Below are 57,312 nucleotides of genomic sequence, written 5' to 3' on the forward strand. Positions count from 1 at the left end.
CCCGCTCGATCGCATCTACCTCGCGCCACCGCAGGCGCTGGTGTTGGAGGACCCCGCTTTTGGGCGGGCAATCAGGATCCAATCCGCAGGCAATCACAGCGCGGTAGTGTGGAACCCCTGGATCGAGCAGGCCGCCGCGATGGGGGATTTCGGGGACTTGGAGTACCTGAAGATGCTCTGCGTGGAGACCACCAACGCCGGTCCGGATCGGGTGTCCATTGCGCCTGGGGAGACGTCTCGTCTTGCGGTCCAGATCCACGCAGAGCGCACTTGAGGTGTGAAGTGGACTCTCAAGCGCGGACCGAAGTGCCGACCATGAAGCGTCGGCGGCAACTCCCCGCTCAACCACTCCCCGTCCGGTGTCTGCCACACCTCCAGGCGATAACGGATCGTGCGGGCCCGGATGTCGAGATCTTGGACAATGAAATTGCGATCGCCCTTGAAGCGCGCCCTCGCTGGTGGTCCTGGGGTGGGGGGAATCCGACGGTCCTCGTCAATGGGCAAGTTCGGCGTCTTGCTGCGCTTGCTCGAGCCCGCCCGCTTGCCCGGCGACTCACCGCTGTCCTGAGCCGACTTGCCAGGAGCGCTATGATCGGCCATCCCGCTGGGTTTGAAGGTCGGCTTGGCTTTCTCCCCCTTGAGCACCGCGATCGCATCGCGCAACTGCTCGATGGTTTCCGTTTGCCGTCGGGTCGTTTCGGCAAGCGTTTCGATCAGCTCCAGCAACTGCTCGATGAGCGGGGTACGCGCCGCGTCGGGGATGTCTGGGAGGGTGATCGGAGCGGGCATGCCGGGAGCGATTCGAAGGTCAGGATTCGGGGCCGAGGCAATACTCTAACGGATCTCCTCAGCCAAGGCTGCCACGACTTATTGAGAAGTTACTAATCAATGTGTGTCATATAGTGTACAAACGAGGGGTGTCTAGCAGTGTTGTGGGCTCGAATTGGGCTCGAATTGGGCTCGAATTTGACTCAGGAAACGGCCTGACTTAGTGAAATTGGAATCCCTCGACTGATGAAAGAGCGCATCCGTCGAGCAGAGCCTACTCAGAGCTCGGACGGACGGGGCTCGATCTGGGACCCGTCAACCGACAGGTGTCGGTCGGTCCAGGTTTAGACGATGCTCAAGAAAAACCCGCCACGCGGGCGGGTCTGTGCGGGTCGCGACGGATAACAGATCAGTGATCCGCCAGCTCTAGGCGCTGCTCAATGCGCTCGACTCTTCGGCGCAGATCGTCCATGCCGGACCTGCTCGAGTAGACGGCGGTCGTCAAGGCGCCGATCTGCTGGCCCATCGCGGACAGCTGGATCTCGACGGAGCCGAGGCGCTGCTTCATCTCGCCAATGTCAGAGCGGATCGCCCGCAGGTGCTCGAGCACAAGATTGGTGGTGTCGTCAGTCATGCCTGCCTCGCTTGATGCCCGAAATCGCTTGTTCGAGCGGGTCTACCACTGAGCGTAGCAAAAACCCGCCACGCGGGCGGGTCCATTCTCGTCACTGACGCTTATCAATCCCCAACCGCTCTAGGACATTCCTCAAGGTCCCTTCGCTGATACCCAGCTCACGGGCAATCCCGCGCTTCGAGGCGCCGGCCTGGTGTCGCTCGAGGATGCGGCGGTCGCGATCGGACAGGCCGGGCGCGGCCTCACGCTGCGGAGATGTCTCGGGCTCGGGGCTCGGCTTTTCCGTTGCTGCAACGCTCTCGATATCCGTTGCGTCAACGCTCTCCTTTTTCGTTGATACAACGGGATCAAAGCTCGCCGCGATACCCATTCTGACCATCGCTGCCGGCCAGGGAAGCGCAAAGCGCGAGGCCGGTAGTCCCGGGTAGGCGTGTGCGCGTGCGTATTGCCGTAATGACGAAGGACGTGAGTCCTTCGTCGTGAAGGCAATATGCAAAGCGCAGTCACACACGCCGTAGAGTCATTCGTCGTAGGGTCGTGCGCAGCCCGAGTGCGCCAACGGCGCTACTCGAGGCGGAGCAGCGACCCGGAGCGGGACGGCCCGGGCTGAGAAGGTTGTCGCCCTGCGCGAGTCCCGTCGGCGAGGGATCGACCCGACGGGTATCACGAGCGCAGACGCGACACTCCGGCAGCTTGGCCGCAACAGCCTTGATCACGGCAAACGCAAGTGCTTGATTTTTTTGGTGCCCGGAGCCGGGCTCGAACCGGCATGACCGAAGTCGAGGGATTTTAAGTCCCTTGCGTCTACCAATTTCGCCATCCGGGCGGGAGGAGGCGTCAAGGATTCGGGTCTGAATGCTGCGGTCCATGATGCGACGGGGATGTCGTACTAGGCCGGATTCAAGAGGAGGGAATGTGGAGGCTGAGCCCGGAATCGAACCGAGGTACACGGCTTTGCAGGCCGCTGCATAACCACTCTGCCACTCAGCCAGAGCCCGCTATTGTAATGAGGCCGCGTGCTTCTGTCACGCCTTATTGCGAGCGAAGCATTACAGGAGCACCAAGTTGTCGCGATGGATGAGCTCTTCGTCGTCGAGGTAGCCGAGAATGGACTCGAAGGTAGACGAAGGCTTGCCCTTAATCCGCTGGGACTCGTCGGCATCATAGTTGACGAGTCCGCGCGCCACCTCGCGCCCCGCCTCGTCCATGCAGGCGACGACTTCACCGCGATGGAAACGCCCCCGTATCTCCTTGACGCCGACAGCGAGCAGACTCGTTCCCTGCTCCCGCAATGCCCTCACCGCGCCCGCATCCAGGACCAGACGCCCGCGAGCCTGCAGGTGCCCGGCCAGCCATTGCTTGCGGGCCGCTTGCGGCTCCTGAAAGGGAATGAGCAGGGTACCGACGAGCTCGCCGGATCCGATGCGCGTCAGCACCCGCTCACCCCGCCCAGGCGCGATGATGGTCGGCGTACCGGATCGCGCCGCCAGACGGGCCGCGCGCACCTTGGTGACCATGCCTCCGGTCCCGAGCCCGGTCACGCTCCCACCTGCGACCTGGTCGAGCTGGGGATCGTCCACCCAAGTCTCCGGGATGAGACGCGCATTGGGATTGCCGCGCGGATCTTGATCGAAGAGCCCATCCTGATCCGTCAGCAAGACTAAGAGATCCGCCTCGATGAGGTTGGCGACCAGCGCGGCCAGGGTGTCGTTGTCACCGAAGCGCAGCTCATCCGTCGCCACCGTGTCGTTCTCGTTGATGACGGGAATGACACCCAGCTTGAGAAGCGTGCGCAATGTGCTGCGCGCGTTCAGATAACGGGGGCGGTCCGCCAGGTCGTCCCGGGTCAGCAGAACTTGTGCGGTATGGTAGCCGCGACACTGGAAACAGTCCTCGTAGGCACGCACCAAGCCCATCTGACCGACGGCCGCCGCCGCCTGAAGCTCGTGCAGGGTCTTCGGCCGCCGCCGCCAGCCCATCCGGGCCATGCCCTCGGCCACGGCCCCGGAAGAGACCAGCACCACTTCACAGCCGGCCTTGCGCCGCTCGACCATCTGCTCGACCCATGGGGCCAGCATCTCGCGATCGAGGCCCTGCCCGTCGCGCGTCAGCAGCGCGCTGCCGATCTTGACGACCCAACGTCGCGTTGCGGGGATCCTGTCTCTGGAGATCATCGGGGGTTTCGCAGCGTATCGAAGGTTTGCAGAGCCTCAGCCGAGCGGATGCCAATCGCCGCTCGCCTCTGCGTCCGGCGCCTCCCAATCCTCACTAGATGATTCGGCCGACTCCCGCACGTCAGCCCCAGGCTCGCCGGCAGCGATCCGCAGCGACTCGAGCCGCGTCATCAGATCTCCGACCAAGGTCTTGGTCCCTTCTCCGCTCAGCGCCGAGATGCCATAGACGGGCGCGTCCCACGCGAGCCGCTCGACCAAACGGGCACGCTGGTTGGCGTAGTCTTCCGCGTCGAGCAGATCGACCTTGTTCAGCACCAGCCAGCGCTCCTTGCCCATGAGGTCGACATCGAAGGCCGCAAGCTCGGCCTCGATCTTACGCACTTGCTCGTAGGGATCTTCGCCCCCCAAGGGCGCGATATCGACCAGATGCAGCAGAAGCCGCGTGCGTGCGAGATGCTTCAGAAACTGGATACCGAGCCCAGCCCCGTCCGCCGCGCCTTCGATAACCCCGGGAATGTCGGCAATGACGAAGCTCCGCGCCTCTCCGACACGCACCACGCCGAGGTTGGGGTGCAGGGTCGTGAAGGGATAATCGGCGACCTTCGGGCGGGCGCTCGAGACCTTGCGGATCAACGACGACTTGCCGGCATTCGGGAAGCCGAGAAGCCCCACGTCCGCAAGCAAGATCAGCTCCAGGAAGAGGTCGCGACGCTCCCCAGGCGTGCCAGGTGTCGACTGACGCGGGGTGCGATTGGTGCTCGACTTGTAACGTGCGTTACCAATGCCATGAAAGCCGCCTTGCGCGACCAGCAGGCGCTCGCCCGGATGCAGCAGCTCACCGATCAGCTCCTCGGTCTCGCGATCGAGCACCCGGGTGCCAACCGGGACTCGGACGACCAGATCGGCCCCGCTGCGCCCCGTCATCTGACGCCCCATCCCATTCTGGCCCCGCTCGGCGCGGTGCATACGCTGGTAGCGGAAATCGACCAGGGTATTGATGTTGTTGTCCGCCAGGAGATAGACGCTTCCGCCATCGCCGCCGTCGCCGCCGTCAGGGCCGCCTTTCGGGATGAACTTCTCCCGACGGAAGCTGACGCAGCCGCCGCCACCGTCGCCCGCCTCGACGCGGACGAATGCCTCGTCAACGAATTTCATGGGTGAGCTCCCGCCACTTCACCGACCTTCGACCCAAACGAAAAAGCCCCGTCCCAGGGACGAGGCTTCGCGTCAAGCGCCGGCCGCTCGCGGCCCCGTCGGTACGGGGATCAAGCGTTCTCGACGGTGACGAACTTACGATTCTTCGGACCCTTGACCACGAACTTCACGACGCCGTCCGCCAGCGCGAAGAGGGTGTGGTCCTTGCCGCAGCCAACATTCACGCCATTGTGGAACCTGGTGCCGCGCTGACGCACGATGATGCTGCCCGCAGCGACTTTCTGTCCGCCGAAGACCTTGACGCCAAGGCGTTTGGATTCGGAATCGCGACCGTTGCGAGAGCTGCCGCCTGCTTTCTTATGTGCCATTGGTATCTACTCCTCAACCGGCGCTAATGCCGGTAATCTTGAGCGTCGTGAGCCACTGACGATGGCCCTGGTGCTTCAGATGGTGCTTACGGCGACGGAACTTGATGATCTTGACCTTCTTCGCGCGGCCATGGGACTCGACAGTCGCGGTCACCTTGCCGCCGGGGAGGTAGGGCTTGCCGACCTTGACGTCGTCACCATCGGCCACCATCAAGACTCGCTCGATGTCGACGCTTGCGCCCTCTTCTGCCGCTAGCTTCTCGACCTTGACTGTGTCACCTTCGGACACCCGGTATTGTTTTCCACCGGTTTGAATGACCGCGTACATGGCTGTAAAGATCCCCAGGAGTGTTCGGTAGTGGCCGACGCTCCGCGCCGGAACAAAGAAGCGGAATTGTAACCGCCGAGCGGAATTCACGTCAATACCGCAGCCCGGCCTTGCGCGATGCGAGCGACGCGCATTCGACCGAGCGCCAGGGCAAGGCCGCAGAGGACGCATTCTGGACACGTCCTCGAGCGGCGCAGTGACCGGCCAATGCGTCGAACCGCCGCGGCGGTCGACCAATCCGCCCTCGATGCCGTATTCTACGAGGCTTGCAAACTGCCGTGGCCCGCAGGTTGACAGCCCCCAGCGCCAAACCTAGCATCCGCCGCCATCATCGAAAGATCCCAGACACGCATGGACCTCTCCACGATTCGACGCCCGGTCGCCGAGGACAGCAAGGCGGTCGACGCCTTGATCCTTCGCCGGCTCCAATCCGACGTCGTGCTGATCAATCAGATCGGGCACTACATTGTCAACAGCGGCGGCAAACGGCTTCGCCCCCTCTCCGTCCTGCTTGCCGCGCGCGCCAGCGGCTACAACGGGGAGCGGCATATCGACCTCGCCGCCATCATCGAGTTCATCCACACCTCCACCCTGCTCCACGACGATGTCGTCGATGGCTCGGAGCTCAGGCGCAGCCGCGAAACGGCCAACACGGTCTGGGGGAACGAGGCCAGCGTCCTCGTCGGCGACTTCCTCTACTCGCGCGCCTTCGAGATGATGGTCGACGTCGGCAGCATGCGCGTCATGGAAATTCTCGCGCACGCGACCAACCGCATTGCCGAGGGCGAGGTGCTGCAGCTTCTCAACACGCGGGATCCGGACACGGATGAGGCGCGCTACATGGAAGTCATCACGCGCAAGACCGCGACGCTCTTCGAGGCCGGCACGCGCCTCGGGGCCGTGCTCGCAGACTCCCCGCCGGAGATCGAGGAGGCGATGAAAGAGTACGGCCTCAGCCTTGGTATTGCCTTCCAGCTCGTCGACGACGCCCTGGACTACAGCGCGGACAACGCCGAGCTCGGAAAGAACGTCGGAGACGATCTGGACGAGGGCAAGCCGACCCTTCCCATCATTCGCGCAATGGAAGTCGGCACTGAGGCCCAGCGGAGCCTACTCCGAGGCGCCATCGAGCAAGGCGGCCGCGACAAGATCCAGGCCGTCACCGAGGCAATTGCGTCGACCGACGCAATTGCCTATACTGCGCAGCTCGCACAGGAGCACGCGACTCGCGCGAAGGATGCCCTCCGCATCCTGCCCCAGTCGCCAGCGACAGAGGCATTGACGGTCCTCGCGGACTTCGCTGTCAGTCGCACCTATTAGTCTGACGCCTCTGTTAGTGTGGCCCGTTCTTGCGGGGTGTAGCTCAGCTTGGTAGAGCGCTGTCTTCGGGAGGCAGAAGTCGCTGGTTCGAATCCAGTCACCCCGACCATTAAATCAAGCAGTTAGAAAAAGCCGGCCTTGAGCCGGCTTTTTCGTAAGTGCCTTCTAAGTGCCATGCGTCAAACGAAGTGCACTCACAAGAAACCGCCGCGTGGGCGGTAAGCGACTGATCCCAAAGATAATCCAGAACTGGATTCGGATAACTCAGATCTGAGTTAGATTTCATCAAAAATTAGATTTCCGGCCAAATCAATCGGCCACTCTGGATGTAGCTCTGATCCGTGCGGTCGCATTGGCTCACCGCAGTTTGGACAATGCTCGACCGAAGGAGAGTAGCAATCTCGACTCGGCCACTTGGCCTCGAAGTGACATCGCTCGCAGTGAAATAGCCTATAACCTTGCCTCTCCATGCTTAATCCGTCGCTTTAGAACCAGAAAATAAAGCCTAAGCGGATTCTCGCGCGCACGAAAAAGCCCGCTCCATCGCTGAAGCGGGCCGGTGCCCTGCGTCCGGCGGCCGGGCCAGCCGCAGCCCGAGCGATCGCATTCAGCACACACTCACGCGATCGCCCCAGACGAGCCGATTTCCCGTTGGGCTCGGCCAGGCCCCGCCAACTATGAGCGGACCACGCGCCGGGCGGCGCCTGCCCATGCATCCTGGTGCTGCGGTGCTGGCAGGTCCGCCTGATCGGATGACGGAGCGTGCTCGGGCAGCGGCGGAAGGGATGCGGCGGCCGATGTTTTGTACTTCGCGACCACGCCATCCCACAGACCGCTCGATGCAGCGCCGGACGCTGCGCCCGGTGCTCCATGGGCATGCTCGGCCAGATCGCGCCGGGCGGCGGCCTGAATCTCGAGGGTGTCGTTCTCGCTCAGACCTAGGCGCGCGCAGACGGCCTGCACACGGGTGAACTGGCTTGCTCTGAGGTCGGTCATTTGGCCCTCGCCATTTTCTGAAGCTCATCATCCCACGCGAGCACGATCTCGGGCTGGGCGTCCGCGCGGCGCATGGCCTCGCGGCCATCGTCCTCGATCTTGCGGCATTGCTGCTCTTCCTCGACCCACAGCTTGCGGCGCTCGGCGCGCAGGGCTTGGCGCCGGGGGCCGCGCTCGGCGAGCGGCAGCCCATAGGGATAGTCGGTGGCCTCCACGACGCGCTCGATCCGGTCGTGGAGCACTTCGCGGAGCAGCCAGGCGGCGAAGCCGGAGAGGTCGACTTGGGCGAGATCGGCGCCGATGCCGGCCCGCACGGGTAGCCTGAAGGCCGGCACATCCATCTGATGGCCGTTATAGAGAACGCTGGCGGCGGACAGCCCGAACGCGGCGTGATCGCCGAACTCATCGGCCTGGCGGTCGATCCAGGCGTGTAGGCGCTCCTTCCATTCGCCGGGCGGCAGCGCGTCATCATCCAGGGCGACTAGCTCGGACTCGATCGCCTCGAGACGCGCGCGGATCTGGGATAGGTCGGTAGATCTAGCGGCCACGGGTGAGCACTCCTGCCAGGGCGGCGAGCGGCGAGCGGCCATGTCCCTGGCTGGTCGACGCGACGGCGCTCGACTGAGGCGCGCCCGCAGGGGCGCTGGTGGGTGCGGATGGCGCGGCGGCGTCTGCCGCGACGGCTGCACTGCCGTGCCCATGCCCATCCCCGACGTATCGATGGTTGCGCCGCGCCCAGGCCGTGCAGGCTTGGGCGAGCTGTCGGAGTGGCATGGTCGTCTCGGCATGACGGCGCTGCTCCGCGCGCAGCTCGGACAGCTCATAGCGGATTTGCTCGACCCGCTCGACGGTCTGCGGCAGGATCTCGCGGGGGTCTGTCCCAGCCCGATACCGTTGCATCACGCGGGCGAGGTGGCCGCCGTGCTTGGATTCGTCGGCGCGGAGCTCTTCAATGCGGCGATGGATGCCGTCGCCCACGGCCTCGGCGGCGTCGGCCGCCATGGTCAGACGGACGAGCCGCGCTCGATCGAAGGGGGCTCGGGTTTCGGGGGGGGTGGTGTCGTGTGTGTCCATGCTCACAGCCTAGTCGGAGCATAGGGACACATCGACCGGCCTAAATGTCCCTGATGATCCGGCGGAGCTGTTTCGTGCTCGTCGGAACCTTCCAGCCGGTGGCGAAGGCATCGCCCAGGTGGCGCTCCAGGGCGGCGCCCGTGGAGCGCATGCGCGGGTAGCGGATCACGGCCTCGGCCAGCCGGCGGGGGTCGTTGTCGAGCAGTTGTGCAGCCGCGCGAAGGGCGTGGTTGCGCCGCGCCTTGGCGCTCGCGCCGGGCCGGAGCTGCAACGCGAGATCCACCGGGACGCCATCGAGCGAGGCACGCACGGCACGGACGACGTAGGCGCGGACCTCGGGCGGCGGGACGGTGCCCTCGCGCATGTGCTCGCCCAGGGCGAGCCACGCCTGGGCGGGATCGATCTCAGCCATGGCGCGCCTCACTGAGGATCTGGCGGATACGGCGCTCGCTGAGGCGGTATTGGGCGGAGAGCCGCGCGATCGCAACGCCCGCGCGGAAGGCGGCGATGATGTGGCGGTTGCGCTCGCGTTTCGACGGCCCGGGGATGTAGGCGGTATCGCCCCCGGCGACCTCACGGAGGCGGCGCACGGACGTATCGGCGATGCCCTGGGCGACATCAGCCCGCACGCCAGCGGACAGGGCCGCCTGCATCACGGCGCCGTGTAGGATCGCCATCAGCGCGCCCCCGGCCTCAGACATCGGGGCCAAAGACCTCGAGCGCCGGGAGCGCGCGCGCCGGTTTGGCGCGCTCAGGCGCGCGCGGCGCGGGGGGCGGCTCGGCCTGGACGGGCGAGGCGCTGAAGAGATCGCCCTGGACTGGGCAGACATCCTGCTCGAGCTGCTCCCAGCTCGCGGCGGTCCAGCTCTGGAGCTTGATGAGCCGGCTCGCGCCGATGCCCGGTGAGCCAGCGAGGTGGGCGACGGCCCAGGCATAGACTGCCGTATCGACCGCCTCGTTCCGGGCGCTCTTGGCGATTTTCTCCCATCGGTTGGTTTCGGGGTCGCGGCGCTCGGAGGTGATGCCGACATACCAGGTGTCTGGCAGGTCGCGCGGCAGGTGCCACCAGCGGTGCTCTGGGGGCTGCGTCGGCGCGATCGCCAGGCGGTCGAGCGGGGTGTCCTTGGCGTGGTTTGTTCCGATGATGTGGTGAGCTCCACCGTACTTCATGGCGCGGCCGGACCAGGCGTATTCGTGGCGCTTGGGCGGCCCGATCAGCGGCGCGGTCGCGGTCGAGGCGCCCTTGATCGCGACCCATCCCTGGGTCGTGCGGGCATGGCACGCGGCATAGACCTCATTGGTCCAGTTGCCGGAGTCGACGGCGTGCAGGCGCGGCAGCAGTGCCACGCCATAGGCGTTGACGACGGGCTCCTCGAGATACTGGGCGAGATCCGCCCAGGTCTCGGGGTCGGTCGGCGCGCCGATGGTCAGGTGGTAGTCGACCACGTAGACGACGGGGGTCTTGGGCGTGGGGCCGCGCCCAAGGCCCAGGATGACGGTCTCCAGGCGATCGGCCTGCACGTCGGTCCCGGCGACGAGCAGCAGACAGCCGCGCGGCGGTTGGCGCATCGGCCAGTCCTCGGCCATCTCCTGGATGTCGGCCGATTCCAGGCGGCCGGGCGGCTCGTAGGGGATGGCCAGGCTGGTGCTCACGAAGGCCTTGACCAGCGCGGGGTCGTCACCGGCCGCAGCGCGCTCCTCATGGAGCTGCTGCCAGGTGCGGCCGAGGCCGATGGGGCTGTAGAGACTCGGCAGGCGGTAGGTATGGTGCCAGGTGCGCTCGGGGTACTTGGCGCGCCATTCCAAAGCGCCCAGCATGTCGGTTTTGGCGGCGTGCGGGATCGGCTGGCCGCAGTGCTCGCAGAGGTACTCACCAGACGGCAGGACCTGCTCCATCACTAGGACCTGGTAGGCGTCGCAGTGCGGACAGGGGAGATAGCACTCGCGTTGATCGCCGGCGAGGTACTCGCGCCAGATCAAGCTCGCGCCCATGATCTTTTTCGGACTCGAGCAATGGTAGATCTTCCGCATCCGCCCGAAGGAATCGGCCCGGCGGTGCAAGGTCTTAAGCGGATCGCCCTCTCCGCCCTTCAGCTCCTCATAGGAGTCGACCTCATCCGCGAGGACATAGCGGGCGGAGTACATGCCCAGGCTCGCGGCCGAGGCGGCGTGCGCGACGATCAGCCAGCCGCCCGGGAAGCGCACGCGGTCCATGGTGTTGGTGCTGTCTCGGCGTTTGCTGACGTGGACCTTCGCCTTGAGCTGAGGGGTCGAGTCAATGAGGGCATCGAAGCGGGTCAGCTTCCAGCCATTGCCAAGCTCCTTCGACGGTTGACAGACGATGATGCTCGCCGGGTCGTGGTCGATCGCGAAGCCGATCAGGTTGTTCATGCTCTCGGTTTTGACCGTCTGGGTCCCGGCGACCACGGTCACCAGTTCGGCGCCGGAGTGTGGGCTCAGGCTCTCCATGATCGCGCGGGCCGGCGGGTTGCGATCGGTACGCCAGCGCCCGGCCTCCTTGGACGTCTCGGCCGGCAGCACACGATGGCGGTCGGCCCATTGCCAGACGGAGAGCTGCTCGGGCAGGTGCCAGCCACGCGCCCAGGCACGGGCGGCGACCGAGCGGGCGCGCGTCGCGGGTGTCGTCATGCGGGGTCCCCGCTGGGCTGGAGCATGTCGAGGTCGGGCTCCTCCTCGAGGATGCGCAGGGCGCCCCGCTCGATCTCTGTGCAGAGGGTCCTGATCTCCTCGTCGAGGGCCTGGCCGATCGCGAGCTCATCGTCCAGGGCAGCCAGCCGTGGGGCGATCCGGGCGGGTAGCGCACGCAGCGCCAGGACGGCCTGACGCGCCAGGTCCTCGACCACGCCGGAGAGGGCGGCGGCCTCGACATAGCGGCGCTCGAGTGCGGCGGTCTCGATGCGGTCGCGCTTGGCGCGCTCGCGGGCGGAGACGGTGCGGGCCTGGTGCCAGTCCATGTCATCGATCGCGGTCTCCTCGAGCGCGCCACTGTCGACGATGTTCTGCTCGATCCAGGGGCGGCAGTCCTGCCAATCGAACTTGTGCGCCTGGCCGTTTTTCCCTCGGTAGGCGCAGGGCATCGGATTGTTCGGCCGCGCGATCCAATAGCTGATCGTCCGGCTATCCAGTTTCAGGCCCCACTCTTTCTCGATAGCCTCAAGTAGCTCTCGAGTCTTGATGTAACCATCTGATTCTGCATTAGAAACCACTATCGGTAGCCCTCATATCTACTCAAATCCCGCGCGTTCGAGATCCGCACTATGGCGCGACGGGGAAGGACCCAGCGGCAGCGCGGGCGGTCCGCTCTGCTCGAGCATGCGGTCGGTCATCGTCGAGCCACCTCGGCAGGTGCGGCGCATGCGCTGCGGATGATGGCCGTCACGACGTCACCCTCGAGCTTGGGCTTACGCATCAGGCGCCGGGCGATCGCGTCCAAGGCGCGCCGATGGTGCTCCAGGAGCGCGATGGTCTGCACAATGAGCAGATCCATCAGCTCGGCAGCGTCGACGCCGATCTTGATGGCGACGGTTGCGACGATGCCGCGCGCCAGGGCGATCTCGTCGACGCCGGCCGCGAGCGCCGGTGAGCCGCTGAAGAGCAGCTCCGCGAGCGGTCCGGCGAGGTAGCGTTGGGCCTGGGCCATGTCGGCGGTCGGAGGGCTGTCCGGAGTGAGCGCCCAGCGCTTGCCCGCGCGGGTATGGCCGAGCCAACGGCCGGCGCGCTCGAAGACCCGCACGGCGCGGAGACGGTCGCCATGGTGGTGGTGAGCGATGCAGTGCCCGGCCTCGTGGTAGGCGGCGTGCAGGCGGGTGCACTCCAGGGCGGCGAGGCCCTGCGCCTCGAGCGCGGCGGTCACGAGATCCTCGGCCTCGGCGGTGAGTCGCGCGCGGTCAGCAGGGGACATCATGTGTCGATCGATAGCGTTCATTCAGGCCACCTCGCGAGGCATGCAGCAACGGCTGCGTCGAAGCACTGACGCAGGCACTCAGGGTTGCGCCGCAGACCGTCGATGTACTCGGCGCGGGTCGTGGGGTCGGACTCGCCCCAGTGGTCGAGGAGCGCCTCGGCGACCGCCTGGGCGTTCGGGCTCAGTGGTGGACCGAGGGGCGGCTCGGGCTCGGGCTGGACCTCGGCGCCCGGGTAGTCGGCCTGCATCTCGGCCAGCGTTGCAGGAGGCGAGCGGGTGATGGACAGCTCCCGGCCGTCGGGGTAGCGGACGAGCCAACAGCGTTGAGGCGTGGACTCTCCATCATTGGCCGACTGGAGCAAGGCGAGCAGCTCGGGCTTGAGGGCGCGGATCTCGGCGCGGTGGGCATCGGTCAGCCGGCCGCTCGGGACAGCAACCAGGCGATCACCATCGGCTGTGAGCTGGATTCCATCGGCGGCGAGCGTATCGAGAAGGGCGGCAGCGTTTTGCATCAAAACACCTCCGCGTCAGATTTCTGATGCAGATTTTCGGAAAACCCTCTCGATCCTCTCGCATCCGCTTGTGGCGCTGGCTCGATGCTCTCGACGGTACTCTCACACCCTCTCGCACCGAGCCAGTCATGTGGATCTTCGGCCCAGCCGTCTTCGTTGCGCAGTCGGAGTCGTAGACCCTTGATTCCGATTGTCCTGAGGCGGCTATGCTGATGTCGCGCGAGGCGATGACCGAGCGTCTCTGCGATATCGATCACGATGTCGCCGAACCGCTTCACGGAGACGGGCTTGCGGGCCTGTTCGTCACACCAGGCCAGATAGCTGGCATAGAGCCACTGATCGACCTTGTCGTAGACGAGCCGCCCCGAGTCGCGGCGTTCGCGGCGCGTGCCGATCGGCGTCCAGTGCCTCGCCTCATCGAAATCAACATCGCTGTAGGGAACAGGCATGCAGCAGTCCATGAGCCAATCGGCCACGGTGTTGCCGGCCGCCATGCCTAGGACGTTCTCCTCGACGACACGGGCGGGCGGTTTCTCGATGCGGGCGCGGATCTCATCCTCCGAGAGCTCCAATATCCAGTTGATCAGACCGGGGATCTCGGCATGGAGGACGCCTTCTTCGCCTCCGCGCGCGCGCCACTCGGCACGCTCTTCGGGCGTTGCTGAGCGCGGGAAGCGGACGGTCAGACGGCGCCGCTCGAGCCCACTGGTTGGGTCGGAGCTGGCTAGCTGCTCGTTGGTCGCCATCAGGACCAGACCGCCAAACACGAAGGAGCCGGTCTGTTGTACGTTCTTCCGCTCGAGTGGCAAGTAGTCGCCTCCCGTGATCGCCTTGAGCATGTCGACTTTGCCGTTGTAGCGGCCGGCCTCGTTGATCATGCAGAGTCGCTTGCCGTAGAGCTTGGCGGTCTCGAAGCGGTTTTCTTCGAGGTCGCGAATGGTCGAGATCGCGGTATTGCGCAATCCGACCAGGGCGGCGGCCAGCCGCTGGAAGGTGCCCTTGCCGCTTCCGCCTCGGCCGATCAGGACGAGAAAGACCTGGATGGAGAGCCCTCGGACCAATGCCGCAAGCCAGGCGCGGAGAAGCTCCACGGTCTCCTCGGGATCATCGTCCTTCGCGTCATCAGCGACAGCGCGTCGAAGCCACGCCTTGATGGTTGGGCAGGTGGCGCGCGGGTCGAAGCGATGGGGTAAGGCCCAGTCGAGTGCACGCTTGGGTGTTGCCTGCGCGATCCGCGTGGAGTCGAGATCGACGAGCCCATTGGCGAAGGGCACAACCCTGGTCGGCCACTGCGGCGGTGGCAGGAGTCCCCGCTTGCTGATGATGGCGACCACGCCATTCAGATATCCGACCTTGAACCCGAGCGGGTCGCTCTCCCGGTCGACGACATCCGCGAGCAGCTTCTCGGCGGCGGCCGGGATGGTCTGCGGCTCCCAGTGGGTCTTGCACCACAGGAGCCAGGCGCCGGCCTCGGCGTCGAGCGCCAGGCGGCCTCGAACCAGGTTGGCCACGATGACGGCGGCCTTGGATTCGATCGTCAGGCGCTTGTCGCCCTTCTCGGTCTCATAGACGAGAGCCCCGAGCGCTGACTCCTCTTCCTGCTGTTCTTCTGGTTGCGAGAGCTTTGCGAGAGGATTGCGAGAGGGTTGAGACCCTGTATCGAGAGGATTGAGAGGATTGAGAGGGTTTGTATGAGTCTCAGAATTTTCCTGGTGAGCTTGCTCCAAGGCTTTCCGTAGCCCAACTAGACCATTGGCCTGGTGGTAGTCGTTCCAGTCCTGGCCGGGCTCTGGTGGTCGGAGGGGGAGAGCGGCGGCGGCTTTGAGCGCGCGTGCAGCAGCGCGGGTGCCAGCCTCGTCATGGTCGACGGCCGCGAGGAGCGGGCGGTCTGGCGCTTGAGCGCGCAGCATGGCCGCCACGGCCGGGATCTGGCCGGCGGAGTAGGCACAGACGACGCGCCATGTCGGCATCGCCATCGCGATCGAGCAGGCGTCTGCATAGCCCTCGGTGATCGCGGTTGGTGCGTCCTCCGCGCTCGGCTGAACCTCACAGTACCCACCTTGCATGCGCCCGCCGGCCAATGCCTTCTTGGTCATCCCATCGGCAGAGATCCGCTCAAGCGACTGCATGGCGCCCTCTGCACCATAGACCGGCAGCAGCAAGCGCCCGCTGGTGTCGACCCTGGCGACGAATGGGTTCACGCCCTTTCGTTGCAGATACGGATGATCCGCGCTCGCCGGCTTGGCGCGCGCCCAGTCGTCGGCTGCTCGCCTGGCGGCCCTGGCGTGCTTTTCGGCCTGGGGCGCGTCGCGGCGGGAACCTGCGGTAGCAGGCGGGGGCGGGGCCGGCCGGCTGTCCGTCGCGTCTAGATTGAGCAGCTCGGCGACACGCTGGAGCGCTTCTGCATGGCTCCAGCCGTGGACGTGACACAGCAGCTCGAATCCGTCTCCATGGGCGGGCTCTCCACCTCCGGTCGAGCAGTACCAGGTGCCATGCTCCTGGAGATTGTCGAATCTGAAGCGGTCGGTCCCTCCGCAGCCAGGGCAAGGACCATGATCGCGCTTGAGCATGTCAGGATCGACGCCAAGCTCCCGGAGGAGCCAGGGCCAGCGCCCTTGAGCGGCGGCCTTGACGGCGGAGAAGTCGCGCTTTAGGCGAATTCCGCGCCTAGGGTGTTTCGTTGGGGGCGATGTCGACGCCCCCGCATCGCGGGGGCTGCTCATCAGGCGGCGTCCTCCTGCTCGGCCTGGCGGCGCGGCGCGGGCGAGAGCGAGCCGTCGAGGGCCTCGAGGACGGCGACCACCTGCTCGACTAGGTAGTACGCGGACCAGATGAGCGCGGCATCGTCGGTGGGGGGCAGCCCGCCGGCGGCGACGCGGAGGGTATCGCGAGCTGCGCTCAGCCGAGCCCAGGCGTCGGTGAGTGCATAGTCGGCGCGGATGCCGGGGGCGACGCGGTATAGGTGGACGTCATCGCCCAGGGCCGGGATCGGGCAGTAGGTGGCAGTGGTGGTGGTCATGATGTCGGTCCTCTGATGTGAGAGACCGACCTACAGCGGGGCAGGATGGCGCGAGCGCGGGCAGTGCGGACGCACTGATCCCTCGGTATACTAGCTCTCGCCGGTCCCCGGTGAGGTCGGGGTTAAATGTCGCGGGAGCCAGACCGCCAAGTATGGCTCGCGCGAACGGCTTCAAGATTACGCTCGGCTGCGGAATCGATCAACGGCTCGGGGGCTCGGCCTCTCGGGCCGTTTTCTTTTTCGCACCACTTTCGAGCTTGCTTCTCGCGCCGTTCGGCGCGGATCTGTCGCGATCTTTTCGACATTTGGCGCCTCCTTATGCGGCGGATGCTTCGGCGGCCTGACGCCATCTCACCAGCTCGTCAGGCGCGACGAAGCGGCGCCGACCGACCTTGTAGGAGCGGAGGCGGCCTTCGGCGATTTCTTTGTAGACGCTGGTCCGACCAAGCCCGGTGGCCTTGATCGTCTCATCGATGGATAGCCCAACGGGCTGGATCTGGCGGGGTTGTTTCATGTCCGCGTATCTCCGGTTGAATGTACGCGGACAGTATTCGGCGGGGGTGCGCGACGATCTAACGCGATTTTTCGCCCCTAATCGTCGCCGGTTATCGTTTCGCGCTCCGTCGCTTGCGAATCACGTTGGTCTTCGCGGGTAGTATTCGACCAAGCTGTAGCGGCCAGCCCTGCCAGGTGATGCCGGGATGGTCTTTCAACTGCTTATTCAACCGATCTCTAACTTCTTTCGGTTTAGCGCTAGGATCAATGCTCGCGCGAATGAATGCGGTCGTCACATCGAAAGCGCCCTCGGCGTCTTCCGGCATTGCGCATCCAACATCGAGTCGCCGGCCTTTCTTGAACAGCCGAAACATGGCCTCGAGCTGAAAGGCGAGCCCCGTAAACCGAGGATCTGGAAGCCGCTTTGTCAGAGTGAGCGAAGAAGGTAATTGGAGCGGCCCAAGCCGATAATGATGGGGCGCCTCGGCTGGGCTAAACGATTCCGGGCTTCCACATTCGTCGAGAGCATCATTCAGTAGCAAGAGCAGCCCGGTTAGCTGAAATGGATCCGCTTCATCGTCCAAGTAGCTCTCCGGCAATCTGCGAAGCATCGCCATTTTTGCTTCGTTGCCATATAAGCCTAGGTAATCGAGAACGGTGAAGATCGCCAATCGAACGTCCTCACGACTGGCCGATCCTTGCTTATAGCTGGCCCGCAAACCTTCATTCCAGTCAGTCTCTGGCGAATACAGGACGGCCGACGTGCAAGCATGGATCGCGTTGTGCCAAATGGCGATTGAATCCCACAGTCCGGCAGATCGGTGTCTGGCCACGTATTCACTCAGGATCTTCCTGGCCTCCTTTCCATTGCGGCTCGCCTCTATGTCTCGCTGGGTGTCTTTCCAAGCATCTGCGGAAAACATCTATGATGCCTCCACCAGTCGCGCGACGGCCGCTGCCTTGTGCTCTGGCGCCAGGTGCGCATAGCGCAACGTCATCGCGAGATCGGAATGCCCCAGCAGCTCGCGGACGGTGTTCAGGTCGACGCCGGCCATGACGAGCCGGCTGGCGAAGTGATGTCGCAAGTCGTGCCAGCGGAACCCGGAGATCTCCGCCGACTCAAGCAGCGCGGTCCATGCCTTGCGGGTATTGTCGAATCGAGCGCCATCGCGGCCCTTAAAGACCAAGCCGGAGCCGTCCGTCTGCGCCTTCCATGTCTCGAGCACGGCGACAGCCTCCGCGTTGAGCGGGATATGCCGGGTCCTGCCGCTCTTGGCGCCTGATCCATGAACGGTGAGATTGCCTCGATCCAGGTCGACGTCTGCCCATTGCAAGCTGAACAGCTCTCCACGCCTCAACCCGGTGTTGATGCTGACAAGAACCATCGGCGTCAGGTGGTCTGAGTAGATGCCGAGATCTGCCATCAGCTCGCGCCCGCGCTCTTGCCGCCACGCATTGCCGCGCGCCCTGGCTTCCCTCGCTTCCTCGTCGCGCTGCTCGAGCGCTTTTCTCAGCCGCCTCTCTTCATCCTGGGTCAGGTAACGGACCACGCCTGCATTGTCGACCTTCGCCGGCTTGACCTTGCCCAGGGGGTTTCGGTCGATCAGTTCCCAATCGATCGCGCGTTGCAGCGCTGCCTTGAGCGCGGAGAGATCGCGGTTGACGGTTGCCGGCGTCCGGCCTTGCTGCAATCGCGCCTTGCGCCACTTTTCGATGTTCCAGGCTGTGAGCTGATCCAGGGGTGTATCGCCGAACTCCTCGAAGAAGCACGCCTTGATGCGAGCGACCAAGGCGGTGCCGGTCTTGCGGTTGGCGCTCACCCAGTCCGAGTAGGTGGTCTCGATGAAGTGGCGCAGCGTCGGGACGGTCTCGCCTGCGTCGACGGCGAGCGCGGCCTTGGGGTCGCGACCATCGGCGACGGCACCCAGTGCGACCTTGGCCTTAGCTCTGCCTTGCGCTGGCGTCAGGATCGCGGCATCGCCCAGGGTGACGCGGCGCGCGCGCCCCAGCTGGACGATGTACGACATCCGGCCGGAAGGCTGCACGCGCAGGATGAAGCCCTTCAGGTCGCGGTCGCGGATCTCGATCGGTTTAGGGATCTCGCCGGCCTTCGCGTCCTTGGCGTAGCGCTGGACAAGTCGCTGCGTGATGGTCTCTTGCATGGCGTCTGCTCCGTGTCGGCGACCGTCGAAATCCGGGGTTCGGGGGATGGCAGCGGTCGGCGAGGTTGCACTTATAAGTGCCAGAATAGCAGACAAAGGCGAATAGTCGCGCCCTTTAGCGGACTATAACCGATTGTTTTTCATGCAAGTCACTGATCGTGCAAGAGCATGAATCGGTTTCGGGAGGCAGAAGTCGCTGGTTCGAATCCAGTCACCCCGACCAAATTTCCCGATACGAAAAAGCCGGTTACGACCGGCTTTTTTGTGCCCTCCTGACCTCGCTCCAACAGTGCAAGAACTAGCGCCCATTCCCACATCGCTCGCTCCGGCCCGCGGTCGCGTGCGCAGGCCCTCGTTCCACTTCGCAGCGACCGCCGATATCCCACTCATCCGATCTTGAGCGCGCAGTAGAGTGGTTGATCCGATGGCACGCTGGACCCGATTCCAATTCCCCTGACGCGAGAATGAGCAGTCGGCCACCGACGATGGGCCTCCATACATGGAGGCCCCGCGATGCAAGAGGAAAATCGCCGATTGGCGGAAAGAACCGTTGCAGCCATACATCCAGCATCGTCGTGCGCGAGCAAGCTCGCCGCGCCTACCCTGATGGAATCCGCGAAATCGGCCCCGTTCGCCTGACCGACGGGGCGTGTCCGAGGAAAACCTATCGCGGCGCAGCGCTCGAAATGACTCGCCCAGGGGCGGTCCTTGGCCACCACAGGCGAGGGCTTGGACTGTCGCGAGCCCCGGCCGGATGAGCACGGCGAAGGCGTTTGCGAGCGCTGCCGCCCGGTGGGCAGCGGACAAGGCGGAGCCCATGCGGCCATTGCGGGTCGCGTAGCCACATCACCATCGATCACAGTCTGTGTCGATCGGTCAGGGGGGAGACCGCCGACGCCATGCTATCCTTCTATCGCCGTTCATCAAGCAAATCACCCCCGGAGTCCTGCGCCATGCCAACTCCCGCGGTCTCTACTTCGCGGCGTCGCTCTTCCCTGCTTGAAGGAGCCAGTTTCAGCGCCGTCGTCGGAGGGCTGGCCGTTGTGGTCGGCCTGCCTGGCTGCAGCCAGGAGCAAGGCAGCCAGCCCCTTCCCTCGCCGCCCACCGTTGGGGTAATCGAGGTCGCTAAGCAGAAGGTCAATCCCTTCTTCGAGTTCGTTGGCAAAACCCGGCCGAAGGAAAGCGTCGCGCTGCGGGCGCGTGTCACGGGTTTTTTGGAGGAGCGCGCCTTCGAGGAAGGGGGCAAGGTCGAGGTCGACCAAGTCCTGTTCCGCATCGAGCCCGAGCAGTATGCGGCGACCGTTGCGCAGGCAGAGGCTGCCTTGACTGCGGCCAAGGCGACGCTGAACCAGGCGCGTGTGGACCTGGCACGCTATCGGGAGCTCGCCGAGACCAAAAACATCAGCCAGCAAAAGGTGGACGAGGCCGAGGCACGGGTGCTCGTGGAAGAGGCTGCAGTCGAGACGGCCGCGGCGGACTTGCGCAAGACCCGGCTGGACCTCGACTATACCGAAATCAAGGCGCCAATCGCCGGTCGCATCGACTTGGCCGCCTACGACGTCGGCAACCTGGTCGGTCCGGACAGCGGGGTCATGGCCACCATCAACAAGATGGACCCGCTTGACGTCACCTTCTCCATCGCCGAGACCTGGTACTTGGAGCTCGCTCGAATCGAGATTGACTCCGAGCGCACTGGCCAAGACATCGATGAATACGCCCATGTCCCGCTCATCAAGCTGCCGGATGGCACCCTCTATGAGCATCAAGGCACCTTCGATTTCTTCGACAACAAGGTCGACGAAAAGACGGGCACTGTGCTGATCCGCGCCGAGTTCCCAAATCCGGATCGGCTGCTATTGCCAGGCCAGTTCGTGACCGTCGTCGTCGAGCGCAGGGAGGCCCTGGACAAGGTGCTGGTGCCTCAGGCGGCGGTGCTGACGGATCAGGCTGGCTTCTACGTCCTACTGGTCAACAAGGATGACAAGGTCGAGAGCCGCCGCATCCAGACCGGGCAGAGGTTCGGCGCGAGCTGGGTCGTCGAGAAAGGACTGAAGCCCGGCGAGCGGATCGTTCTCTATGGCATCCAGAAGGTCCGCCCCGGCCTGTCCGTCAAACCGGAGCTGACAGCGGCGCCGAGTGTCGCGGCGACGAGCGAGGATGCCGCAGACATACCAGAGGTGGAGATCGTGCCGGAGGAAGACTCCAGCCAGGCAAGGCCGTCAGCCAGATCTGAGTAATCCCGGACGCATGCCGGCTATTTGCGTCAATGTGCCACCTGGCTGCGCGCCCTTGTGGTCAATCGCTGAGCCCGAGTCGCTTCGGACAGGCGCAACAGATCGAACGCTCACCCTGAGGGAGCCCCCTGATGCCCCTATCCAAGTTCTTCATCACCCGCCCGAAGTTCGCCTTCGTCATCTCCATCGTCATCTCGCTGGCCGGCGCCCTGGCGCTGATGGGGCTGCCCGTGGCGCAGTTCCCGGAGATCACGCCGCCGACGGTCAGCGTCAGCACCCAATACGCCGGTGCCAGCGCCGACGTGGTCGAGCAGACCGTGGCCGCTCCGATCGAGCAGCAAATCAACGGTGTCGAGGACATGATCTACATGTCCAGCAAGTCGGATAACGACGGCCGCTACAGCCTGACCGTGACCTTCGACATCGGCACGGACGCGGACATGGCCCAGGTCAAGGTCCAGAACCGTGTCTCCACCGCCCTGCCGTCGCTCCCGCAGGAGGTCCAGCGCCAGGGCGTCAAGACCGAGAAGCAGTCCACCAACATGCTGCTGATCGTCAACCTCTTCTCGCCGAACGAGACCTGGGACGGGCTCTTCCTCAACAACTACGCGACCATCAACGTCAAGGACACCCTGGGTCGCGTCGAGGGTGTTGGCAAGGCGGAGATCCTCGGCGTCATGGACTACGGTATGCGCTTCTGGCTGAAGCCGGATCGCATGACGGCGCTCGGCGTGAGCGTCGCCGACATCCAGAATGCCGTGTCCGAGCAGAACGTCCAGGTCCCGGCGGGGCAGATCGGGGGGCAGCCGGCGCCGCCGGACACCCAGTTCCAGTACACGGTCACGACCAAGGGGCGCCTCGCGGAGGTCGATGAATTCGCCAACATCATCATCCGCATGGAGCCGAACGGATCGGCGATTCGGGTCAAGGACGTCGCCCGGGTCGAGCTTGGCGCTCAGGCCTACTCGGCCGCCGGCCGGCTCGACGGCCGGCCCGCCGTAGTGCTCGCCGTCTACCAGACCCCGGATGCCAACGCCCTGGCGACCGCGGATGCGGTCAAGGCCGAGCTGGCCTCCCTGGCCGAGCGCTTCCCGGACGATGTCGAGTACGCCATTCTCTACGACACCACCAACTTCATCGCGGCCTCGATCGCCGAGGTGAAGGAGACGCTCTTCGTGGCCGTCGGCCTGGTGGTGCTGGTGGTCTTCATTTTTCTCGGCGACTGGCGCTCGACGCTGATCCCCGGCATCGCCATCCCGGTCTCGCTGATCGGCACCTTCGCGGTGCTGGCCGCGGTCGGTTTCACGCTGAACACCATCGTCCTCTTCGCGCTGATCCTGGCGATCGGCATCGTGGTCGACGACGCTATCATCGTCGTCGAGAACGTGCAGCGACTCATGGAGGAAGAGGGGCTGGATCCGAAGGCGGCCACCGCCAAGGCCATGGACCAGGTGGGCGGCGCGGTCATCGCGACCACCCTGGTGCTGCTCGCCGTGTTCGTGCCTGTGGGCTTCATGCCGGGTATCACGGGGCAGATCTACCAGCAGTTCGCCGTGACCATCTCGGTCGCGGTGGCCATCTCATCGATCAATGCGCTGACGCTGAGCCCGGCCCTCTGCTCGGTACTGCTCAAGCCCGGCCAGAAGCCGATCAAGTGGCTCGGTTGGTTCGATAGGCTCTTCACGCGACTGACCAACGGCTACACGGCCGCCGTGCGCACCACGGTCAAGGTGGCGGCCTTGGTCATGGTCGTCTACGCGGGACTGATCGGCGGCACCGTCTGGATGTTCGGCAACCTGCCGAGCGGCTTCCTGCCTGAGGAGGATCAGGGCTACTTCTTCATCGAGCTGCAGCTTCCGGACGCGGCCTCGCTGACCCGCACCGAGGTGGCGCTCGACCGGTTGGAGCAGCAGTTGCTGGAGATCCCAGGCGTGACCAACGTCATCTCGGTGGCCGGCTTTTCGCTGCTGAACAGCGCCTTTGGCTCGAACAGCGCACTGGTCATCCCGGTGCTCGCCCCCTGGGCCGAGCGCGAGGCGCCCGAGCTCCGGCTGCGTGCCATCGTCGCTAAGGCCCAGCGGATCGCCGCCGGCACCAGCGAGGCCAACGTCATTCCCTTCGTGCCACCGGCCATCCCAGGTCTCGGTAGCTCGGGCGGCTTCTCCTTCGTGCTGCAGGACATGACCGGCGGGGACATCCAGGAGTTCGCCTCGGTCATGCGCGGCTTCATCGTCGCCGCCAACGAGCATCGCGCCATCGGCAGCGCCTACAGCACCTTCCGCGCCGACGTACCCATGCTCTACCTGGAGGTCAACCGGGACAAGGTGCAGACCCTTGGCGTCGCCATGAGCGAGGTCTTCGCCACGCTGCAGGCCCAGCTCGGCTCGACCTACATCAACGACTTCAACAAGTTCGGCCGCACCTGGCGGGTCATGGCCCAGGCCGAGAGCGCCTTCCGCAACAATCCGAGCGACATCGTGCGGCTGTTCGTCCGCAGCAAGGCCGGCGACATGGTGCCCATGGCGACGCTGGCCGAGGTCGAGTCCAAGACGGGTCCGCAGATCGTCCCGCGCTACAACCTCTTCCGCTCGGCCGACATCTCCGGCAGCCCGGCCCCAGGCTTCAGCTCCGGCCAGGCCATCGCCGCCATGGAGGAGACGGCCAATGAGACCCTGCCCTCCGGCTTTGGCTACGAGTGGACCAGCATGAGCTACCAGGAGATCCGGGCCGCAGGTCAGGCGCCGATCATTTTCAGTCTAGCCCTTTTGTTCGTCTATCTCTTCCTGGTCGCCCAGTACGAGAGCTGGTCGATCCCACTGGCTGTGCTGTTGGCCGTGCCGGTCGCGGTCTTCGGCGCCCTGGGTGCGACCGGCGTCTCTGGTCTCGACGTCAACCTCTACACCCAGATCGGCCTGGTCATGCTGATTGGGCTGGCGGCCAAGAATGCCATCCTGATCGTCGAGTTCGCCAAAGAGCAGCGCGAGACCGAGGGCCTGAGCATCTATGATGCCTCCGTCAAGGCCGCCCGGATGCGCTTTCGCGCCGTGATGATGACGGCGCTGTCCTTCCTGCTCGGCATCATCCCGCTGGTGGTCGCCAGCGGCGCCGGCGCCGGCTCCCGGGTGGCGCTGGGCACCGCTGTGTTCGGCGGCATGCTCGCGGCGACCGTCGTGGGCACGCTGCTGATTCCCGTCATGTACTTCGTCGTGCAGGGGGTGCGAGAGAAGATCAAGGGATGGGTCGGGGGAAGTCCGGCACCCGCACAAGCACCCGAGTGATCGCGGGGCAGAGCGAGGTGGCCCACCAGAAGTGAGCCCAAGTTCGGGAGTTGGAACCGCAAAGGCGCCAAGGACGCGAAGAGAGCAAAAGGCGTGCTCCTAGTGCGCCCTTCAACCTCTGGTTTGTCCTGGTGGCATGCGCGACACATTGAAATCCTTTGTGCTCTTCGCGCCTTCGCGGTTTACATTCACTTTGTAGGGTATCCAATGCTCAAGAACCCGCTTCTCCTCACCGCGCTGACGCTCACGGCCCTGGTTGCCGTCTGGGGCGTGGTCGATACCCAGGGGCTCGCCAGCTTCGCGCAGGCGCAAGTGGCCCAGCAGTTCAGCAGCCGGGCCTGGTTCATCATGCTGGTGGCCAGCCTGATCCTCATCGTCCTGCTCTGGCTCGCCTTCTCGCGGTTCGGGGACGTGCGGCTGGGCCGCGATGAGGATCGCCCCGAGTTCTCGACGGTCAGTTGGCTGACCATGCTGTTTGCCGCCGGCATGGGCGTCGGCCTGCTCTTCTACGGGGCGGCCGAGCCCCTGACGCATTACCATGTGATCGAGCAGCATCTGAGCCCCGGGGTGGCGGCCGGTTACGCCATGGTGGTGACGAACTTCAACTGGGCGCTACATGCCTGGTCCATTTATGCCATCACGGCATTGGTGATCGCCTATTTCGCCTACCGCAAGGGGCGTGCGGGCCTGATCGGCACGCCGATCCGTTACACCTTTCGTCGCGGACGCTGGGTGGCGCCGCTCGCCTGGATCGCCGACCTCCTGGGCATCTACGCCATTGCGATCGGTCTGGCCGGGTCGATTGCCATCGGCGTATTCCAGGTCCAGGGCGGTCTTCAGAATCTGCTCGGGCTCGAGAACGCGGCCGGCTGGCTCCAGTATCCCGTCTTCGCCCTCCTGTGCCTGGCCTTCCTGGTGCCCCTGACCGTCGATCTCAGCAAGGGCATGGCCCGGCTGTCCAACGTCGCCATGGCGATCGCGGTCGTCCTCATGGTCTATCTGTTGCTCATGGGGCCAACCCACTTCCTGATGGACGGGATCGTCGACTCGCTGGGCGGCTATCTGTCCGGCCTGGTGCGTCAGAGCTTCGCGACCTTTCCCTTCTTCGGTCAGGAGTTCGAGCAGTGGTTTCACGACTGGACCCTGAACTACATGGTGTGGTGGATCGCCTGGGCGCCCTTCGTCGGCGTCTTCGTCGCGCGCATCTCACGCGGGCGCACGATCCGTGAGCTCATCTTGGGCGTCGTGCTGATTCCGAGCCTCTTTTCGCTCTTCTGGTTCGGTGTCTTCGGCGGCATCGGTCTGTACGGCGTCATGCACACGGATCTGCCGATCCTCGACGTAGCCATCAACCAGCCCGAGAACACGACCTTCTTCGTCCTCGACGCGGCCCCGCTCAGCTCGGTGACCGGGGCGCTCACCGTGGCCGCCGCCTTCCTGTTCCTGGTCACCAGCGTCGTCAGTGCCGCCTTCGTGCTCTCCATGTTCTCGACCGGCGGCAATGAAGACCCGCCCGTTCGCATCAAGCTCATCTGGGGCGTGATCCTGGCCGCACTCGGGCTCGCCATGATGCTCACAGGCGACGTCGGAACCGTGCGCGCCATCATCGCGCTCGGCGCCATGGCATTCGTGTTCATCCTGCCGATCCTCGTCGTCGCCTTTTTGAAGACGCTCAAGCAGGAGGAACGGCCATGAGCTGGGCCAATCTGATCGACACGGTGCTGAACGTCATCGTCTTCGCCTTCATCGGTGCGCTGATTTGGCTCTATGTCCGAGACGAGGGAGAAACCTGACCTATAGGAGGCGACCAAGGCCCCAGCCGCCTACCCTCTTCCCCAAGGTCCGCGCGCCGCCTGGCTATCGCCCCACATACCGAGTCACCACTCCGGCGGAGTCCTCACGCACACGCAGCGGAGGGCGACTCGGGCCAGCGTCCGAGCTCGGAGCCGCCCCGGAGGTTGAGGCCAGTTTCCGGATGGAAGAGATGGAGCCCAGGCAGTTCGAGAGCGAACCGAAGGGACTGCGCTTCGCGCACCGGCTCGCTCGGCTCCAGCCTGGCGATGATCCGAACGCCCTCGCCCTTGGCGCCGACCTTCTGCAAGGCCGGTGGCAACTCCGTTCCGACGTCGCCGAGGTCCAGGTGGACGTAGAGGTCCGAGCCAAGCCACTCCACGAGATCGACTCTTCCATTCAGGGTCGCGCCCGATTCCGCGACGCCAGTCGGCACCAGCGACTCAGGTCGGATGCCGACCGCCAAAGGACCGTTCGGCACCTGGATCGCCGCTCGCTCCTCGGCGGACAGCGACACCTCTGCAGTCGGCAGGCGCAGCCGGTCGTCATCGATGACACCGGGCAGCAGATTCATCGGCGGCGTGCCGATGAAGCCGGCAACGAAGAGATTCGCCGGCTGCGCGTAGAGCGCGCGCGGCGTCCCGACCTGCTGGACCTCGCCGCCGCGCAGGATGGCGACGCGGTCCCCCAAGGTCATGGCCTCGGTCTGATCGTGGGTGACATAGACGGTCGTCGTGCCCAGCCGGCGCTGCAGACGCGCCAGCTCGGCGCGCATCTGGCCACGGAACTGGGCATCGAGATTGGAGAGCGGCTCGTCGAGCAGGAAGACCTTGGGCCGCCGCACCATGGCCCGCCCCATGGCGACGCGCTGACGCTGGCCACCGGACAGGGTCTCCGGCTTGCGATCCAGCAGGGCGGAGAGGCCGAGCAGGTCCGCAACCTCGCGAACCCGCGCCTCCGCCTCAGCGGACGGCAGCTTGGCGAGCTTGAGCGGAAAGGCGATGTTCTCGCGCACGCTCATGTGCGGGTAGATGGCATAGCTCTGAAAGACCATCGCCATATCGCGATCCTTGGGATCCACACCGCGCAGCGAGCGCCCGTCCAGCCGCAGATCCCCGCCGCTCATCGCCTCCAGCCCCACGATCATATTGAGCAGGGTCGACTTCCCGCACCCAGAGGGCCCCACCAAGATGAAGAGCTCACCGTCATGAATGGTGAAAGACGCATCCCGAACCGCAACCGTCCCATCCCCAAACGCCTTCGTCACCCCCTCCAAGACAATCTCAGCCATTCCACCTCCATCGAAGCACACTCAAGCCGCGCACCCGCCCACTGACCACTGACCACTGACCACTGACCACTGACCACTGACACCTGACACCTGATTCAACCCTTCACCGCCCCCGCCGTCAGCCCAGCAACGATCCGCCGCTGAAACAGCAGTATCAAAACAACCACAGGAATCGTCACGATGACCGAAGCCGCGGCGATCGACCCCGTCGGCTGCTCGAAGCGCGAGGCGCCGGTGAAGAAGGCGATGGCGGCCGGGACGGTGCGCGAGCTGGTCGTCGAGGTCAGCGCGGCGGCGAAGAGAAAGTCGTTCCAGGCGAAGATGAAGACCAGGATGGCCGAGGCGAAGACGCCGGGCGCGACCAACGGCAGGATGACGTGCCGAAAGGCCCCCAGGCGCGTCGCGCCGTCGACCCGAGCGGCCTGCTCCAGCTCCCAAGGGATCTCGCGAAAGAAGGCGGAAATGGTCCAGATCGCCAGCGGCAGCGTGAGGGTGATGTAGGGGATGATGAGTCCCAGCCAGGTGTCGAAAAGCCCCAGCAGGCGCCAGAGGTCGAACAGCGGGCCGATGATGGCGATGGGCGGAAACATGGCGACGGCGAGGGCCCCGACCAGAACCGCCTGGCGGCCCGGAAACCTCAGCCGCACGATCGCATAGGCCGCCAGGGTCGCGAGCGCGACCGAGATGAGCGTCGCGATCAGCCCGATGCCGAGGGAGTTGCCCAAAGCCGCCGGGAACTGAGGATCGCGGAAGACGGCCGCGTAGTGCTCCAGGCCGATCGCGCGCGGGAAGAAGCGCTGATCGGTGAGATCCCCCGATGGCTTGAGGGAGAGCGAGGTCAGCCAGACAACCGGCAGCAGTGCATAGCCGATGAGAATGACCAAGGTGAAGCGCCAGAAGACGCGCTCGACCAAGGTGCCCTCATCCTTGGGTCGGCCTGCGCTCATCCCTGCCGCCCCCCACGGCCCAGCGCGCCGGCCCCGAGCAGACGGACGTAGAGGAGCGCGATGAGGATGGTCCCGATGAAGATCATCACGGAGACGGCCGACCCCAGCCCCAGATTCAGCCGGGCAATCAACGCCTGGTAGGCGACGATGGAGACGGTCTCGGTATCCTGGGCGCCGCGTGTCTGGACATAGACGGTGTCGAAGATGCGGAAGGCATCCAGGGTCCGAAACAGCAGCGCAACCAGGATGGCCGGCTTCATCAGGGGCAGCGTGATGTGCACCAGCCGCTGCCAGGCGCTGGCCCCGTCGACGCGCGCCGCGCGGATCAGGTCCGGCGGCACCAGGGTCAGACCGGCGAGCAGGAGCAGGGCGACGAAGGGCGTGGTCTTCCAGATCTCGGTCGCAATGATGACCACGAAGGCCGACCAGCGCTCCGAGAGCCAGGCCTGATCCAGCCCGAGCAAGGCGTTGACGAAGCCGGTCGTGGGGTCGAAGGCGAAGCGCCAGCCGAGCGCGGCGACCACGGTGATGATGGCATAGGGCACCAAGGAGGCGGTGCGCAGGGCGATGCGGCCGACCAGGGCACGATGCATCACCAGCGCCAGGCCGAAGCCCAGCAGCAGCTCGACGGCCACGGAGCCAGCGGTGATCAGAAGGGTGTTGAAGAGCGAGCGCCACCAGACCTCGGAGGTCAGCACGCTCGCGTAGTTGGCCAGCCCCACGAAGGCCTGCTGATCGGGAAAGCGCAGGTCATAGCGATGTAGCGAGAGCCAGACGGCGTAGGCGATCGGATAGGCGGTCACCAGGAGCATCGCGAGCACCGCGGGCGCGCACAAGAGCCAGCCGAGACGGCGCTCGTCCAAGACCTGGCGGCTCATAGCAGCCCCTCCGAATGCAGGGCGCGCTCCACCGCCCGCCGCAGGCGGTCCACATCGCGCTCCGGGGCGATGTCGCGCAGCGGGTGCAGGGTGCGGCTGATGGCGATGGAGATGTCGCTGTAGACGGGCGTGGGCGGGCGTTGCACCGCGTCCGCCAAGGTCGTGCGCAGGACGTCCGCAAAGGGGAAGATGGCGCGGACCTCGGGGTCGTCATAGAGGGCGGAGAGGGTCGGCGGCAGCCCGCCCATGCGCGCGGCCAGGCGCTGACTATCCTCGGAGACCAGGCAGGTCGCCGCCTCGAACGCCAGCTCGGGATGACGGCTGTTGGCGCCGACCCCGATGTTGATGCCGCCGATGGTGACGCGGCTCTTCAGCGCCGGGGCCAGGGCCGGCCAGCGCGCCCAGCCCATGTGGTCGGCGACCTCGGGGGCGTTGGCCTGTGCGCTCGGCCAGACATAGGTGTAGTTGAGCATGAAGGCCGAGCGGCCGCTCTCGAAGGCGAGCCTGCACTGGTCCTCGCGGCTGCTCGCCAGAGAGGAATCGGACGCCGGGGAGCGCGCCAGACGCCGCATGACCTCGAGGGCCTTGCGCGTGGGCACCGGCTCGAGCGAAACCCGCTCGCCGCTCTCGTCGAGAACGGACCCGCCAGCGGAGGCCAGCAGGGAGACGAAGAAGACGGTCAGCCCCTCGTAGCGCTCGCCCTGCGCCTGGATCAGACCGCCCTGCCCGATCGACTCGGCCTGATCGATCATGGCGTCCCAGGTCAGCGGCAGCGTCGCTACCCGGTCGGTGCGGTACCAGAGGAGCTGCGTATTGGTGGTGAAGGGGGCGGCCCAGAGACGGTCCTGGTAGGAGCCGCTGGCCACTGGCCCCGCAATGCGCCCCGTCAGCACGGAGCGCGCCTGCGCCTCCGGCCAGGGCAGGACCCAGCCGGCCTCGGCGAGCTCCGCCGTCCAGATGACATCCATCCCGATGAGGTCGATGTCCGTGTCTCCGGCGGCCAGACGCCGGACCAGGAGCTCGCGCTGAAGGTCGGCGTCGGTCGGGAGATAGGCCAGATCCAGCTGGTAGCGCCCCTGAGACGCTGCCGTGCAGCGTCGAGCGGCCTCTTCGAAAGCACCCGACTGCTCCTTGAAGACGTACCAGCGCAGGGTGGGCGGGCCCTCGGGCTGCGGGCGCTCGCAGCCCAGGAGCGCGAGCGTGATCAGGGCGAGAAGGAGATGGGGCCGTGCCGGCATGGCTCGGCACTATCCTGCGCCGCAAAGACCTGCCCGTGCGTAGGGTGGACAAGCACAGCGCAGTCCACCGAGGGCGCTGGTGGACCGCGCTGTGCTTGTCCACCCTACGACGCTTGAGGCAGGGTCGATGCAGACGCGCGATTCGAGCATGGCATGACCTTAGGTGGCCTGGGCACAGCGGTCAACCTCCCGCGTGGCTCAGTCGGCGGTCGCCATGGCCGGCGTCGAAAACCGCAGCCGCACCAGGACGCAGGCGAAGAAGAGCAGGATGTTGATGGCGCCGACGAGCACGAAAGGTGCCCTCGGGTCGATGGCATCGAAGATGCGCCCGCCAACGGCGGTGATGAGCAGGATGCCGATGGCGCCGGCGACATTGAAGGCACTCAGCACGGAGCCGCGCTTGTCGGCGGGGGCCTCCTGCCCGATCAGCGACTGGGCGCCGAGATAGACGCTGATCTGGCCGATGCCGAGCAGAATGTAGAAGATAAGCCCGCTCCCCGGCGTGGGCTCGACCAGCCAGATCACGGCGATGTTGCCGATGGCGGCCAGCACCATCGACAGCGCCAAACCGCTGACGCGATCCATGCGGTCCATGATGGGTCCCAGGATCGGCGCCCACACCAGCGCCGCGATCTGCGCGATGACGAAGATGATGGTGCCGTTCTTGACCGCCTCGGCGGTCTCCATCCCAGCGGCCAATCCCGCCATTGTCCCCCAAAGGATGAGGAAGGTCGCGTTGATCGACTGATCGCCGCGCGCGATGAAGGCCGCCGCATAGGACAGCAGCACACGCGGATTGCGGGCGTACTTGAAGCCGCTCAGGAAGAGGTCGCGCACGTTCGGTCGCTCCTCGCGCCGCACCGGGGTGCCCTTCTGCAGGCCGAGGAAGACGATGACGGCGATGGTGATGGCGAGCGCCGCAACGGCGTAATGGGTGTAGTAGCCCGCCTGGACGCCATCCATGCCGCGCTGGGTCAGGGCATCGGGCAAGGCACCGAAGCCCTGATTGGTAAAGACGATGCCCAGTCCGCTCAGCAGACCGACGATGGCGACCAGCTTGCCGCGCGAGCGCTCGGCCGGATAGTCGGCCAGCACGGTCGACAGCCCGCCGGCAATGGTGACGACGCCCAGGGCGTAGACGAAGCGGTAGGCGTAGAGATCATCGACGCCGGCGGCGTGCGGATAGAGCCAGTAGGTCGCGCCCAGGAGCGCGAAGCCGAGCGCGAAGATGGTCCTGCGACCGATGCGGTCGACCAGGATGCCCACCGGGATGAAGAAGGCCAGGGTGACGATCTCGGTCCAGAACACCAGGTCGCCGCTGATGGTGCCCTGCTCCGAGGTCGGGATGCCGAGGTGCTCGTTGAGGATGTAGGTCTGACCGATGGAGATGAATGTCATCAGGCCGATGGAGAAGAAGGCACCGAGCATCAGGGTCCAGCCCTGCAGTCGCGTCACCGTCGGAGCGAGATGGATCGGGCCGATCCGATAGGTTCGGTCAAGGTCAGACATAGGGGCTGGTCTCTGGGCCGTTGGCCCTGTGGTTCTTGGATGGATAGCGTGAAGGACGCGATTATTCCATCAGTTGCTCGCCACGCCTACTCGACGAGGCGGAATCAGAATATCCGCGATGCGGCGGCCACATGGCTCGGGCTGTCCGTCGCGCGACGGCACCACCCGAACGGACGACACCAGGAGCCACCCCCGCCCTTTTAGAGACGGCTGGAGCGGCGCAGTCCTCCCTCTAGCGGTGCCTGCCGGAGGAGGTCATGAATTGCCACAGGCGACGCCCCGGGGATAGGTGCGGCGAGCTTGCGATCACCCCCTTCTCGAGGAAGAAGGGCGCATAGCTCATGTCCTCGCTCATGATGTGCCGCATCAGCCACATCTTGAGGAAGGGCAGCAGCTCGAAGCTCAGGCCCTTCTGACCCGTCAGAAGCTTGTCCTGCAACGTCTCGACCTCGTGAATCAGCTCCTGATGACGGTCCTTGTGCTCCTCGTAGCCGGGATAGCCCAGGACCCGCATCAGGCTTTCTTCCACGGCAAAGTGGATCTTGGTGTAGTCCACCAGATCCTTGAGAATCGCATTGGTCACATCACTGCCATGGTCGACGTGAATGGCCTCGTTGATCTGATTCAGCAGATCCACGAGCACGCGATGCTGATCGTCGATCTCCTGGATACCGACGCTCAGGCTTTGGGTCCATTCGACCAATGGCGCCACAGTTTCGTGATGCTGACTCATTCCTAGCCCCCCTCCAAAATCTTGTCCTCGGCTGGACCTTTGCGAACGAAAAACGATTCGAGCCAGGAGGTGCGCGCAGCACGGGGAGACGCGCGCCATCTCCTTTCGAATTCGAGATATCCACCCTCTCGGCTCCAGGGGCAACATCGAGACCCGAGCCCATCGACGGGGCATTGGCAGACTCGAAAGGGCGCTTGACAAAGTTCGTCGGCTACCGCCGAAGGTCGCTATGACCGAGCATGGGACCAAGCTCACGAATCGCGTCCCGGAAGGGAAGAATCCGCCAAACGGCAGCAGCCGACAACAGGATCTGCAGCCGGGCATATGGTCGACCCTGCCTCGATCATGGTTTCGCCCGGCCATCTTCCGAGCATGGACAAGCGCTGTCCAGCGACGCCGACGTGGGACTCGCTCGCGCTCGTCCACCCAGTCCCACTGACGACCAAGGTCCTCGGTCACGCGCATTCGACGGGGCGGATCTGGCGAGGATGCTGACACCCAAGCGCCCTGAGACGACAGGTCGAGGATAGCGGACAGAAAAAAAGCCGCTCGAAGGAGGTGAGCGGCTTTAAAAGGAGGAGTGGATGATTTCGCGGTTGAAAGGCTATCAACCCCTGTCACCTAACGGACATGCGAATTCGCAATCCGGCCAAAATACCACCCAACCGTGTACAACTCGTTCTTTGCCGGCTCAGCCAGGCGTCGGCAGGCCAAGCTCCTCCCAGAGGCGCAGCACGGGCTTCGATTGATTCATGGTGTAGAAGTGCAGCCCTGGCACGCCGCCGTCGATGAGCTGGCGACAGAGGTTGAGCACCACCTCGTGACCAAAGGCACGAATACTCTCCACATCATCGCCATAGCCCTCCAGTCGGCGACGGACCCAGCGCGGGATCTCCGCCCCGCAGGCATCGGAGAAGCGTGCCAGCTGGGTGTAGTTGCTGATCGGCATGATGCCCGGCACGATGGGCAGATCCAAACCGGCCCTAAGGCAGGTCTCGACGAAGCCGAAGTAGGCATCCGCATTGTAGAAGTACTGCGTGATGGCACCGTCGGCGCCCGCCGCGACCTTGCGCTTGAAGTTCGCGAGATCACGCGCCGGACTGCCGGACTGCGGGTGATATTCCGGATAGGCGGCGACCTCGATGAAAAAGGTCTCGCCAAACTCCGCGCGCACGAAGGACACCAGCTCGTTGGCATAGCGAAAGTCCCCGCCATGGCCGCCTCCCATTCCTGAGGGCATGTCCCCACGCAAGGCGACCAAGCGGCGGATGCCCTGATCTCGGTAGCGGGTGAGAATGTCCCGCACTTCATCGCGGGTGGAGCCGATGCAGGCAAGATGCGGCGCCGTGTCGATGCCTTGGCCGCAGAGCCAGTCGACAGTCTCGAAGGTGCGCTCACGGGTCGAGCCCCCGGCGCCATAGGTTACGGAGAAATAGCGCGGCCCGACGGAGTTGATGCGCGCGATCTCGCGCTTGAGCTTCTCCATGCCCTCCGCCGTCTTGGGCGGAAAGAGCTCGACGCTGTAGATGGGCAATCGATGGGTGTCAGTCGACATATTGAGCCTCCAGCCTCCAGGCGCCAGCGGCCAGCAGCACGAGCGGCTGCCTGGCTCACCGCTGGCGACTGGAGACCCAGCTAGTCATCTGCCCCCCGCAGACCGACGGTCCGAGGGGAGCCTCGATCCCAGCACTTCAGCCACGTGCCAGAGGGCACCGGCCGAAGGCTGGCCGCTGGAAGCTGGCGGCTCCCTAGTACCGATAATGCTCCGGCTTGTAGGGACCCTCGACACTGACGCCGATGTAGGACGCCTGAGACTCCGTGAGCTTGGTCAGCTTGGCGCCGATCTTGCCCAGGTGCAGCCGCGCGACTTCCTCGTCGAGGTGCTTCGGCAGCACATAGACGCCGATCGGATACGCGTCCGGCTTGGTGAAGATCTCGATCTGAGCCAGCACCTGGTTGGTGAAGCTGTTGGACATGACGAAGCTCGGATGGCCGGTCGCGCAGCCCAGATTCACCAGACGTCCCTGGGCGAGCATGATGATGCGCTTGCCGTCCGGGAAGATGATGTGATCGACCTGGGGCTTGATCTCTTCCCACTGGTACTTGCTGACGCTGGCGATATCGATCTCGTTGTCGAAGTGACCGATGTTGCAGACGATGGCCTGGTCCTTCATGGCGGCCATGTGGTCGTGGGTGATGATGTCCTTGTTGCCGGTCGTGGTGACGAAGATGTCGGCGATCGGCGCGGCATCTTCCATGGTCACGACGCGGAAGCCCTCCATCGCCGCCTGCAGGGCGCAGATGGGGTCAATCTCGGAGACCCAGACCGTGGCGCCGAGCCCGCGCAGCGACTGGGCGCAGCCCTTGCCGACGTCGCCATAGCCGCAGACCATGGAGATCTTGCCGGCGATCATGACGTCGGTCGCGCGCTTGATGCCGTCGACCAGCGACTCGCGGCAGCCGTAGAGATTGTCGAACTTGGACTTGGTGACCGAGTCGTTGACGTTGATGCCGGGGAAGAGGAGCGTGCCCTCTTTCGCCATCTCGTAGAGGCGATGCACGCCGGTGGTGGTCTCCTCGGTCACGCCCTTGATGTCGTGGGCGATCTTGTGCCAGTGCTCCTTGTCCTTGTCGAAGGTGCGGTTGAGCACCCCAAGCACGGCCGTCCATTCCTCGTTGTCGTCGGCAGTAGGAGCCGGAATGGCGCCGGCCTTTTCGTACTCGACACCCTTGTGGACCAGCAGCGTCGCATCGCCGCCGTCGTCCAGGATCATGTTCGGACCCTTACCGTCCGGCCAGTTGAGCACCTGCTCGGTGCACCACCAATACTCCTCCAGGGTCTCGCCCTTCCAGGCAAAGACGGGGATGCCGCGCGCGGCCATGGCCGCTGCCGCATGATCCTGAGTGGAAAAGATGTTGCAGGAGCACCAGCGCACCTCGGCACCCAGCTCGACCAGGGTCTCGATGAGGACCGCGGTCTGGATGGTCATGTGAAGACTGCCGGTGATACGGGCGCCCTTGAGCGGCTTGGATGGGCCGTACTTCTCGCGCAGTGCCATGAGACCGGGCATTTCGGTCTCGGCGATGTTCAGCTCCTTGCGGCCGAAGTCGGCCAGGGAAATGTCAGCAACCTTGTAGTCGGTAAACTCACTCATGGTTAATCAGCTCTCGATGAATCGTGAGTGAGCGCCGTTTGGACAAAATGGACCCACTCGCGCCGAGCCTGGCCCGATCTCCAGCGGAGATGGGGTTGCAACGCTCCTCGGCGTGGGGTTGATCGCAATGGACCCAAGAAGGTCCGCCGCGTCATTCGGGGGGATTAGATGCCAGCCGCCTCCTTCAGCATCTGCGCCTTGTCGGTACGCTCCCAGGTGAAGCCGGACTCGGCACGGCCGAAGTGGCCATAGGCTGCGGTGTCCTGATACTTGATCAGCTCGCGGTTGGTGAGGTCCAACATGCGCATGATGCCGAAGGGGCGCAGATCGAAGTGGGCGCGGACCAGCTCAATGATGCGCTCCTCGCTCACGCGGGCCGTGCCGAAGGTATCGATGGACACAGAGGTCGGCTCGGCGACGCCGATGGCATAGGACACCTGGATCTCGCACTTGTCGGCCAGGCCGGCGGCGACGATGTTCTTGGCCACGTAGCGCCCGGCATAGGCCGCGGAGCGGTCGACCTTGGACGGATCCTTCCCGGAAAAGGCGCCGCCGCCATGACGGGCCATTCCGCCATAGGTGTCGACGATGATCTTACGGCCGGTCAGACCGCAGTCGCCCACCGGGCCGCCGATGACGAACTTGCCGGTCGGGTTGATGTGGTACTTGGTCTCGGCCTTCAGCCAGCCGGTCTCGCCCAGCACGGGCTTGATGACCTCTTCCATGATGGCTTCGTGCAGGACGCTCTCGCTGACGTCTTCGCTGTGCTGCGTGGAGAGGACCACGGCGTCCACGGCGACCGGCTTACCGTCGCTGTAGCGCATGGTGATCTGCGACTTGGCGTCCGGGCGCAGCCACGGCAGGGTCCCATTCTTGCGGACCTCGGCCTGACGCTTGACCAGGCGGTGCGCATAGTCGATGGGGGCCGGCATCAGCATGTCGGTCTCGTTGGTGGCGTAGCCGAACATCAGGCCCTGGTCGCCGGCGCCCTGCGCCTCTTCGGACTCGCGGTCGACGCCCTGGTTGATGTCCTTGGACTGCTCGCCTAGCGCGATGAGCACGCCGCAGTTGTTGCCGTCGAAGCCGCACTCGGAGTTGTCGTAGCCGATCTCCTTGACGACACGGCGCACGACCGACTCATAGTCGATCTTGAGGTCTGCGTCGGTGACCGTGATCTCGCCGGCGAGCATGACGAAGCCGGTTTTCACCAGGGTCTCGCAGGCAACGCGTGCCTTGGCGTGGTTGGGATCGCGGCGATAGATCTCATCCAGAACGGCGTCGGAGATCTGATCGGCCATCTTGTCCGGATGGCCCTCGGAGACGGATTCGGAAGTAAAGATGTAGTCCTTGCTCATAAGGTATGAGGCCTGGTCTGGGCACGATATCGCGCGTTGATGAAGCCAACCATGATAGCGGCTCCGCTCATGCCTTCAAACCCGCTGAGATCAAGGGGCTCGGCCGATCGAGTCGAGTCGAGAAAACATGGGACTTGGAATCGGCGGCGCTTCCGGTACCATGCCGCGATCAGTGTAACCAAGCAAAGAGCTCGGAGGTTCTGTATGGCTGCGGAGACACCAGTTTGCGATTTCGGCGCCCCAGCGCCGGACTTTTCCCTGCCCGGCGTCGATGGCAAGACTCGGACCCGCGACGACTGCAAGGGCGAGCGCGGCCTTCTGGTCATGTTCATCTGCAACCACTGCCCCTATGTCCAAGCGGTGCGCGACCGCCTCGTACGCGACGCGCGTGAGCTGGCCGAGCTGGGCATCGGCTGCGTCGCCATCAGCTCGAACGACGTCGCGGACTATCCCGAGGACTCCTTCGACAACATGAAGCGGGTCGCGCAGGAGTACGCCTTCCCCTTCCCCTACCTCTACGACGAGAGCCAAGAAGTCGCCAAGGCCTACGGCGCCGTCTGCACCCCGGACTTCTTCGGCTACAACGCCGACCTGGGCCTGCAGTACCGCGGCCGCCTGGACGCCAGCCGTAAAGAGGCCGCGGCGGCCGACGTGCGACGGGACCTCTTCGAGGCCATGAAGCAGGTCGCGGAGACCGGCAAAGGCCCGAAAGACCAGATCCCAAGCATCGGCTGCTCCATCAAGTGGCGCGGCGAATGACGCCCTAGCGAGAAAAAGGTGACGAAAATGCTGGCCATTTCCGCCGCCAATTCTTAATATTAGGAAGTTATAAATTGGTTTTGGGCGGCATAAGTTTGTTTTGATTCCGGGACTTGGGTGTTTTGGTACAGAATGGCGCTCCTTTGAGGGCGCCACGACCTGGCATCGTCGTTTCAGCGGAGGCTCCCGCTTCTCGTAACGAATCCCGCGCTCAACGTGGCAGCACGCCCCACCAACCGCCTGTCGGCGCTGCGCTACGATCCGTCTCATCGATTGCTGTCTCAACGACTAACCGGCTGCCGACGGTTGCGGCCTGCGCAACATTTTTGTCACCGATAGCTTAGAGGAGGGGCTCATGTCCTCACGCAAAGAACTCGCCAACGCCATCCGCGCGCTCTCCATGGACGCGGTTCAAAAGGCCAAATCCGGCCACCCGGGCGCGCCCATGGGCATGGCGGACATCGCCGAGGTGTTGTGGAACGACTTCATGACCCACAACCCGTCCAACCCGGAGTGGGCAGACCGCGACCGTTTCGTGCTGTCCAACGGCCACGGCTCCATGCTCATCTATTCCCTCCTCCACCTGACCGGGTATGACCTGAGCATCGACGACCTCAAGCAGTTCCGTCAGCTCCACTCCAAGACCCCAGGCCACCCAGAGTACGGCTACGCCCCTGGTGTCGAGACCACCACCGGCCCGCTCGGCCAAGGCATCACCAACGCCGTGGGCATGGCCATCGCCGAGAAGGCGCTGGCCGCCGAGTTCAACAAGCCAGGCCATGAGATCGTCGACCACAACACCTACGTCTTCCTAGGCGACGGCTGCCTCATGGAAGGCATTTCGCACGAGGCCTGCTCGCTCGCCGGCGCGCTCGGCCTGGGCAAGCTGGTCGCCTTCTACGACGACAACAACATCTCGATCGACGGCGAGGTTCGCGGCCACGGCGACACCCCCGGCTGGTTCCTGGACGACACGCCGAAGCGCTTCGAGGCCTATGGCTGGCACGTCATCCCCAAGGTCGACGGTCACGACCCTGAGGCCATCAAGAATGCCGTCGAGCAGGCGCGCGCCATGGGCGACAAGCCGACCCTCATTTGCTGCCAGACCATCATCGGTTATGGCTCGCCCAACAAGCAGGGCAAGGAGGAGTGTCATGGTGCCGCACTGGGCGAGGACGAGATCGCACTGACCCGCGAGAACCTCGGCTGGAGCCATGCGCCCTTCGAGATTCCCGAGAGCGTCTACCAGGGCTGGGACGCCAAGGAGCGCGGCGCGGCGGCCGAGGCCGACTGGAACGCCAAGCTCGACGCCTACGCCCAAGCCTTCCCCGCCGAGGCCGCCGAATTCAAGCGCCGCATGGCCGGCGAGCTGCCCGCCGATTGGTCCGAGAAGTCGGACGCCTTCATCGCCTCCGTGGTCGAGAAGGCTGAGACCATCGCCTCGCGCAAGGCCTCGCAGAACGCGCTGAACGGCTTGGGCCCGCTGCTGCCCGAGCTGATGGGCGGCTCCGCCGACCTGGCCGGCTCCAACCTCACGCTGTGGAAGGGCTGCAAGGGTGTCAGCAAGAACGACGGCGGCAACTACGTCTTCTATGGCGTCCGCGAGTTCGGCATGTCCGCCATCATGAACGGCATCGCCCTGCACGGCGGCTTCGTGCCCTATGGCGCGACCTTCCTGATGTTCTCCGAGTACGCCCGCAACGCCCTGCGCATGGCCGCCCTGATGAAGGTCCCGTCCATCTTCGTCTATACCCACGACTCCATCGGTCTGGGCGAGGACGGCCCGACCCACCAGCCGGTCGAGCAGATCCCGACCCTGCGCATGATCCCCAACATGAGCGTCTGGCGCCCCTGCGACGCGGTCGAGTCCGCCGTATCCTGGAAGCTCGCGATCGAGCGCAAGGAATCGCCAAGCTGCCTCATCTTCTCGCGCCAGAACCTGGCGCACATGGAGCGCACCGCTGCGCAGATCGCCGACATCGCCCGCGGCGGCTATGTGCTGCGTGACTGCGCGGGCACACCGGACGCCATCATCATCGCCACCGGCTCCGAGGTCGAGCTGGCCGTCAAGGCCGCCGAGGCCATGAGCGACAAGGCCATCCGCGTCGTCTCCATGCCCTCGACCAACGCCTTCGACGCCCAGGACGACGCCTACAAGGAGTCCGTCCTGCCCAAGGCCGTCACCGCCCGCGTCGCCGTCGAGGCCGCGGTCACCGACGGCTGGTGGAAGTACGTCGGCAGCCAGGGCGCTGTGCTGGGCATCGACCGCTTCGGCGAGTCCGCCCCGGCCGGCGCGCTCTTCAAGGAGCTCGGCTTCACGGTCGACAACCTCGTCGACACGGTGAAAGGCGTCCTCTAGCCGCTAAGCGCCTCGGGCGGCGCTCGCCGCCCGAGGCGAGCGCTTCACTGACAACTGATCACTGACCACTGACAACTTCCTCAACAGGAGCAGCACACATGGCAATTAAGGTTGGCATCAACGGGTTTGGCCGTATCGGTCGCATGGCATTCCGCGCGATCAGCAAGGACTTCCCGGAGATCGAGGTCGTCGGCATCAACGACCTGCTCGACCCTGACTACCTGGCCTACATGCTCAAGTACGACTCGGTCCACGGCAACTTCCAGGGCGACATCGCCATCGACGGCAACACCATGATCGTCAACGGCAAGAAGATCCGTCTCACCGCCGAGCGCGATCCCGCCAACCTCAAGTGGGACGAGGTCGGCGCCGAGCTGGTCATCGAGTGCACCGGCTTCTTCCTGACCACAGAGACCTGCCAGAAGCACATCGACGCGGGTGCCAAGAAGGTCGTGCAGAGCGCGCCCTCCAAGGACGCCACCCCCATGTTCGTCTATGGCGTCAACCACAACACCTATGACGGCCAGGCCATCGTCTCGGCGGCCTCCTGCACCACCAACTGCCTGGCGCCTGTGGCCAAGGTCCTGCACGACAACTGGGGCATCAAGCGCGGCCTCATGACCACGGTCCACGCCGCCACCGCCACCCAGAAGACGGTCGACGGCCCCTCCATGAAGGACTGGCGCGGCGGCCGCGGCATCCTGGAGAACATCATCCCCTCCTCCACCGGCGCCGCGAAGGCCGTCGGCAAGGTGCTGCCCGAGCTCAACGGCAAGCTGACCGGCATGGCCTTCCGCGTGCCCACCTCCGACGTCTCGGTCGTCGACCTCACCGTCGAGCTGAGCAAGGATGCCAGCTATGACGACATCTGCGCCGCCATGAAGGCCGCCTCAGAGTCCGGCGACCTGGCCGGCGTCCTGGCCTACACCGACGAGAAGGTCGTCTCGACCGACTTCCGCGGCTGCGGCAACCCCTCGATCTTCGACTCGGGCGCCGGCATCGCGCTCGACCCGACCTTCATCAAGGTCGTGTCCTGGTACGACAACGAGTACGGCTACACCTGCAACATGCTGAGACTGGTCCAGCACGTCGCGAAGTAGGATGGGTAGAGCGCAGCGAAACCCATCAAGGCACCGGACCGACCGGCGTCGGGATGGAGCTCGCTGCGCATCCCGAAGCTGATGGGTTTCGCGGCGCTCGGATCGGCGCCAATTGCCGGTACAGAGGCAGCCGCTCTACCCATCCTACAAGCTGGCTTGGTGGACTTCGCTAAGGCTCGTCCACCCTGCGTTGCTCGCTCCGAGTCGTAGGGTGGACAAGCGCAGCGCAGTCCACCACAAGCTGGCGGCTGGTAGCTGGAGGCTAACAGCTTCCCAAGAGGCTTGAGGCAAGGCCCACCTTGGCCCTGAAGCCTTTACACAACTACAAGACCCAAGAGGATACGACTATGTCCTTCATCAAGCTCGCCGACCTCGATCTGGCCGGGAAACGGGTTCTGATTCGCTCCGACCTCAATGTCCCGGTCAAGGACGGCAAGGTCACCTCGGACGCACGCATCACCGCCTCCATGCCCACCTTCGAGCACTGTCTCAAGGCCGGCGCCAAGGTGATGGTCATGTCGCACCTCGGCCGCCCGGAGGAAGGCGTCTTCTCCGAGGAGAACTCCATGAAGCCGGTCGCCGACGACCTGAGCGCCAAGATGGGCCTTGAGGTCCGACTGGTGCGCGACTACCTGGAGACGCCCCCCGAGGTTGCCGATGGCGAGCTGGTCCTGCTCGAGAACGTCCGCTTCAACAAGGGCGAGAAGAAGGACGCCGAGGATCTCGCGAAACAATACGCATCCCTCTGCGACGTCTTCGTCATGGACGCCTTCGGCACCGCCCACCGCGCCCAGGCCTCGACCCATGGCGCCGGCAAGTTCGCGCCGACCGCCTGCGCGGGTCTGCTGCTGAGCGAGGAGCTGGACGCCCTGCAGAAGGCGCTCGCCAGCCCGGCGCGCCCCATGGTCGCCATCGTCGGCGGCTCCAAGGTCTCCACCAAGCTGACCGTGCTCGAGGCCCTCTCCGAGAAGGTCGATCAGCTCGTCGTCGGCGGCGGCATCGCCAACACCTTCCTGGCGGCGGCCGGCCAGAACGTCGGCAAGTCGCTGTGCGAGCACGACCTCATCCCGACCGCCAAGGCGCTGATGGAGAAGATGACCGCACGTGGCGCGACCATCCCGATCGCCACGGATGTGGTCTGCGGCAAGCAGTTCGACGAGAACGAGCCCGCCGTGTCCAAGGCTGCCGACGAGGTCGCCGACGACGACATGATCTTCGATATCGGCCCCGACTCCGCGCAGGCACTGGCGGACATCATCGCCAAGGCCGGCACCATCGTCTGGAACGGCCCCGTCGGCGTCTTCGAGTTCGACCAGTTCGGCGAGGGCACCAAGACCGTCTCCATGGCCATCGCCAATGCCCCTGGCTTCAGCCTGGCCGGCGGCGGCGACACCATCGCCGCCATCCAGAAGTACGACATCTACGACAAGGTGTCCTACATCTCCACCGCAGGCGGCGCCTTCCTGGAATACCTCGAGGGCAAGACGCTCCCCGCGGTTGCCATGCTGGAAGCCCGCTCCAAGGATTGATCTCACTTCCTAGACCAGCCGCCAGCCCTCAGGGCTGGCGGCTGGTCGCTGGAAGCTGGAAGCTTACATATGCCAAGACGCACAAAGATCGTCGCGACCCTGGGTCCGGCGACAGATCCCATTTCCGTGATGGACGAGATGATCGCCGCAGGCGTGGATGTCGTCCGTCTCAATCTCTCTCATGACAGTCACGACCGCCATCGCGAGCGTGCCGAGCGCATTCGCGAGCGCGCCGTCGCCGCGGGCCAAGAGGTCGCGGTGCTCATGGACCTCCAGGGCCCCAAGATCCGTATCGGCAAGTTCGCCCAAGGCCAGGTCGAGCTCGCGCACGGCGAAAGCTTCGCGATCGACGCCAACTGCGGACCCGACGAGGGCGACCAGACCCGAGTCGGCACCACCTATGCGCGGCTCGCCAACGACGTCCGCCACGGCGACACCCTGCTGCTCGACGATGGCGCCATCGAGCTCTGGGTCGACACCGTCGCGAACGGCCGTATCGACTGCAAGGTCGTGGTCGGCGGCACCCTGTCGAACAACAAGGGCATCAACAAGAAGGGCGGCGGCCTCTCCGCCCCGGCCCTGACGGACAAGGACAAGGAAGACATCCGCTTCGCCGCCGAGATCGATGCCGACTATCTCGCCGTCTCCTTCGTGCGCAGCGGCAACGATGTCCGGCTCGCGCGTGAGCTCTTCCACTCGGCGGGCGGCCGCGGCGGCATCGTCGCCAAGGTCGAGCGCGCCGAGTCTCTGAATGACATCGACGACATCATCAACGCCTCCGACGCCATCATGGTCGCGCGCGGCGACCTGGGCGTGGAGATCGGCGACGCCGAGCTGCCCTCCGTGCAGAAGCGTCTGATCAGCCGCGCACGCGAGCTGAACGCCGTGGTCATCACCGCGACGCAAATGATGCAGTCGATGATCGAGAGCCCGATCCCGACCCGCGCCGAGGTCTTCGACGTCGCCAACGCCGTCCTCGACGGGACGGACGCGGTCATGCTCTCGGCCGAGAGCTCGATCGGCAAGAACCCGGTCAAGGTCGTCGAGGCGCTCGATCGCATCTGCCTGGAGGCCGAGAAGGCGGTGACGCGCTCCGGGCATCGCATCGACTCCGTCTTCGGCCGCGTCGACGAGGGCATCGCCATGGCGGCCATGTACACCGCCAATCACCTGGGCGTAAAGGCGATCGCCGCGCTGACGGAGACCGGCTCGACGGTGAAGTGGATGTCGCGTATCAGCTCGGGCATCCCCATCTACGCCATGACGCGCTTCCAGGAGACGCGCCGCAAAGTCGGTCTCTTCCGCGGCGTCTACCCGGTCGCCTTCGATGTCGCCAGCACCGACATCCACGAGGTCAACCGCGAGGTGATCGAGGTCCTGCTCGCCGACGGCACCGTCCAGAATGGCGATCTGGTCATCATCACCAAGGGCGATCGCTCCGGGGTTGAAGGCCAGACCAACATCATGAAAATCATGCGTGTCGGCGAGCACAAGCTCTTGGCCGGAGACTGACCGGCGAGTGGGCAGTGGGCAGTGGGCAGTGGGCAGTGGGCAGTGGGCAGTGGGCAGTGGGCAGTGGGCAGTGGGCAGTGGGCAGTGAAGCCAACCTCTTCCGCCGCCTTGGCGTCAAGGCGGCTCGCGCTGCACCTAGGCCGTTTCTGCCCGCCGAATTGCCGAATCCTTGGCAGCGACCAATGCGACTGGCGACGTTCTTGAGAATCTGTCCACTGAAAACTGTCCACTGTCCACTGAGCAACTGTCCACTGAGAACTGCCCACTTTCGACAACCGCTCCATCAACAGCAACCGAGCAACAGCAACCTTAACGACGAGGACTCCCAATGGCTCTCATCTCACTCCGCCAGATGCTGGACCACGCCGCCGAGCACGGCTACGGCGTGCCCGCCTACAACGTCAACAACCTCGAGCAGATGCGCGCCATCATGGAGGCCGCCGACGAGACCGACTCCCCGGTCATCGTGCAGGCCTCCGCCGGTGCCCGTAAGTACGCCGGCGCCCCCTTCCTGCGCCACCTCATCCTCGCCGCCATCGAAGAGTGGCCGCACATCCCCGTCTGCATGCACCAGGACCACGGCACCTCCATGCCCGTGTGCCAGCGCTCCATCCAGCTCGGCTTCTCCTCGGTCATGATGGACGGATCATTGGGCGAGGACGGCAAGACCCCGACCTCCTACGAGTACAACGTCGACATCACCCGCCGCGTCGTCGACATCGCGCACGCCTGTGGTGTCTCCGTGGAAGGCGAGCTGGGCTGCCTGGGCTCGCTCGAGACCGGCCAGGCCGGCGAGGAAGACGGCATCGGCGCCGAGGGCACCCTGGACCACAGCCAGCTCCTCACCGACCCGGAAGAGGCCGCGGACTTCGTCAAGAAGACAGGCGTCGACGCCCTGGCCATCGCTATCGGCACCTCCCACGGCGCCTACAAGTTCACCCGTCCGCCGACAGGTGACATCCTGGCGATCGAGCGCATCAAGGAGATCCACACCCGCATCCCCAACACCCATCTGGTCATGCACGGCTCCTCCTCGGTGCCGCAGGATTGGCTCAAGATCATCGACGAATTCGGTGGCGACATGGGCGAGACCTATGGCGTGCCGGTCGAGGAGATCGCCGAAGGCATCAAGCACGGTGTGCGCAAGGTCAACATCGACACCGACCTGCGCATGGCCTCCACAGGTGCCATCCGTCGCCACCTGGCCGAGAACCGCAAGAACTTCGACCCGCGCAAATACTTCACCGCCGCCACCAACGCGATGAAGGACATCTGCAAGGCCCGCTACGAGGCCTTCGGCACCGCGGGCAACGCCAGCAAGATGACGGCATTGTCCCTCGAGGCCATGACCCACCGCTACGAGAAGGGCGAGCTGGATCCGAAGGTCAACTGATCGTCGCACCCAATTGCAGCTCAAGGGGCGCCTCGGCGCCCCTTTTTTTGGCCTGCCTCATCCTGCCAGCCGGCCACCAAGGAGGACGCGGCGCCCCGGACGCTCTGACAGCCCAGGCGCGATGGCCCATGCTGCCGGGGTGCCCAGCCATTTCGTGCCCCGAATGCAGCCCCAAACCACCTGCCAGCCAAGATGCCCCGCCCCGGGCACACTCCTCCACGTCGAGACCACGCAAGAACGGTTGCCGCGTTGAGTCTTCGGCAAGCACTCGCACAGATGCGCCTCGTCAAAGGCCCATGGCTGGCAGCCGTCGCGGCGGCCGTCGTCATCCTCGCCGGTGAGCAGCTCATCGAGCAGTCGCTGCGACAGCACCACCGGGAGGAGGTGAAGCTCGAGGTCTTGACCGAGCTCGCGCCCCTCAGAGCGCGCCTCGAAGGCGTCATCACGTCCAATCTACTCCTGGTGCATGGCATGGCTGCCGTCATCGCCGCACACCCCGACATCGATCAGCACGAGCTCGGCCGCATCGCCACGGGCCTCGTCGACGACCGTCGCGCCTTGCGCAACATCGCGGGCGCGCCCGACACGGTGATCTCGCTCATGTATCCCATGCAGGGCAACGAAGCCGCGATCGGTCTCGACTACCGTCGACCGCCAACGCAATCGGAGGCGGCGCTGCGCGCCGTGCTGACCGGCGAGACCACGCTGGCAGGCCCTCTGGAGCTGGCTCAAGGCGGAATTGCCATCGCCGCGCGCGAGCCCGTCTACATCCCGGCCCCACCAGCGGCAGCAGAGCCGCGTCTTTGGGGACTCCTCGCCGCCGTCATCGACCTCGACGCCCTGTACCAGCAATCCGGGATCCTCGATGCGGCAAACACGGGCGAGCTGCGCCTCGCCCTGCGCGGAGCCGACGGCCTCGGAGCTCAGGATCGCGTCTTCTTCGGTGCCCCCAATGTTTTCGTGGAAGACCCGATCACCCTCGAGATCAGCATTCCCGGCGACGCCTGGCAGATCGCCGCCATCCCGCGGGTCGGCTGGGACCAGGTCGCGCCCAGACTCTGGATGGCCCGCCTGCTCGGCCTCATCACCGCGACCCTAGGGGCGGCCATGGCCTTCCTTCTGGCACGCAGCAGACAGGCGCTGGCAGCCAGCGAGGGACGCCTGCGCACACTCCTCGACACCATTCCAGACCTCGTTTGGCTCAAGGACCCGGACGGCGTCTATCTGGCCTGCAACCCCCGCTTCGAAGCCGTCTTCGACGCCAAGGAGACGGCGATCCTGGGCAAGCGCGACCACGACTTCGTGGATGCCGACCTGGCGGACTGCTTTCGCGAGCACGACCGGGCCGCGATCGCCGCCGGTGTTCCGAGGATGAACGAGGAATGCTGAGGTTTGCCAGCGATGGCTATCAGGGCCTCTTCGAGACGCTCAAGACCCCCTTGAAAGATCGCCATGGACAGCTTCTTGGGGTGCTCGGCATCGCTCGGGACATCTCGGCGCGCAAGGAGGCCGAGGACGCATCCAGCGCCTGAACCGCATCGACGCCGTCCTCAGCGGAATCAAAGGGGCCATCGTTAGAGAGCGCGACCCAGAATCGCTCTATCGGGCAGCCTGTCGCGTTGCCGTCGATGTCGGTGGCTTCAAGCTGGCCTGGATCGGCCTTCTCGACCCGGAGAGCAGCCGGATCGAGCCAATCGCCCACGCCGGAGCGGCCGGCGATTACTTGGCACACTTGAGCATCTCGCTAGCCGACGCGGAGCGCGCCCACGGCCCCACCGGACTCGCCATCCTGCGCGGCCGGCACGCCGTCTGCAAAGCCATCGCGTCGGACTCGCAGATGCTTCCATGGCGCGATGCCGCCTTGGCGCGCGGCTTCCGCGCATCGGCGGCCTTCCCCATCTGGGTCGCCGGCACCCTGCGCCGAGTCTTCAGTCTCTGTGCCGACCATGAAGGCTTCTTCGACACCGAGGCGTTGCGTCTCCTCGACGATCTGACGGCGGACCTCGGCGTGGCCCTGGAGCTTATCGAGGCAACGGCCGAGCTGAGAGCCCAGCGCGACATCCTCGACCGCACCGATCATCTCGCCCAGGTCGGCGGCTGAGGAAGGGCTGCGCTTCTTCCAGGGCACCCACCGCGAGAAGATCGAGGCAGCCATCAGGGCCGCGTTCTAAGAAGCCCTCCCCTATGATCTCGAGCTGGTCTCGGCCAAGGGCATCCGCAAATGGGTGAGAACCCAGGGCCGCCCGATTCTGGAGGCAGGGCGTGTCGTGCGCCTGGAAGGCGCCATTCAAGACATCACCGGCCTCAAGGAGGCCATGACGGAGGACCGTGAAAGCGGCAACCTGCTCGACTCCTTCTTCCAGGTGCTGCCGGACCTCTTCTTCTTGGTGGACAGGGAAGGCAGGCTGCTCGACTTCCGCGGCGCACACGTCGAAGGCCTCTATCTCCCTCCGGAGGAGTTTCTCGGCCGGCGGGTGCGCGATGTCCTGCCGCCCGAGGTGGGCGCGGCCTTCGAGCAGAATCTCGCCCTCGTCGAGCAGAGCGACAGGCTCGCCTCGTTCGATTACGCCTTGACGATGCCGACGGGGCTCAGACACTTCGAAGCCCGGCTGAGGGCGTGGAGACCGAGGCCCAGCTCGCCTTCCTGAGCCAGCGCGACTGCCATGCCTGCCAAGGCTTCTTCCTCGGCCGGCCAATGCCCGCAGAGAACTTCCTCGACACCTTCGCCAAAGGGGACCGCTGAGCCAGCGCCTTGCCGCGCCAACCGATCGGCCGCGGAGACGAGACAAGCAGACGCTTTTGTGGGATCGTTGGCATCCGTGCAGTACCTGCCCCCGACGCCCGCGCCAAGCGTGAATCCAACGCCGCATTGTCGCCGAGCTTCCCGAGACCTCAGCCTTTAGGAATCACTCCCGATGTCGATTCTGGTCGCCCTGAGCCACAAGACCGAATACCGCTTCGACCGCTCCGTCGCCCTCGCGCCCCATGTGATTCGGCTGCGCCCGGCCCCGCACTGCCGCACGCCCATCCGCTCCTACTCGCTGCGCATCGAGCCGGAAGAGCACTTCATCAACTGGCAGCAAGACGCCTTCGGCAACTATCTGGCCCGATTGATCTTTCCCGAGAAGGCCCGCAAGCTCACCGTCGAAGTGGACGTGATCGCCGAGATGATCACCATCAACCCCTTCGACTTCTTCCTCGAAGAGAAGGCCTACCACTACCCCTTCGAGTACGAGCCGGAGCTGAGCAAGGAGCTGACGCCCTATCTGGAGATCACAGACGACGGCCCCTTGCTCAAGGAGTGGCTGGCTAGCGTCGACCTCACCAGGCGCGAGACCGTCTACTTCCTGGTCGACCTCAATCGCCGGCTGCAGGAGGACATCGGCTACGTCATCCGCATGGAGCCGGGCGTCCAGAGCTGCGAGCACACCCTGTCCACCCGCCGCGGCTCCTGCCGCGACAGCGCCTGGCTGCTGGTCCAGATCCTTCGGCACCTCGGACTCGCCGCGCGCTTCGTCTCGGGCTACCTGATTCAGCTCACCTCCGACGTCAAATCGCTCGACGGACCCTCGGGGCCAGAGCGCGACTTCACCGACCTCCATGCCTGGGCCGAGGTCTATGTCCCCGGGGCCGGCTGGATCGGCCTCGACCCGACCTCCGGCCTCTTCGCCGGAGAGGGCCACATCCCGCTGGCCTGCTCGCCCTCGCCGCGCAGCGCCGCGCCGATCGCCGGTGCGACCGGCATCTGCGAGGTCGAGTTCTACTTTCACAACCGGATCGAGCGCATCCACGAAGATCCACGCGTCACCAAGCCCTATACCACCGAGCAGTGGACCGCGATCGAGACCCTCGGACACCAGGTGGACGCGGAGCTGACGGCGAACGACGTGCGCCTGACCACGGGGGGCGAGCCGACCTTCGTCTCCATCGACGACATCGACGGCGCGGAGTGGAGCATCGCGGCGCTGGGGCCGACCAAGAAGCCCCTCGCCGAAGACCTGCTGCTGCGCCTCAAGAAGCGTTTCGCGCCCGGCGGCGTCCTGCACATCGGCCAGGGCAAGTGGTATCCCGGCGAGCAGCTGCCGCGCTGGGCCCTCTCCTGCTACTGGCGCAAGGACGGCGAGCCCGTGTGGCGCGATCCCGCGCTGCTCGGCCAGGAGAGCACCAGCTACGGCCACGGGCCGGAGCAGGCCGCAACCTTCATCCGCGCCCTCGCCCATCACCTGGGCGTCGCGCCCGAGCACGCTAGCGAGGCGCATGAGGACGCCTGGTACTACATGTGGAAGGAGGCCAGACTCCCGGCCAACGTCGACCCGCTGGACAACAAGCTCAAGGACCCCAACGAGCGCAAGCGCATCGCGCGGCTCTTCGAGCAAGGGCTCGACAAGGTCGCCGGCTATGTCCTGCCGCTGCGCTGGTGGGGCTTCGGCACGGACGGCGGCTGGAAGAGCGGTCGCTGGACCTTCCGCGACGGACGCCTCTTCCTCATCCCGGGCGACTCGCCGATGGGCTTGCGCCTGCCCTTGGACGCCCTGCCCCAGGTCCCGGAATCCGAGCTGGATCAATTTCCAGAGCGCAACCCCTTCGAGCCCGTGGAGCCGCTGCGCTCGCCCTTCGACGAGGTCGCCCGGCGCTACAGCCGTCTGGTCGAGCCCAGCCAAACGCCGCAGACCATTCGCGAGCAGGGCACTGAGCCGCGCGACCTGGCGGCACGCCATGGCCGCCTCGCCCCGTTGGACGACTCGCAGCAGCCGATTCAGCCGCAGGTGGCATTACGCGCCGATCTGCACCCAGACCGCATCCGCACCGCGCTCTGCATCGAGTCGCGCGAGGGACGCCTCTACTGCTTCATGCCGCCGCTGACGCATCTGGAGCACTGGCTGGACCTGGTGATGTGCATCGAGGACACCGCCGCCGAGCTGGGCATGCCCATCATCATCGAGGGCTATGAGCCACCGCGCGATCCGCGTCTGCAGAAGCTCGGCGTTACGCCAGATCCCGGCGTCATCGAGGTCAACATCCACCCGGCGGAGAGCTGGGACCAGATGGTCAGCGATACCCATGTCCTTTACGAGGAGGCGCGCCTGGCCCGGCTCGGGACCGAGAAATTCATGCTCGACGGCCGCCACACGGGCACAGGCGGCGGCAACCACGTGACCCTCGGCGGCCCGACGCCTGCGGACAGCCCCTTGCTGCGCAAGCCGGACCTGGTGCAGAGCCTCATCGCCTACTGGCAGCATCACCCGAGCCTGTCCTACCTCTTCTCAGGCCTCTTCATCGGCCCCACCAGTCAGGCCCCAAGGGTCGACGAGGCGCGCGACGACCGCCTCTACGAGCTGGACATCGCCTTCCAGCAGATGCCGCCGGGCGAGGTGCCCCAGCCCTGGATCGTCGACCGCATCTTGCGCAACCTGCTGACCGACGTCACCGGCAACACCCACCGCACCGAGTTCTGCATCGACAAGCTCTATTCGCCGGACAGCGCCTCCGGGCGCCAGGGGCTCGTGGAGTTCCGCGCCTTCGAGATGCCGCCGCATCCGCGCATGAGCCTTGCTCAGATGCTGCTGCTGCGCACCCTGGTCGCACGCTTCTGGAAGGAGCCCTACCGCCGCAAGCCGGTGCGCTGGGGCACCGAGCTGCACGACCGTTTCCTGCTGCCGCACTTCGTCCGCCAGGACTTCGAGGACGTCATCTGCGACCTGCAGCGCGCCGGCTATCCCTTCGACATGGCCTGGTTCGAGCCCTTCTTCGAGTTCCGCTTCCCGCACTATGGCGACCTGGTCACGGAGAACGGCATCGACGTCGAGCTGCGCGCGGCCATCGAGCCCTGGCACGTTCTCGGCGAAGAGGTCAGGGCACAGGGCACGTCGCGCTTCGTCGACAGCTCGGTCGAGCGCATGCAGGTCAAGGTCAAGGGCATGACCGAGGAGCGCCACGTCCTGGTCTGCAACGGCCGCCGTGTCCCGCTGCGCCCGACCGGGCGGCGCGCCGAGGCGATCGCCGGCATCCGCTTCAAGGCCTGGAGCCCACCCTCCGGGCTGCACCCGACCATCCCCTCGCACAGCCCCCTGGTGCTCGAGATCGTCGATCTCTGGAACCGCCGCAGCCTGGGCGGCTGCACCTACTATGTCGCCCACCCGGGCGGGCGCAGCTACGACAGCTTCCCGGTCAACGCCTATGAGGCCGAGGGTCGCCGCATCAGCCGCTTCCGTGTCCTGGGCCACACCCCAGGCGAGATCGACCCACCGCCCGAGGAGCCGGCCGGCGAGCATCCCTACACGCTCGACCTGCGCTATCGGCCCGGCTGCTGAGCGGACCGGGCGAGAGGCCGCGGAACGAGCGCGAGCGCCGATCATCGCTCAGCGCGCCCAAGGATTCGCCAGCCGAGCCTCGCTCGGCCGGCAAGCGATAGCGGTTTCGCCCGGACAAGCCCTCTTGGAAGCCAATGGCAACTTTTGAGACCATCATCACTCGACCAACCAGACCAGGGACTGCGGCCAGGATGCGATCCGCCCTCTTCATCTGCCTGATCCTTAGCTCACTCGCTTGTATGGCCGCCCGTGATGACGCCTTCGTCCCGGATCCGACGCCACCAGGCCCATCGGACATCCGTCCAGGCACACCCTGGCAGGAGGCGGCCGTTCGGCTACCGCCGTGGCCGGACGATGCGGACCTGGTGGAATTCGAGCTGGACGGCTCCGCGGATCCCTTCCGTTATTTCATCGACGCCAAGCACCTGAGCGTGGGTCCGGATCGCGTGGTGCGCTACACCCTGGTCGCCCAGGGACGCAACGGCACGCGCAACCTCTCCTTCGAAGGCATCCGTTGCAGCCCCAAAGGCAGCTACAAGGTCTTCGCCTATGGCACGGGAGGCCGCTTCAGTGCGCTGGAAGGCGGCGACTGGCAGCAGATCTCCAACCTGGACGGCGAGCGCTACCGAAAAGACCTGTGGCGCTTCCACTTCTGTGTCCCCCGTGAATTCAAGCCGCGCCCGAAGCAGGATATGATTCGCTCATTGCAGGGACGGATCGCGCCGCGCCAGAACACAGGTTTTCAGGCCGATTGACCGGGCAGCGGTCGGATCCATTGAAGATCCGCTAAGCCCCCGCACCTCAAGCTCAAACAAGACGCCGCCGGCAGTGCGCACAGCACCGCCGGCGGTGTGACCCTTTTCAAGTTTTGCAGTCGTCAGAATCTCTATGCCCAATCCCCTTCTCGAGCAGGTCGGCTTGCCGGCCTTCAACCTGATCAAGCCCGAGCACGTCGAGCCAGCCATCGATAACCGCCTGGCCGCCTGCAGGGAGCTGATCGACCGCCTGACCAGCGAAGTCGACATCCCCACCTGGGAGAGCTTCGTCGAGCCGCTCGAGGAGATGGACGATCTCCTCAGCCGCACCTGGTCTCCCGTCGGCCACCTCAACGGCGTCCTCAACAGCGAGGCCCTGCGCGCGGCCTACAACGCCTGCCTGCCCAAGCTCAGCGAGTACGGCACAGAGGTCGGCCAGAACGAGGGGCTCTTCCGCGCCTACCAGACGGTCGCGGCACAGGAGCATCTCGACCAGGCCCAGCGCAAGCTGCTCGACAACGCGCTACGCGACTTCCACCTCTCCGGCGTCGACCTGCCGCCCGAGAAGAAGGCGCGCTACAAGGCCATCAGCCAAGAGCTGTCGCAGCTCACCAGCAAGTACTCCGAGAACGTGCTGGACGCCACCAACGCCTGGAGCAAGCTGATCGAGGATCCCGAGCGCCTCAAGGGCCTGCCCGAATCAGCGCTCGCCCTGGCCAGCCAGAACGCCGCGCAGCAGGGGAAGGACGGCTGGCTGTTCACCCTGGACATGCCCTGCTACCTGCCCGTGCTCACCTATGCGGACGACCGGGACTTCCGCTTCGAGATGTACGAGGCCTATGGCACGCGCGCCTCCGACCAAGGTCCACACGCCGGGCGCTGGGACAACACCGAGATCATGGAGCGCATCCTAGCGCTGCGCCACGAGCTGGCGCAGCTCCTGGACTTCGCCAACTTCGCCGAGCGCTCGCTGGCGACCAAGATGGCGCGGGCCCCGGATGAGGTCGTGGGCTTCCTGAAAGATCTCGCCGAGCACTCGGTGAAGCAGGCGCGGCGGGAGCTGGGGGAGCTCGAGGCGTTCGCCCGCGAGCACTATGACGTGACCGAGCTGGCGCCCTGGGACATCGCCTACTACTCGGAGAAGCTGCGCGTCCACCGCTATCAGATCAGTCAGGAGGAGCTGCGCCCCTACTTCGCGCTCTCGCGCGTCCTCTCCGGGCTCTTCGGCGTCGTCGAGCGGCTGTTCGGGATCCAGATCCAAGAGGTCGAGCACTTCGAGACCTACCACCCGAACGTGCGCTTCTTCGAGATCCGCGACCTCCTGACCGGTGCCCTGCGCGGCCAGTTCTACCTCGACCCCTACGCGCGCCAGAACAAGCGCGGCGGTGCCTGGATGGACGTCTGCACCAACCGCATGCACACCACCCGCTGCGACCAGATCCCGGTCGCCTACTTGGTCTGCAACTTCACGCCGCCAGTCGGCGAGAAGCCCTCGCTGCTGACGCACAACGAGGTCGAGACCCTCTTCCACGAGTTCGGCCACGGGCTGCACCACATGCTCACCAAGGTCGACTATCCTGGGGTCGCCGGGATCAATGGGGTGCCTTGGGACGCGGTCGAGCTGCCCAGTCAGTTCCTGGAGAATTGGTGCTGGGAGCGCGACTCGCTGGACCTCTTCGCCGTGCACTGGGAGACGGGCAAGCCGCTGCCGCAAGACCTCTACGACCGCATGACCGCGGCCAAGAACTTCCAGTCCGCCATGCAGATGGTGCGTCAGCTGGAGTTCGCGCTGTTCGACTTCCGGATGCACCTCGAGTACGACCCGAACAAAGGGGGGCGTATCTACGAGATCCTCGAGCAAGTACGGGATCAGGTCGCCGTCATCCGCCCGCCGGCCTTCAACCGCTTCGCGCATGGCTTCTCGCACATCTTCGCCGGCGGCTACGCGGCCGGCTACTACAGCTACAAATGGGCGGAGGTCCTGTCCGCGGACGCCTTCTCGCTGTTCGAGGAGAAGGGGGTCTTCGATGCCGACACCGGGCGTGCCTTCCTGGAGAACATCCTGGAGCGTGGCGGCTCAGAGGACGCCATGAAGCTCTTCGTCGACTTCCGTGGACGCGAGCCCAACACGGATGCCCTGCTGCGGCATTCCGGAATCGCGGCTTGAGCCGAGGCCGATGACGCAACGATGAAGTATCAGGATCTGCGCGATTTCATCGACCAGCTGGAGCAGCGCGGCGAGCTCCAGCGCATCAGGGTCGAGGTCGATCCCTATCTGGAAGTCACCGAGATCTGCGACCGCACCCTGCGCGGCGGCGGCCCGGCGCTGCTCTTCGAGCGACCGAAAGGGTCTGAGATACCCTTGCTCGGCAATCTCTTCGGAACCCCGCAGCGCGTCGCGCTCGGAATGGGCGAGGATTCCGTCGAGGCATTGCGCGAGGTCGGCAAGCTGCTCGCCTTCCTCAAGGAGCCCGACCCGCCAAAGGGCATGAAGCAGGCCTGGGAGACGCTGCCGATCTTCAAGAAGGTGCTGGACATGGCCCCCAAGGTGCGGCGCAACCCGCCCTGTCAGGAGGTCTCTCTGGCAGGCGAGCAGGTCGATCTCGGGCGCCTGCCGATCCAGCACTGCTGGCCGGGCGACGCCGCCCCCCTCATCACCTGGGGCCTGGTGATCACGCGCGGCCCGGAGAAGGCGCGGCAGAACCTCGGCATCTATCGCATGCAGGTGCTCGGGCGCAATCGCGTCATCATGCGCTGGCTCGCGCATCGCGGCGGCGCACAGGACTTCCGCGACTGGCAGCGCGCCCACCCGGGCAAGCCCTTCCCCGTCACCGTCGCCCTGGGCGCGGACCCGGCCACCATTCTCGGCGCCGTGACGCCTGTGCCGGACAGCCTCTCCGAGTATGCCTTCGCGGGCCTGCTGCGCGGCAGCCGCACCGAGCTGGCGGCCTGTCTGGAGTCCGACCTCCAAGTCCCGGCGAGCGCCGAGATCGTGCTCGAGGGCCATATCCACCCGGACGACATGGCCCCGGAAGGCCCTTTCGGCGACCACACCGGCTACTACAACGAGGTCGACCGCTTCCCGGTCTTCACCATCGACCGCATGACCCAGCGCAGCAATCCCATCTACCACAGCACCTACACGGGCCGTCCGCCGGACGAGCCGGCGGTGCTCGGGGTCGCGCTGAACGAGGTCTTCGTCCCCATCCTGCAGAAGCAGTTTCCCGAGATCCTCGACTTCTACCTGCCGCCCGAGGGCTGCTCTTACCGACTCGCGGTCGTGAGCATCAAGAAGCAGTATCCTGGACACGCCAAGCGGGTGATGATGGGCGTCTGGTCCTTCCTGCGCCAGTTCATGTACACCAAGTTCGTCATCGTCGTGGACGAGGATGTCTGTACTCGCGACTGGAAGGATGTCATCTGGGCCATGACGACGCGCATGGACCCGGTCAGAGATACGGTGATGGTCGAGAATACGCCGATCGACTATCTGGACTTCGCCTCGCCCGTGTCCGGGCTTGGCTCCAAGATCGGCTTCGACGCCACCAACAAATGGCCGGGCGAGACTCAGCGGGAGTGGGGTCAGCCGATCCGCATGGACGAGGCCGTGACGGAGCGGGTCGACCGCATTTGGGATGAGCTTGGGATTCGGCTGACCGATCGCCCCTGAGCCGCGTCGAGCGGAAAACAGACATCCCAAAGACGAACGCCGAGGCAAGATCGCCTCGGCGTCAGCGCCCCTGGATCGGGGCCGGGCTTATGCAGTGTGCATCAGTACCTGGCCGAGCCCCCACGCGGCCTCTCGGCGCGCGGACGCGCCTCGTTGACGGTCAGCTTGCGCCCTTTCATGTCGGCCTCGTTCAACGCCTTGATGGCCGCGTCCGCGTCGGAGTTGCTCGGCATATCGACAAAGCCGAATCCCTTCGACTGACCTGAAAACTTGTCCTTAATCACCTCTGCACTGGCAAGCTCACCGAACTCGGAGAACATGTCACGCAGATCATCGTCTGTGACGCTATAGGGCAGATTGCCTACGTAGATCCTCATCTCTCTTTTCTCGCGCTCATCATGTGCGTTGACCGAACGGATGCCGCCGATGGCCAACACACAAGCCGGACCGGCAGCGGGCGAAGCTCACCCAAGCCTGACGAGCCGTTCGGATACACGCACGCCCAATCTACACGAACCGTGAAGCCATTCGACCATCTCAGGAGGTTGGGCTCGGGGAGATCAAGGATCATGCTTTGCCAGCGGA

General features: G+C 65.3%; 49 protein-coding genes, 3 tRNA genes and 1 riboswitch. Of the genes, 20 read left to right on the top strand and 32 right to left on the bottom strand.

The window, feature by feature from the left end:
• Positions 1-40: 40 nt before the first annotated feature.
• A complete protein-coding gene (locus G3446_RS10165; RefSeq protein ID WP_342450088.1) occupies positions 41-274 on the top strand; it encodes an aldose epimerase family protein in 234 nt (77 codons plus the stop codon).
• A 903-nt stretch (positions 275-1,177) separates the two neighbouring features.
• On the opposite strand, the gene G3446_RS10170 is transcribed toward G3446_RS10165, so the two are convergent.
• From G3446_RS10170 to rplU, 8 genes are all read right to left on the bottom strand, one after another.
• Positions 1,178-1,402, bottom strand: a complete 225-nt coding sequence (locus tag G3446_RS10170; RefSeq protein ID WP_164452725.1) for a hypothetical protein — start codon at positions 1,400-1,402, stop codon at positions 1,178-1,180.
• 91 nt (positions 1,403-1,493) lie between these two features.
• Positions 1,494-1,772 (bottom strand): LuxR C-terminal-related transcriptional regulator, encoded by a 279-nt coding sequence (locus tag G3446_RS10175; protein ID WP_164452726.1) that lies wholly within the window; start codon positions 1,770-1,772, stop codon positions 1,494-1,496.
• Positions 1,773-2,143: 371 nt separating this feature from the next.
• Positions 2,144-2,228 (bottom strand) — tRNA-Leu (locus tag G3446_RS10180).
• Between the two features lie 90 nt (positions 2,229-2,318).
• A tRNA-Cys gene (locus G3446_RS10185) sits at positions 2,319-2,392 on the bottom strand.
• Between the two features lie 59 nt (positions 2,393-2,451).
• Positions 2,452-3,576, bottom strand: coding sequence for a glutamate 5-kinase (gene proB / locus G3446_RS10190; RefSeq protein WP_164452727.1), 1,125 nt, complete (start codon positions 3,574-3,576; stop codon positions 2,452-2,454).
• 36 nt (positions 3,577-3,612) lie between these two features.
• Positions 3,613-4,731 (bottom strand): Obg family GTPase CgtA, encoded by a 1,119-nt coding sequence (cgtA, locus tag G3446_RS10195; RefSeq protein WP_164452728.1) that lies wholly within the window; start codon positions 4,729-4,731, stop codon positions 3,613-3,615.
• Between the two features lie 110 nt (positions 4,732-4,841).
• Positions 4,842-5,099: a 50S ribosomal protein L27 gene (gene rpmA / locus G3446_RS10200; protein WP_164452729.1), complete on the bottom strand. Its 258-nt coding sequence runs from the start codon at positions 5,097-5,099 to the stop codon at positions 4,842-4,844.
• A gap of 13 nt (positions 5,100-5,112) precedes the next feature.
• On the bottom strand, positions 5,113-5,427 hold the full coding sequence (gene rplU / locus G3446_RS10205; RefSeq protein WP_164452730.1) for a 50S ribosomal protein L21: 315 nt from the start codon (positions 5,425-5,427) through the stop codon (positions 5,113-5,115).
• A 351-nt stretch (positions 5,428-5,778) separates the two neighbouring features.
• On the opposite strand from rplU, the gene G3446_RS10210 reads away from it, so the two are divergent.
• Positions 5,779-6,747, top strand: a complete 969-nt coding sequence (locus G3446_RS10210; RefSeq protein WP_164452731.1) for a polyprenyl synthetase family protein — start codon at positions 5,779-5,781, stop codon at positions 6,745-6,747.
• A 32-nt stretch (positions 6,748-6,779) separates the two neighbouring features.
• Positions 6,780-6,856, top strand: a tRNA-Pro gene (locus G3446_RS10215).
• A 566-nt stretch (positions 6,857-7,422) separates the two neighbouring features.
• Here the strand turns inward: G3446_RS10215 and G3446_RS10220 are convergent.
• The 14 genes from G3446_RS10220 to G3446_RS10285 form a co-directional block, all read right to left on the bottom strand.
• Positions 7,423-7,743 (bottom strand): hypothetical protein, encoded by a 321-nt coding sequence (locus G3446_RS10220; RefSeq protein ID WP_164452732.1) that lies wholly within the window; start codon positions 7,741-7,743, stop codon positions 7,423-7,425.
• Positions 7,740-8,291: a hypothetical protein gene (locus G3446_RS10225; protein WP_164452733.1), complete on the bottom strand. Its 552-nt coding sequence runs from the start codon at positions 8,289-8,291 to the stop codon at positions 7,740-7,742. Before G3446_RS10225 ends, G3446_RS10220 begins: the two co-directional genes overlap by 4 nt.
• A complete protein-coding gene (locus G3446_RS10230) occupies positions 8,281-8,817 on the bottom strand; it encodes a hypothetical protein (protein WP_164452734.1) in 537 nt (178 codons plus the stop codon). The genes G3446_RS10225 and G3446_RS10230 overlap by 11 nt, the downstream gene beginning before the upstream one ends.
• Before the next feature lie 40 nt (positions 8,818-8,857).
• Positions 8,858-9,229, bottom strand: a complete 372-nt coding sequence (locus G3446_RS10235; protein WP_164452735.1) for a hypothetical protein — start codon at positions 9,227-9,229, stop codon at positions 8,858-8,860.
• Positions 9,222-9,518 (bottom strand): Mor transcription activator family protein, encoded by a 297-nt coding sequence (locus G3446_RS10240; RefSeq protein WP_164452736.1) that lies wholly within the window; start codon positions 9,516-9,518, stop codon positions 9,222-9,224. Before G3446_RS10240 ends, G3446_RS10235 begins: the two co-directional genes overlap by 8 nt.
• A complete protein-coding gene (locus G3446_RS10245) occupies positions 9,511-11,466 on the bottom strand; it encodes a terminase gpA endonuclease subunit (RefSeq protein WP_164452737.1) in 1,956 nt (651 codons plus the stop codon). The genes G3446_RS10240 and G3446_RS10245 overlap by 8 nt, the downstream gene beginning before the upstream one ends.
• The gene (locus tag G3446_RS10250; protein WP_164452738.1) at positions 11,463-11,915 is read right to left on the bottom strand and encodes a hypothetical protein; all 453 of its coding nucleotides are present in this window, start codon (positions 11,913-11,915) and stop codon (positions 11,463-11,465) included. The genes G3446_RS10245 and G3446_RS10250 overlap by 4 nt, the downstream gene beginning before the upstream one ends.
• 245 nt (positions 11,916-12,160) lie before the next feature.
• Entirely contained in the window at positions 12,161-12,742 is a 582-nt protein-coding gene (locus G3446_RS10255; protein ID WP_164452739.1) for an FtsH/Yme1/Tma family ATP-dependent metallopeptidase, read from the bottom strand.
• 17 nt (positions 12,743-12,759) lie between these two features.
• Positions 12,760-13,254 carry a TubC N-terminal docking domain-related protein gene (locus tag G3446_RS10260; protein WP_164452740.1) on the bottom strand — a complete coding sequence of 165 codons (495 nt, stop codon included), beginning with the start codon at positions 13,252-13,254 and terminating at the stop codon, positions 12,760-12,762.
• The gene (locus G3446_RS10265; protein ID WP_164452741.1) at positions 13,254-15,977 is read right to left on the bottom strand and encodes a DUF5906 domain-containing protein; all 2,724 of its coding nucleotides are present in this window, start codon (positions 15,975-15,977) and stop codon (positions 13,254-13,256) included. The genes G3446_RS10260 and G3446_RS10265 overlap by 1 nt, the downstream gene beginning before the upstream one ends.
• Positions 15,977-16,273: a hypothetical protein gene (locus G3446_RS10270; protein ID WP_164452742.1), complete on the bottom strand. Its 297-nt coding sequence runs from the start codon at positions 16,271-16,273 to the stop codon at positions 15,977-15,979. Before G3446_RS10270 ends, G3446_RS10265 begins: the two co-directional genes overlap by 1 nt.
• 316 nt (positions 16,274-16,589) lie before the next feature.
• On the bottom strand, positions 16,590-16,787 hold the full coding sequence (locus tag G3446_RS10275; RefSeq protein ID WP_164452743.1) for a helix-turn-helix domain-containing protein: 198 nt from the start codon (positions 16,785-16,787) through the stop codon (positions 16,590-16,592).
• A 91-nt stretch (positions 16,788-16,878) separates the two neighbouring features.
• Positions 16,879-17,691 carry a hypothetical protein gene (locus G3446_RS10280; RefSeq protein WP_164452744.1) on the bottom strand — a complete coding sequence of 271 codons (813 nt, stop codon included), beginning with the start codon at positions 17,689-17,691 and terminating at the stop codon, positions 16,879-16,881.
• Entirely contained in the window at positions 17,692-18,930 is a 1,239-nt protein-coding gene (locus G3446_RS10285) for a site-specific integrase (RefSeq protein ID WP_164452745.1), read from the bottom strand.
• Between the two features lie 953 nt (positions 18,931-19,883).
• On the opposite strand from G3446_RS10285, the gene G3446_RS10290 reads away from it, so the two are divergent.
• From G3446_RS10290 to G3446_RS10300, 3 genes are all read left to right on the top strand, one after another.
• Positions 19,884-21,167 carry an efflux RND transporter periplasmic adaptor subunit gene (locus tag G3446_RS10290; protein WP_164452746.1) on the top strand — a complete coding sequence of 428 codons (1,284 nt, stop codon included), beginning with the start codon at positions 19,884-19,886 and terminating at the stop codon, positions 21,165-21,167.
• A 128-nt stretch (positions 21,168-21,295) separates the two neighbouring features.
• Complete coding sequence (locus G3446_RS10295) at positions 21,296-24,442, top strand: efflux RND transporter permease subunit (protein ID WP_164452747.1); 3,147 nt, start codon at positions 21,296-21,298, stop codon at positions 24,440-24,442.
• A 207-nt stretch (positions 24,443-24,649) separates the two neighbouring features.
• Positions 24,650-26,137, top strand: coding sequence for a BCCT family transporter (locus G3446_RS10300; RefSeq protein ID WP_164452748.1), 1,488 nt, complete (start codon positions 24,650-24,652; stop codon positions 26,135-26,137).
• Positions 26,138-26,339: 202 nt separating this feature from the next.
• Here G3446_RS10300 and G3446_RS10305 read toward each other — a convergent pair whose 3' ends face one another.
• The 9 genes from G3446_RS10305 to metK form a co-directional block, all read right to left on the bottom strand.
• The gene (locus tag G3446_RS10305; protein WP_164452749.1) at positions 26,340-27,524 is read right to left on the bottom strand and encodes an ABC transporter ATP-binding protein; all 1,185 of its coding nucleotides are present in this window, start codon (positions 27,522-27,524) and stop codon (positions 26,340-26,342) included.
• A 95-nt stretch (positions 27,525-27,619) separates the two neighbouring features.
• The gene (locus G3446_RS10310; RefSeq protein ID WP_164452750.1) at positions 27,620-28,471 is read right to left on the bottom strand and encodes a carbohydrate ABC transporter permease; all 852 of its coding nucleotides are present in this window, start codon (positions 28,469-28,471) and stop codon (positions 27,620-27,622) included.
• Positions 28,468-29,349, bottom strand: coding sequence for a carbohydrate ABC transporter permease (locus G3446_RS10315; protein WP_164452751.1), 882 nt, complete (start codon positions 29,347-29,349; stop codon positions 28,468-28,470). Before G3446_RS10315 ends, G3446_RS10310 begins: the two co-directional genes overlap by 4 nt.
• Positions 29,346-30,587: an ABC transporter substrate-binding protein gene (locus G3446_RS10320; protein ID WP_164452752.1), complete on the bottom strand. Its 1,242-nt coding sequence runs from the start codon at positions 30,585-30,587 to the stop codon at positions 29,346-29,348. Before G3446_RS10320 ends, G3446_RS10315 begins: the two co-directional genes overlap by 4 nt.
• Before the next feature lie 198 nt (positions 30,588-30,785).
• Positions 30,786-32,096: an MFS transporter gene (locus tag G3446_RS10325; protein WP_164452753.1), complete on the bottom strand. Its 1,311-nt coding sequence runs from the start codon at positions 32,094-32,096 to the stop codon at positions 30,786-30,788.
• 232 nt (positions 32,097-32,328) lie between these two features.
• Positions 32,329-32,829, bottom strand: a complete 501-nt coding sequence (locus G3446_RS10330) for a bacteriohemerythrin (RefSeq protein ID WP_164452754.1) — start codon at positions 32,827-32,829, stop codon at positions 32,329-32,331.
• A 691-nt stretch (positions 32,830-33,520) separates the two neighbouring features.
• Positions 33,521-34,384 (bottom strand): methylenetetrahydrofolate reductase [NAD(P)H], encoded by an 864-nt coding sequence (gene metF / locus G3446_RS10335; RefSeq protein ID WP_164452755.1) that lies wholly within the window; start codon positions 34,382-34,384, stop codon positions 33,521-33,523.
• Positions 34,385-34,577: 193 nt separating this feature from the next.
• The gene (gene ahcY, locus G3446_RS10340) at positions 34,578-35,984 is read right to left on the bottom strand and encodes an adenosylhomocysteinase (protein WP_164452756.1); all 1,407 of its coding nucleotides are present in this window, start codon (positions 35,982-35,984) and stop codon (positions 34,578-34,580) included.
• A gap of 22 nt (positions 35,985-36,006) precedes the next feature.
• Positions 36,007-36,099, bottom strand: a riboswitch (S-adenosyl-L-homocysteine riboswitch).
• 49 nt (positions 36,100-36,148) lie between these two features.
• Positions 36,149-37,339: a methionine adenosyltransferase gene (metK, locus tag G3446_RS10345; RefSeq protein ID WP_164452757.1), complete on the bottom strand. Its 1,191-nt coding sequence runs from the start codon at positions 37,337-37,339 to the stop codon at positions 36,149-36,151.
• A 204-nt stretch (positions 37,340-37,543) separates the two neighbouring features.
• On the opposite strand from metK, the gene G3446_RS10350 reads away from it, so the two are divergent.
• The 14 genes from G3446_RS10350 to ubiD all read left to right on the top strand — a co-directional run bounded on the left by G3446_RS10350 (position 37,544) and on the right by ubiD (position 56,727).
• Positions 37,544-38,098 (top strand): thioredoxin family protein, encoded by a 555-nt coding sequence (locus G3446_RS10350; RefSeq protein ID WP_164452758.1) that lies wholly within the window; start codon positions 37,544-37,546, stop codon positions 38,096-38,098.
• Between the two features lie 355 nt (positions 38,099-38,453).
• A complete protein-coding gene (gene tkt / locus G3446_RS10355) occupies positions 38,454-40,457 on the top strand; it encodes a transketolase (RefSeq protein WP_164452759.1) in 2,004 nt (667 codons plus the stop codon).
• Positions 40,458-40,555: 98 nt separating this feature from the next.
• Positions 40,556-41,557, top strand: coding sequence for a type I glyceraldehyde-3-phosphate dehydrogenase (gap, locus tag G3446_RS10360; protein ID WP_164452760.1), 1,002 nt, complete (start codon positions 40,556-40,558; stop codon positions 41,555-41,557).
• A 347-nt stretch (positions 41,558-41,904) separates the two neighbouring features.
• On the top strand, positions 41,905-43,086 hold the full coding sequence (locus tag G3446_RS10365; protein WP_164452761.1) for a phosphoglycerate kinase: 1,182 nt from the start codon (positions 41,905-41,907) through the stop codon (positions 43,084-43,086).
• Between the two features lie 69 nt (positions 43,087-43,155).
• Positions 43,156-44,598 carry a pyruvate kinase gene (gene pyk / locus G3446_RS10370; protein WP_164452762.1) on the top strand — a complete coding sequence of 481 codons (1,443 nt, stop codon included), beginning with the start codon at positions 43,156-43,158 and terminating at the stop codon, positions 44,596-44,598.
• 328 nt (positions 44,599-44,926) lie between these two features.
• A complete protein-coding gene (fba, locus tag G3446_RS10375) occupies positions 44,927-45,991 on the top strand; it encodes a class II fructose-bisphosphate aldolase (protein WP_164452763.1) in 1,065 nt (354 codons plus the stop codon).
• A gap of 276 nt (positions 45,992-46,267) precedes the next feature.
• The gene (locus G3446_RS10380) at positions 46,268-47,380 is read left to right on the top strand and encodes a CHASE domain-containing protein (RefSeq protein ID WP_245232423.1); all 1,113 of its coding nucleotides are present in this window, start codon (positions 46,268-46,270) and stop codon (positions 47,378-47,380) included.
• Positions 47,374-47,523 carry a PAS domain-containing protein gene (locus tag G3446_RS28020; protein WP_245232424.1) on the top strand — a complete coding sequence of 50 codons (150 nt, stop codon included), beginning with the start codon at positions 47,374-47,376 and terminating at the stop codon, positions 47,521-47,523. Before G3446_RS10380 ends, G3446_RS28020 begins: the two co-directional genes overlap by 7 nt.
• A 38-nt stretch (positions 47,524-47,561) precedes the next feature.
• Entirely contained in the window at positions 47,562-48,092 is a 531-nt protein-coding gene (locus tag G3446_RS10385; RefSeq protein WP_342450090.1) for a GAF domain-containing protein, read from the top strand.
• A 124-nt stretch (positions 48,093-48,216) separates the two neighbouring features.
• A complete protein-coding gene (locus G3446_RS10390; protein WP_164452764.1) occupies positions 48,217-48,639 on the top strand; it encodes a PAS domain-containing protein in 423 nt (140 codons plus the stop codon).
• Between the two features lie 267 nt (positions 48,640-48,906).
• Entirely contained in the window at positions 48,907-52,302 is a 3,396-nt protein-coding gene (locus G3446_RS10400) for a transglutaminase family protein (RefSeq protein ID WP_164452766.1), read from the top strand.
• Between the two features lie 239 nt (positions 52,303-52,541).
• Positions 52,542-53,057, top strand: a complete 516-nt coding sequence (locus G3446_RS10405) for a CNP1-like family protein (RefSeq protein WP_245232425.1) — start codon at positions 52,542-52,544, stop codon at positions 53,055-53,057.
• Between the two features lie 133 nt (positions 53,058-53,190).
• Positions 53,191-55,224 (top strand): oligopeptidase A, encoded by a 2,034-nt coding sequence (gene prlC / locus G3446_RS10410; RefSeq protein ID WP_164452768.1) that lies wholly within the window; start codon positions 53,191-53,193, stop codon positions 55,222-55,224.
• 21 nt (positions 55,225-55,245) lie between these two features.
• Positions 55,246-56,727 carry a 4-hydroxy-3-polyprenylbenzoate decarboxylase gene (gene ubiD, locus G3446_RS10415; RefSeq protein ID WP_164452769.1) on the top strand — a complete coding sequence of 494 codons (1,482 nt, stop codon included), beginning with the start codon at positions 55,246-55,248 and terminating at the stop codon, positions 56,725-56,727.
• A 101-nt stretch (positions 56,728-56,828) separates the two neighbouring features.
• Here the strand turns inward: ubiD and G3446_RS10420 are convergent, their stop codons facing one another.
• A complete protein-coding gene (locus G3446_RS10420; RefSeq protein WP_164452770.1) occupies positions 56,829-57,104 on the bottom strand; it encodes an RNA recognition motif domain-containing protein in 276 nt (91 codons plus the stop codon).
• Positions 57,105-57,312 lie beyond the last annotated feature (208 nt).

The sequence above is a fragment of the Thiorhodococcus minor genome, assembly GCF_010820565.1.
Lineage (GTDB): Bacteria > Pseudomonadota > Gammaproteobacteria > Chromatiales > Chromatiaceae > Thiorhodococcus > Thiorhodococcus minor.

Coding starts and splice junctions, on each gene's coding strand:
- G3446_RS10170 (WP_164452725.1), bottom strand. CDS start 1,402: ATGACTGACGACACCACCAATCTTGTGCTCGAGCACCTGCGGGCGATC.
- G3446_RS10175 (WP_164452726.1), bottom strand. CDS start 1,772: ATGGGTATCGCGGCGAGCTTTGATCCCGTTGTATCAACGAAAAAGGAG.
- proB (WP_164452727.1), bottom strand. CDS start 3,576: ATGATCTCCAGAGACAGGATCCCCGCAACGCGACGTTGGGTCGTCAAG.
- cgtA (WP_164452728.1), bottom strand. CDS start 4,731: ATGAAATTCGTTGACGAGGCATTCGTCCGCGTCGAGGCGGGCGACGGT.
- rpmA (WP_164452729.1), bottom strand. CDS start 5,099: ATGGCACATAAGAAAGCAGGCGGCAGCTCTCGCAACGGTCGCGATTCC.
- rplU (WP_164452730.1), bottom strand. CDS start 5,427: ATGTACGCGGTCATTCAAACCGGTGGAAAACAATACCGGGTGTCCGAA.
- G3446_RS10210 (WP_164452731.1), top strand. CDS start 5,779: ATGGACCTCTCCACGATTCGACGCCCGGTCGCCGAGGACAGCAAGGCG.
- G3446_RS10220 (WP_164452732.1), bottom strand. CDS start 7,743: ATGACCGACCTCAGAGCAAGCCAGTTCACCCGTGTGCAGGCCGTCTGC.
- G3446_RS10230 (WP_164452734.1), bottom strand. CDS start 8,817: ATGGACACACACGACACCACCCCCCCCGAAACCCGAGCCCCCTTCGAT.
- G3446_RS10235 (WP_164452735.1), bottom strand. CDS start 9,229: ATGGCTGAGATCGATCCCGCCCAGGCGTGGCTCGCCCTGGGCGAGCAC.
- G3446_RS10240 (WP_164452736.1), bottom strand. CDS start 9,518: ATGTCTGAGGCCGGGGGCGCGCTGATGGCGATCCTACACGGCGCCGTG.
- G3446_RS10245 (WP_164452737.1), bottom strand. CDS start 11,466: ATGACGACACCCGCGACGCGCGCCCGCTCGGTCGCCGCCCGTGCCTGG.
- G3446_RS10250 (WP_164452738.1), bottom strand. CDS start 11,915: ATGCCCTGCGCCTACCGAGGGAAAAACGGCCAGGCGCACAAGTTCGAT.
- G3446_RS10255 (WP_164452739.1), bottom strand. CDS start 12,742: ATGATGTCCCCTGCTGACCGCGCGCGACTCACCGCCGAGGCCGAGGAT.
- G3446_RS10260 (WP_164452740.1), bottom strand. CDS start 13,254: ATGCAAAACGCTGCCGCCCTTCTCGATACGCTCGCCGCCGATGGAATC.
- G3446_RS10265 (WP_164452741.1), bottom strand. CDS start 15,977: ATGAGCAGCCCCCGCGATGCGGGGGCGTCGACATCGCCCCCAACGAAA.
- G3446_RS10270 (WP_164452742.1), bottom strand. CDS start 16,273: ATGACCACCACCACTGCCACCTACTGCCCGATCCCGGCCCTGGGCGAT.
- G3446_RS10275 (WP_164452743.1), bottom strand. CDS start 16,787: ATGAAACAACCCCGCCAGATCCAGCCCGTTGGGCTATCCATCGATGAG.
- G3446_RS10280 (WP_164452744.1), bottom strand. CDS start 17,691: ATGTTTTCCGCAGATGCTTGGAAAGACACCCAGCGAGACATAGAGGCG.
- G3446_RS10285 (WP_164452745.1), bottom strand. CDS start 18,930: ATGCAAGAGACCATCACGCAGCGACTTGTCCAGCGCTACGCCAAGGAC.
- G3446_RS10290 (WP_164452746.1), top strand. CDS start 19,884: ATGCCAACTCCCGCGGTCTCTACTTCGCGGCGTCGCTCTTCCCTGCTT.
- G3446_RS10295 (WP_164452747.1), top strand. CDS start 21,296: ATGCCCCTATCCAAGTTCTTCATCACCCGCCCGAAGTTCGCCTTCGTC.
- G3446_RS10300 (WP_164452748.1), top strand. CDS start 24,650: ATGCTCAAGAACCCGCTTCTCCTCACCGCGCTGACGCTCACGGCCCTG.
- G3446_RS10305 (WP_164452749.1), bottom strand. CDS start 27,524: ATGGCTGAGATTGTCTTGGAGGGGGTGACGAAGGCGTTTGGGGATGGG.
- G3446_RS10310 (WP_164452750.1), bottom strand. CDS start 28,471: ATGAGCGCAGGCCGACCCAAGGATGAGGGCACCTTGGTCGAGCGCGTC.
- G3446_RS10315 (WP_164452751.1), bottom strand. CDS start 29,349: ATGAGCCGCCAGGTCTTGGACGAGCGCCGTCTCGGCTGGCTCTTGTGC.
- G3446_RS10320 (WP_164452752.1), bottom strand. CDS start 30,587: ATGCCGGCACGGCCCCATCTCCTTCTCGCCCTGATCACGCTCGCGCTC.
- G3446_RS10325 (WP_164452753.1), bottom strand. CDS start 32,096: ATGTCTGACCTTGACCGAACCTATCGGATCGGCCCGATCCATCTCGCT.
- G3446_RS10330 (WP_164452754.1), bottom strand. CDS start 32,829: ATGAGTCAGCATCACGAAACTGTGGCGCCATTGGTCGAATGGACCCAA.
- metF (WP_164452755.1), bottom strand. CDS start 34,384: ATGTCGACTGACACCCATCGATTGCCCATCTACAGCGTCGAGCTCTTT.
- ahcY (WP_164452756.1), bottom strand. CDS start 35,984: ATGAGTGAGTTTACCGACTACAAGGTTGCTGACATTTCCCTGGCCGAC.
- metK (WP_164452757.1), bottom strand. CDS start 37,339: ATGAGCAAGGACTACATCTTTACTTCCGAATCCGTCTCCGAGGGCCAT.
- G3446_RS10350 (WP_164452758.1), top strand. CDS start 37,544: ATGGCTGCGGAGACACCAGTTTGCGATTTCGGCGCCCCAGCGCCGGAC.
- tkt (WP_164452759.1), top strand. CDS start 38,454: ATGTCCTCACGCAAAGAACTCGCCAACGCCATCCGCGCGCTCTCCATG.
- gap (WP_164452760.1), top strand. CDS start 40,556: ATGGCAATTAAGGTTGGCATCAACGGGTTTGGCCGTATCGGTCGCATG.
- G3446_RS10365 (WP_164452761.1), top strand. CDS start 41,905: ATGTCCTTCATCAAGCTCGCCGACCTCGATCTGGCCGGGAAACGGGTT.
- pyk (WP_164452762.1), top strand. CDS start 43,156: ATGCCAAGACGCACAAAGATCGTCGCGACCCTGGGTCCGGCGACAGAT.
- fba (WP_164452763.1), top strand. CDS start 44,927: ATGGCTCTCATCTCACTCCGCCAGATGCTGGACCACGCCGCCGAGCAC.
- G3446_RS10380 (WP_245232423.1), top strand. CDS start 46,268: ATGCGCCTCGTCAAAGGCCCATGGCTGGCAGCCGTCGCGGCGGCCGTC.
- G3446_RS28020 (WP_245232424.1), top strand. CDS start 47,374: ATGCTGAGGTTTGCCAGCGATGGCTATCAGGGCCTCTTCGAGACGCTC.
- G3446_RS10400 (WP_164452766.1), top strand. CDS start 48,907: ATGTCGATTCTGGTCGCCCTGAGCCACAAGACCGAATACCGCTTCGAC.
- G3446_RS10405 (WP_245232425.1), top strand. CDS start 52,542: ATGGCCGCCCGTGATGACGCCTTCGTCCCGGATCCGACGCCACCAGGC.
- prlC (WP_164452768.1), top strand. CDS start 53,191: ATGCCCAATCCCCTTCTCGAGCAGGTCGGCTTGCCGGCCTTCAACCTG.
- ubiD (WP_164452769.1), top strand. CDS start 55,246: ATGAAGTATCAGGATCTGCGCGATTTCATCGACCAGCTGGAGCAGCGC.
- G3446_RS10420 (WP_164452770.1), bottom strand. CDS start 57,104: ATGAGGATCTACGTAGGCAATCTGCCCTATAGCGTCACAGACGATGAT.